Annotated in this window: 49 protein-coding genes and 2 tRNA genes (1 of these 51 running past the window's edge); 19 read left to right on the top strand and 32 right to left on the bottom strand. The window is 38.1% G+C overall.

Translation table 11 applies throughout. The features are described 5' to 3' along the window. The 3 genes in view from B5X53_RS11905 to B5X53_RS11895 are tightly spaced (at most 22 nt apart) and all read right to left on the bottom strand, a layout consistent with a single transcriptional unit that may run on beyond the window. On the bottom strand, positions 1-185 hold the 5' portion of the coding sequence (locus tag B5X53_RS11905; protein ID WP_079713455.1) for a tetratricopeptide repeat protein. It extends 931 nt beyond the left edge of the window; 185 of the gene's 1116 nt are visible here — the first part of the coding sequence; the start codon lies at positions 183-185; its stop codon lies off the left edge, out of view. A 22-nt stretch (positions 186-207) separates the two neighbouring features. Beyond that, positions 208-1788 (bottom strand): M56 family metallopeptidase, encoded by a 1581-nt coding sequence (locus B5X53_RS11900; protein WP_079713454.1) that lies wholly within the window; start codon positions 1786-1788, stop codon positions 208-210. Further along, positions 1788-2150 (bottom strand): BlaI/MecI/CopY family transcriptional regulator, encoded by a 363-nt coding sequence (locus tag B5X53_RS11895; RefSeq protein WP_079713453.1) that lies wholly within the window; start codon positions 2148-2150, stop codon positions 1788-1790. Before B5X53_RS11895 ends, B5X53_RS11900 begins: the two co-directional genes overlap by 1 nt. Positions 2151-2474: 324 nt before the next feature. Between B5X53_RS11895 and B5X53_RS11890 the strand changes: the two genes are divergently transcribed. Next, complete coding sequence (locus B5X53_RS11890; RefSeq protein WP_079713452.1) at positions 2475-5153, top strand: cation-translocating P-type ATPase; 2679 nt, start codon at positions 2475-2477, stop codon at positions 5151-5153. 15 nt (positions 5154-5168) lie between these two features. Next, positions 5169-5666, top strand: a complete 498-nt coding sequence (locus B5X53_RS11885; protein ID WP_079713451.1) for a DUF456 domain-containing protein — start codon at positions 5169-5171, stop codon at positions 5664-5666. Positions 5667-5768: 102 nt separating this feature from the next. On the opposite strand, the gene B5X53_RS11880 is transcribed toward B5X53_RS11885, so the two are convergent. The 4 genes from B5X53_RS11880 to B5X53_RS11865 form a co-directional block, all read right to left on the bottom strand. Next, positions 5769-6068: an HPF/RaiA family ribosome-associated protein gene (locus B5X53_RS11880; protein WP_079713548.1), complete on the bottom strand. Its 300-nt coding sequence runs from the start codon at positions 6066-6068 to the stop codon at positions 5769-5771. Between the two features lie 104 nt (positions 6069-6172). Further along, positions 6173-6613, bottom strand: coding sequence for a hypothetical protein (locus tag B5X53_RS11875; RefSeq protein ID WP_079713450.1), 441 nt, complete (start codon positions 6611-6613; stop codon positions 6173-6175). A 78-nt stretch (positions 6614-6691) separates the two neighbouring features. Beyond that, the gene (locus tag B5X53_RS11870; RefSeq protein ID WP_232764026.1) at positions 6692-9376 is read right to left on the bottom strand and encodes a cation-translocating P-type ATPase; all 2685 of its coding nucleotides are present in this window, start codon (positions 9374-9376) and stop codon (positions 6692-6694) included. A 24-nt stretch (positions 9377-9400) separates the two neighbouring features. Further along, positions 9401-9787: a hypothetical protein gene (locus tag B5X53_RS11865; protein ID WP_079713448.1), complete on the bottom strand. Its 387-nt coding sequence runs from the start codon at positions 9785-9787 to the stop codon at positions 9401-9403. A gap of 178 nt (positions 9788-9965) precedes the next feature. On the opposite strand from B5X53_RS11865, the gene B5X53_RS11860 reads away from it, so the two are divergent. After that, positions 9966-11237, top strand: coding sequence for a cation:proton antiporter (locus B5X53_RS11860; RefSeq protein WP_079713447.1), 1272 nt, complete (start codon positions 9966-9968; stop codon positions 11235-11237). Here the strand turns inward: B5X53_RS11860 and B5X53_RS11855 are convergent. From B5X53_RS11855 to B5X53_RS11845, 3 genes are read right to left on the bottom strand one after another with little or no spacing between them, the layout of a single operon-like run. Continuing rightward, complete coding sequence (locus B5X53_RS11855) at positions 11214-11918, bottom strand: LrgB family protein (RefSeq protein WP_079713446.1); 705 nt, start codon at positions 11916-11918, stop codon at positions 11214-11216. The two genes, B5X53_RS11860 and B5X53_RS11855, sit on opposite strands and share 24 nt — an antisense overlap. Further along, a complete protein-coding gene (locus tag B5X53_RS11850) occupies positions 11918-12250 on the bottom strand; it encodes a CidA/LrgA family protein (RefSeq protein ID WP_079713445.1) in 333 nt (110 codons plus the stop codon). Before B5X53_RS11850 ends, B5X53_RS11855 begins: the two co-directional genes overlap by 1 nt. A gap of 15 nt (positions 12251-12265) precedes the next feature. After that, entirely contained in the window at positions 12266-13039 is a 774-nt protein-coding gene (locus B5X53_RS11845) for a creatininase family protein (protein ID WP_232764023.1), read from the bottom strand. A gap of 94 nt (positions 13040-13133) precedes the next feature. Here B5X53_RS11845 and B5X53_RS11840 point away from each other — a divergent pair, with 94 nt between their 5' ends. Continuing rightward, the gene (locus tag B5X53_RS11840; protein ID WP_079713444.1) at positions 13134-14186 is read left to right on the top strand and encodes a flavin-containing monooxygenase; all 1053 of its coding nucleotides are present in this window, start codon (positions 13134-13136) and stop codon (positions 14184-14186) included. Positions 14187-14355: 169 nt separating this feature from the next. Here the strand turns inward: B5X53_RS11840 and B5X53_RS11835 are convergent. The 8 genes from B5X53_RS11835 to B5X53_RS11800 all read right to left on the bottom strand — a co-directional run bounded on the left by B5X53_RS11835 (position 14356) and on the right by B5X53_RS11800 (position 20371). After that, positions 14356-14430: transfer RNA gene (locus B5X53_RS11835), tRNA-Val, on the bottom strand. Between the two features lie 78 nt (positions 14431-14508). Further along, positions 14509-14583, bottom strand: a tRNA-Val gene (locus B5X53_RS11830). Between the two features lie 66 nt (positions 14584-14649). Next, a complete protein-coding gene (locus tag B5X53_RS11825) occupies positions 14650-15870 on the bottom strand; it encodes a bifunctional folylpolyglutamate synthase/dihydrofolate synthase (protein WP_232764021.1) in 1221 nt (406 codons plus the stop codon). Next, complete coding sequence (locus tag B5X53_RS11820; RefSeq protein WP_079713443.1) at positions 15871-16689, bottom strand: energy transducer TonB; 819 nt, start codon at positions 16687-16689, stop codon at positions 15871-15873. 8 nt (positions 16690-16697) lie between these two features. Beyond that, positions 16698-17090: an ExbD/TolR family protein gene (locus B5X53_RS11815; protein WP_079713442.1), complete on the bottom strand. Its 393-nt coding sequence runs from the start codon at positions 17088-17090 to the stop codon at positions 16698-16700. Position 17091: 1 nt separating this feature from the next. After that, on the bottom strand, positions 17092-17793 hold the full coding sequence (locus tag B5X53_RS11810) for a MotA/TolQ/ExbB proton channel family protein (RefSeq protein WP_079713441.1): 702 nt from the start codon (positions 17791-17793) through the stop codon (positions 17092-17094). Between the two features lie 221 nt (positions 17794-18014). After that, positions 18015-19241 carry a Glu/Leu/Phe/Val dehydrogenase dimerization domain-containing protein gene (locus tag B5X53_RS11805; RefSeq protein ID WP_079713440.1) on the bottom strand — a complete coding sequence of 409 codons (1227 nt, stop codon included), beginning with the start codon at positions 19239-19241 and terminating at the stop codon, positions 18015-18017. Between the two features lie 65 nt (positions 19242-19306). Then, on the bottom strand, positions 19307-20371 hold the full coding sequence (locus tag B5X53_RS11800) for an anhydro-N-acetylmuramic acid kinase (protein WP_079713545.1): 1065 nt from the start codon (positions 20369-20371) through the stop codon (positions 19307-19309). 93 nt (positions 20372-20464) lie between these two features. On the opposite strand from B5X53_RS11800, the gene B5X53_RS11795 reads away from it, so the two are divergent. The 3 genes from B5X53_RS11795 to B5X53_RS11785 all read left to right on the top strand — a co-directional run bounded on the left by B5X53_RS11795 (position 20465) and on the right by B5X53_RS11785 (position 27833). Next, complete coding sequence (locus tag B5X53_RS11795; protein WP_079713439.1) at positions 20465-21607, top strand: acyl-CoA dehydrogenase; 1143 nt, start codon at positions 20465-20467, stop codon at positions 21605-21607. A gap of 239 nt (positions 21608-21846) precedes the next feature. Further along, on the top strand, positions 21847-26370 hold the full coding sequence (gltB, locus tag B5X53_RS11790) for a glutamate synthase large subunit (protein WP_079713438.1): 4524 nt from the start codon (positions 21847-21849) through the stop codon (positions 26368-26370). Positions 26371-26372: 2 nt separating this feature from the next. Continuing rightward, a complete protein-coding gene (locus tag B5X53_RS11785; protein ID WP_079713437.1) occupies positions 26373-27833 on the top strand; it encodes a glutamate synthase subunit beta in 1461 nt (486 codons plus the stop codon). 189 nt (positions 27834-28022) lie between these two features. On the opposite strand, the gene hemL is transcribed toward B5X53_RS11785, so the two are convergent. From hemL to B5X53_RS11765, 4 genes are read right to left on the bottom strand one after another with little or no spacing between them, the layout of a single operon-like run. Beyond that, complete coding sequence (gene hemL, locus B5X53_RS11780; RefSeq protein WP_079713436.1) at positions 28023-29312, bottom strand: glutamate-1-semialdehyde 2,1-aminomutase; 1290 nt, start codon at positions 29310-29312, stop codon at positions 28023-28025. A 6-nt stretch (positions 29313-29318) separates the two neighbouring features. Then, positions 29319-30149, bottom strand: coding sequence for a glucosaminidase domain-containing protein (locus B5X53_RS11775; RefSeq protein WP_079713435.1), 831 nt, complete (start codon positions 30147-30149; stop codon positions 29319-29321). 1 nt (position 30150) lies between these two features. Beyond that, positions 30151-31089 (bottom strand): 1-aminocyclopropane-1-carboxylate deaminase/D-cysteine desulfhydrase, encoded by a 939-nt coding sequence (locus tag B5X53_RS11770; protein ID WP_079713434.1) that lies wholly within the window; start codon positions 31087-31089, stop codon positions 30151-30153. A 31-nt stretch (positions 31090-31120) separates the two neighbouring features. Next, positions 31121-31420 (bottom strand): hypothetical protein, encoded by a 300-nt coding sequence (locus tag B5X53_RS11765; RefSeq protein WP_317042323.1) that lies wholly within the window; start codon positions 31418-31420, stop codon positions 31121-31123. A 59-nt stretch (positions 31421-31479) separates the two neighbouring features. Between B5X53_RS11765 and B5X53_RS19040 the strand changes: the two genes are divergently transcribed. Beyond that, a complete protein-coding gene (locus B5X53_RS19040; RefSeq protein WP_157822068.1) occupies positions 31480-31650 on the top strand; it encodes a C1orf53 family protein in 171 nt (56 codons plus the stop codon). Here B5X53_RS19040 and B5X53_RS11760 read toward each other — a convergent pair. Next, complete coding sequence (locus B5X53_RS11760) at positions 31645-32109, bottom strand: copper resistance protein NlpE (RefSeq protein WP_079713432.1); 465 nt, start codon at positions 32107-32109, stop codon at positions 31645-31647. The two genes, B5X53_RS19040 and B5X53_RS11760, sit on opposite strands and share 6 nt — an antisense overlap. Before the next feature lie 194 nt (positions 32110-32303). Between B5X53_RS11760 and B5X53_RS11755 the strand changes: the two genes are divergently transcribed. The 3 genes from B5X53_RS11755 (at position 32304) to B5X53_RS11745 (ending at position 36742) form a co-directional block, all read left to right on the top strand. After that, the gene (locus B5X53_RS11755; RefSeq protein ID WP_079713431.1) at positions 32304-34295 is read left to right on the top strand and encodes a urocanate hydratase; all 1992 of its coding nucleotides are present in this window, start codon (positions 32304-32306) and stop codon (positions 34293-34295) included. 19 nt (positions 34296-34314) lie between these two features. Beyond that, entirely contained in the window at positions 34315-34857 is a 543-nt protein-coding gene (locus tag B5X53_RS11750; protein WP_079713430.1) for a DUF4136 domain-containing protein, read from the top strand. 130 nt (positions 34858-34987) lie between these two features. Further along, complete coding sequence (locus B5X53_RS11745; RefSeq protein WP_079713429.1) at positions 34988-36742, top strand: aromatic amino acid hydroxylase; 1755 nt, start codon at positions 34988-34990, stop codon at positions 36740-36742. A 17-nt stretch (positions 36743-36759) separates the two neighbouring features. Here the strand turns inward: B5X53_RS11745 and B5X53_RS11740 are convergent, their stop codons facing one another. The 3 genes from B5X53_RS11740 to alaS form a co-directional block, all read right to left on the bottom strand. Further along, the gene (locus tag B5X53_RS11740) at positions 36760-37374 is read right to left on the bottom strand and encodes a DUF4230 domain-containing protein (RefSeq protein WP_079713428.1); all 615 of its coding nucleotides are present in this window, start codon (positions 37372-37374) and stop codon (positions 36760-36762) included. A gap of 289 nt (positions 37375-37663) precedes the next feature. Further along, positions 37664-38611 carry a GSCFA domain-containing protein gene (locus B5X53_RS11735; protein WP_079713427.1) on the bottom strand — a complete coding sequence of 316 codons (948 nt, stop codon included), beginning with the start codon at positions 38609-38611 and terminating at the stop codon, positions 37664-37666. A gap of 48 nt (positions 38612-38659) precedes the next feature. Further along, the gene (gene alaS / locus B5X53_RS11730) at positions 38660-41269 is read right to left on the bottom strand and encodes an alanine--tRNA ligase (protein WP_079713426.1); all 2610 of its coding nucleotides are present in this window, start codon (positions 41267-41269) and stop codon (positions 38660-38662) included. Positions 41270-41400: 131 nt separating this feature from the next. Here alaS and B5X53_RS11725 point away from each other — a divergent pair, with 131 nt between their 5' ends. Genes B5X53_RS11725 through B5X53_RS11705 form a run of 5 tightly spaced genes read left to right on the top strand, consistent with a single transcriptional unit; the run spans position 41401 to position 44546 of the window. Continuing rightward, on the top strand, positions 41401-42378 hold the full coding sequence (locus B5X53_RS11725) for a M23 family metallopeptidase (protein ID WP_079713425.1): 978 nt from the start codon (positions 41401-41403) through the stop codon (positions 42376-42378). Next, positions 42378-42707 carry a MerR family transcriptional regulator gene (locus B5X53_RS11720; protein WP_057480627.1) on the top strand — a complete coding sequence of 110 codons (330 nt, stop codon included), beginning with the start codon at positions 42378-42380 and terminating at the stop codon, positions 42705-42707. The genes B5X53_RS11725 and B5X53_RS11720 overlap by 1 nt, the downstream gene beginning before the upstream one ends. A 1-nt stretch (position 42708) precedes the next feature. Continuing rightward, a complete protein-coding gene (locus B5X53_RS11715) occupies positions 42709-43305 on the top strand; it encodes a LemA family protein (protein WP_079713424.1) in 597 nt (198 codons plus the stop codon). Positions 43306-43310: 5 nt separating this feature from the next. Beyond that, on the top strand, positions 43311-43751 hold the full coding sequence (locus tag B5X53_RS11710) for a TPM domain-containing protein (RefSeq protein ID WP_079713423.1): 441 nt from the start codon (positions 43311-43313) through the stop codon (positions 43749-43751). After that, entirely contained in the window at positions 43752-44546 is a 795-nt protein-coding gene (locus B5X53_RS11705) for a TPM domain-containing protein (RefSeq protein WP_079713422.1), read from the top strand. 263 nt (positions 44547-44809) lie between these two features. On the opposite strand, the gene B5X53_RS11700 is transcribed toward B5X53_RS11705, so the two are convergent. From B5X53_RS11700 to era, 3 genes are all read right to left on the bottom strand, one after another. After that, positions 44810-47572 (bottom strand): outer membrane beta-barrel protein, encoded by a 2763-nt coding sequence (locus B5X53_RS11700; RefSeq protein WP_079713421.1) that lies wholly within the window; start codon positions 47570-47572, stop codon positions 44810-44812. 105 nt (positions 47573-47677) lie between these two features. Then, a complete protein-coding gene (der, locus tag B5X53_RS11695) occupies positions 47678-48985 on the bottom strand; it encodes a ribosome biogenesis GTPase Der (RefSeq protein ID WP_079713420.1) in 1308 nt (435 codons plus the stop codon). A gap of 355 nt (positions 48986-49340) precedes the next feature. Continuing rightward, entirely contained in the window at positions 49341-50222 is an 882-nt protein-coding gene (era, locus tag B5X53_RS11690) for a GTPase Era (RefSeq protein WP_079713419.1), read from the bottom strand. A 359-nt stretch (positions 50223-50581) separates the two neighbouring features. On the opposite strand from era, the gene B5X53_RS11685 reads away from it, so the two are divergent. Then, entirely contained in the window at positions 50582-52126 is a 1545-nt protein-coding gene (locus B5X53_RS11685) for a SulP family inorganic anion transporter (protein WP_079713418.1), read from the top strand. 36 nt (positions 52127-52162) lie between these two features. Beyond that, positions 52163-53593 (top strand): nicotinate-nucleotide adenylyltransferase, encoded by a 1431-nt coding sequence (locus tag B5X53_RS11680; RefSeq protein WP_079713417.1) that lies wholly within the window; start codon positions 52163-52165, stop codon positions 53591-53593. Positions 53594-53613: 20 nt separating this feature from the next. Here the strand turns inward: B5X53_RS11680 and B5X53_RS19640 are convergent, their stop codons facing one another. The 3 genes from B5X53_RS19640 to B5X53_RS11665 all read right to left on the bottom strand — a co-directional run bounded on the left by B5X53_RS19640 (position 53614) and on the right by B5X53_RS11665 (position 56652). Continuing rightward, positions 53614-53733, bottom strand: a complete 120-nt coding sequence (locus B5X53_RS19640; protein WP_079713416.1) for a TraR/DksA C4-type zinc finger protein — start codon at positions 53731-53733, stop codon at positions 53614-53616. A 340-nt stretch (positions 53734-54073) separates the two neighbouring features. Then, positions 54074-56020, bottom strand: coding sequence for a M1 family metallopeptidase (locus B5X53_RS11670; protein ID WP_079713544.1), 1947 nt, complete (start codon positions 56018-56020; stop codon positions 54074-54076). Positions 56021-56196: 176 nt separating this feature from the next. Continuing rightward, positions 56197-56652, bottom strand: coding sequence for an RNA methyltransferase (locus B5X53_RS11665; protein WP_079713415.1), 456 nt, complete (start codon positions 56650-56652; stop codon positions 56197-56199). Between the two features lie 117 nt (positions 56653-56769). On the opposite strand from B5X53_RS11665, the gene B5X53_RS11660 reads away from it, so the two are divergent. Further along, complete coding sequence (locus B5X53_RS11660; RefSeq protein ID WP_079713414.1) at positions 56770-57600, top strand: universal stress protein; 831 nt, start codon at positions 56770-56772, stop codon at positions 57598-57600. Positions 57601-57671 lie beyond the last annotated feature (71 nt).

The raw sequence follows: 57671 nt of genomic DNA, 5'->3' as shown, positions 1-57671 counted from the left end.
TTTTCCAGAGCAATTTCAGGTTGGCGGTTGGCAGCGTAGTTTTTAGCCAGCTTGAGATAGGTTTTCTCTGTTTGAGGATTAATTTCCTGAAGTTTCTCAATCGCTTCGGAATATTCCCCCACGACATACAAACTGTCTGAAATAGCCAAAGCCGAAGTTTGAGCTTCGGCTTTGAAGGCTAACATTAATATAATAATAAAACTAAACTTATTCACCTACTTGAAAAACTATTGGAAGTGAATACATCACGCTAATTTCCTTTCCGTCCTGTTTCCCGGGCTGCATTTTAGGAAGTTCCGAAATGACACGAATAGCTTCTTCTTCTAAATCGGGGTGTGGAGCTCTTGCCTTTACATTAACCACATTTCCGCTTTCATCTATTCTAAATTGGGTAATCACCCTGTTTGTTCCCCTAAGATTCAATTCCTTTCCTAAATTGGTATTAAAATTCATATTTACAAATCGGGTAATCTGGCGACTCATACAATCTTTCCGTTCTTCATTAGAATTTAAACCTTCACAACCTTCAAATACCGGAACATCTTCGATTAAGGCAAAAGGAACTCCGCTTTCGCTATCATATTCTATTTCTTCAGCGTATTTATCAGAATCTTTTTCTTTCCCTTCATTTGGCAAATTAATATACATATCATATTTATCACTAACATATAGTTTAATATAACCCTCTGGCACTTCTTCGTCCCTACTATGAATCGCATAGCTTATTGATTTTTCATTAGAATCAATCGTAGCCCAACTTACATAATTAGGATTGTTCATTAGAAATTCTTCATATTTTTGATGTACTTTTCTATTTTCTTCAGTCATCCCTTCACTAACATCAATGGTGTAACTATATTGAGAAAGAGGATCTTCTTCAGCAGATGCCACAGATGAATTATCGTCTGAACAGGAAACATAAGTTAGCATCATAAAAAGTAAAGGCAGTACGAATAGGTACTTGAATTTCGCTATTGTTTTTGATCTTGATTTTTGTAACATAATAATTCGTTTTTTGATTAATGAATGATTAAAAAATTGATTGATGAATGAAATATTCTGCGTGTTAAACGCGGTGTTTAGCAACTGTTCGTAATAGCTGCGTTTGGTAGTGGTTTTTACCACATTTGCATCGGCGATGAACTCGTGCAAAGTCGCAATCCTGCTCTGGTAGATATACACTAGCGGATTAAACCAAAATAAAATCTTTAAAGCTTCAAAAAACACTAAATCCAGGCTGTGTTTTTGCTTTACGTGAACCAGTTCGTGAGAGAGAATTTGTTGCTTTTCAGCTTCAGACAATTTATCACCTAAAAATATAGTTTTGAAAAATGTACAGGCAATATTGGAGTTAGGAACTTCAATTATCCGCAGCTCTTTATCTTCTGAGATTCTTCGGAAACGAAATAAATGGTTCAGGTTTTGGTATTTTTTTAGCAATAAAATTAAACTAAGCACCACTCCTGAAATATAAGTAACCAACCACCAGTTTATTTGCAATCCCTTCTCCTGCGCAACATTTACAGCGGGTAATTGCTGAATATTTTTAGGTTGACCGCCAATATAAACTTCGGGAAGCCAAACTTGTGAAAGAGTAGAAATAGATTCTGCCGGCACCAAAGCCGATAAACTTTCAAATTTCAGTAATGGCAGTAAGAGCGAAACAAGCGGAGTTACCAATAAATACCACCGGTTTATCGTGAAAAATGTTTCTTTTTTTAACAGGAGTTCGTACATCAGCAAAAAGCCGAGCTGGAATATTACTACCTGAAGTATATACTCTAACATTATTTCTCTTTTTTATTGATTTCTTTTAAAATGGCTTCCAGGTCTTTAGTGTCCATATCGTTCTTTTTCATAAAAAAAGAAACCATACTTTTAAAGGAGCCATTAAAATAATTGTTCATCAATTTATTGATACTTTGGTTACTGTAGGTTTCACGCGCCAAAAGCGGATAATACAAATAGCCTTTCCCCTTTTTTTCGTGATCTACAAAACCTTTATCTTCAAGGATTCTCACAATAGTAGAAACCGTGTTATAAGCCGGTTTTGGCTCCGGCATTTCCTCTATTATTGAAGCGACATTTGCTTTCTCCAGTTTCCAGAGAATTTGCATAATCTCTTCCTCAGCTTTGGTTAGTTGTTTCATAATATTTCTTTGTCATTTCCGCAGCCTGTGCTGAATTTTTTTCAGTAAAGGCGGCTTCTAAGTTTAATTAGTACTAGATCCCCGATAAAGTATCAGGGCAGGCTCTGAAATAAATTCAGGATGACGTTTATTTAAACCAGAACATATTCTCGACTCCGCTCGAATTGAAGAGTTTATAATAAGGTTTAATCTTAATTCCATACTGCTAATATAAACTAACATTTTAGTTTAACCTAATGTCTTAGTTAAAAATTATTATTAAATGTTCCCTAAAAGTTCTACCAGGTCTGCTTCAAGCCTATAAAAATCCTTAACTTTTAGGTTATGATTTCAGAAAAAGAACTTTCAGATTTACGCTCGGAAGCCTATAGACTTTCTTCAAAAGAAGTTGTTGAAAAACTAAAATCCGACGCCGATAATGGCCTGGATAAGGATAAAATTAAAGATCGACAGGAGAAATTTGGGAAAAACCAGCTACAAGAAAAATCGGGTAAAAGTATTCTGAGTATTATTCTTAGTCAGTTAAACAATCCCGTAATATATCTCCTCACAGCCGCTGCGTTAATCGCATTTCTTTTCGGCGATATTCCCGAAGCCATAGTCATTCTTGTTGTCCTTATTGTAAATACCATTATTGGTTTTTGGATGGAATACCAGGCACAGAAGTCTATGGAAGCCATTAAGAAAATGGATAAAACTGAAATTACGGTGATTAGATACGGGAAAGAAACTGAACTTGATGCCGAAGAAATTGTGCCCGGAGATATTCTAAAAATAGATGCTGGTGATTTAATTCCGGCAGATGCTCGCCTACTTGAAGCTAACGAACTTCAAATTGACGAAGCCGCATTAACGGGCGAATCTGTACCGGTGAACAAATCTACTGAAGCAATTGATACCGAAAAACAGGTGGCCGACCGTAATAATACTATTTACAAAGGAACTGCCGTTACTGCAGGAACTGGAAAAGCAGTGGTTTTCGCTACGGCTATGCACACCGAGGTAGGAAATATCTCGGCTATGGTCCAGGAACAGGATAAGGAGGAAACTCCGTTAACCACGAAACTCAACCAACTTACCAAAAATCTAATTTGGGTAATCCTTGCTATGGCCGCGGCTTTCTTTTTATTTGGTTGGTTAACCGATAAAGATCTTTATCAGCTGGTTCAGACCTCAATTGCCTGGACAATTGCCGCAATCCCGGAAGGTCTACCCATCGTTGCCAGTATTGCACTTGCCCGCGGGATGTATAGATTGTCTAAGCAAAATGTGCTCGTAAAAAAATTAAGCGCAGTAGAAACCCTGGGGGAAACTACCGTGATTTTTACCGATAAAACCGGAACGCTAACCAAAAATAAACTTACCGTTAAGAATTTCTCCTTTCCGCAGAAAGATGACTTAAAAGTAAATTGGAAAAATGAAAAACCTGAAGTTCAGGATCAGGAAAACTCTAATTTTCAGGAAATATTTAAAATATCAGTGCTTGCCAACGATGCCAATTTAGAAGATGAAGGGAAAGGAAATGGAGACCCCTTAGAAATTGCCCTTTTAAAGTTTACAAAGCATTTAGACGAAGAATTGTATACCGAAAACAAGAAAAAGGAACGTATTCTTCATAAACCCTTTGATTCTGACACCATGACTATGGGTGTGGCTTTTAAATCAGAAAATGGTCAGATATATGTTGCTGCCAAAGGCTCTAGCAATGCAATTTTAGATAAAAGCACGCATATTCTGGAAAATGATGAAGAAAAAGATTTTAGTAAAGAACAAAAAGAAAAATGGCAGCAGAAAAATGATGAGCTTTCTGAAGATGGGTTACGGGTTTTAGCTTTCGGTTTCAGAAAAACAGAAAATAAACCTGAAGATGAAGACAATTTTATAGAGAAACTATGTTTTGTGGGATTAATAGGATTTATAGATCCGCCGCGGGAAGAAATTGCTTCCTCTATAGAAACCTGTAAAAAGGCAGGCATTAAAATATTAATGGTTACGGGAGACCATCCGGGCACCGCAAAAAATGTAGGAAAAACGGTTCATCTTTTTTCTGAAGATGAAGAAAATAACGATGTAACTGTGCACGGTAAAAATTTAAACGATAAAGATATTCAATATGAAGAAATAAAGGATTCTTACGTTTTCTCCCGTGTTGCGCCAGGCCAAAAATTGCAGCTTATTGAAATTTATAAAGAGAATGGCGAAATAGTAGCTATGACGGGAGATGGGGTGAATGACGCTCCTGCATTGAAGAAAGCTGATATTGGTATTGCCATGGGAAAAAGAGGAACCCAGGTGGCCCAGGAAGTTGCCGATGTGGTATTAAAAGATGATTCTTTTGATTCTATTATAAATGCCGTAGCACAAGGACGAATTATTTTTGGCAATATTAGACGTTTTGTAGTCTATCAACTTTCTTATCACCTTAGTGAGATTCTTATTATTGCAATTATGAGTTTCAGTTTATTTACGCTGCCTATTTTACCTCTTCAGCTGCTTTTTCTAAATCTTTTATCTGATGTTTTTCCCGCACTCGCGCTTGGAGTTGGGGAAGGAGACAAAAAAGTTCTTGATTATCCGCCAAAAGATCCTAAAGAACCGGTGCTTAAAAAGAAGAACTGGCGACAAATTATTTCTTATGGTTTAATAATAACTGCAAGTATAAGTGGCGCCTACCTCTACTCTCATTTTATATTACAGCAATCTGAAAGTATCAATAATAACATCGCATTTTTTAGTCTTGCTTTCGCTCAATTCCTTCATGTTTTTAATTTACGTGATGGAGATGAGAATATGTTTAACAACCAGGTTACCAGGAATAAATTTATCTGGATGGCACTACTGCTATGTATTACCTTAGTTTTAATTGCCTATTTTGTGCCGGTATTTGCTGATGTTTTATCTTTTGAAAAACTCAGTTTACAGAGTTGGATTCTTATAGGTATTAGTAGTATTGTGCCTCTAATAATTATCCAGCTTATAAAAGAAATCAAAAAAGATTTTTAAACCCATTATTACTTTATGGATATACTTTTATTTACGCTAGCAGCCATTTGTATGGTATTAGGAATCCTTGGTAGTTTTTTACCGGTTTTACCCGGTGTACCACTTAGCTGGGTGGGATTATTGCTTCTATATTTAGCTCCTTCTGTTCCTATAAATTATTGGGTACTGGGAATTGCTTTTGTTCTCGCTGCCATAATTTATGCGCTGCAACTTATTATACCTGCAATGGGGACAAAAAAATACGGCGGAAGTAAAGCCGGAATGTGGGGTGCAACTATTGGCCTGGTAATTGGAATTTTTGTACCTGTTCCTTTGGGAATTATAATTGGAGCATTTGCTGGGGCTTTTATTGGCGAAATAATCAATAAATCTGATTCTAAATCGGCTTTGCGTGCAGCTTACGGCTCGTTTATTGGCCTTCTTGCTTCTACCTTTATGGAATTGGTAGTGGCGGTAGGATTTCTAATTTTCTTCAGCTATAAAGCCTGGGAACTTAGGGATTTGATATTTTAAAAAAGAAGAGACTGCTCAAAAATGGGTGACAAAGTCTGGTAAATTGAGCTAACCTGAATGAGAATGTAAACCTTTAATTTTCAAACAGCCTCTACAAGCATCTTAATGTGCTACAAAAACAGCCTTTCTTTTCTTGAGCTGCTGGTCAAGTTCGAAGATGGTTTTTTTGATGGCTAATTCAAAACTTTCTTCTGTAGAGGAAGCAAAGATCCTTGGGCCGGGCGCACTTAACTCGATCTCGCAAATCTTTGATCTTCCTGTGGGGTCATTTTCTTCTTTAAAATAGACTTCGGCTTTAATAAGCCAGTCATATTTATCTGATAGTTTATTTAGGTTTTTTGATACATTTTGGGTTAAAAATTCGCTTCCTTTTGTTTTTATAAATTGGATATTGATGAGCATAGTAGTAGGTTTTAATGTTAGATCAAAATTAGGTTTAAGGCTTATCATAAAATATGATGAAGGTCACTTTGGTTTCAATTAAGCCATCTTTTGGTAGTTATATGTCAGGAGAGTTCAGGAAGCTTATCGTTGTCTTTTATATACTCGGTAATCTTAAAAAGTTCTAACCTGTTTAACCTGAAGGCTTTTACAAAACTTGCAATTTCATCTTCCAAATGTTCGTGTTCCATTCTAAAAAGCCTGGAATCTTCCATTTTTTCAAGAATCATTTTGCCAATTTGCTGTCTATGTTTATCGGTTTTATCCAAAAGATCCTGGCAGCGTTCTTTTAGCTTGAGGAGTTCATTCTTCATTTTTGACGCTACTTTATAATTTTCATCTTTATCTATCCATATAAAATAGCTATCTAAAAGTTTATGAAGAAAAATGAGATCGTCCCTGAAAAAATGTAAATCTGAATTCCAGTGTTTGGTAAGCGTATAGAGCTGTTCCATATTGGCTTCGGCAATAAAATCACCTTTTGGTCTTTTCCTAATACTTTCCATAATTAATAGTTTTAATATGAAATGAAATTAATACATAGCTGACTGAAAAAGTATGATTTTCGTCAGTCACGACAAAGTTTAATTAGCCAATTTCAAATGCTTTAATATTTGTGATAATGCTAATGAAGCAAACCCAAAAACGATGATAACCACAAAGTGATTCGTTGAAAGTGGCACCAGCGATAAAGCTTCTGCCATTAACGGAATATGATAAACCAGTACCATAGTTAAAACTGAAAATATTAATGCTCCCCAAACCCATGGGTTGCTGGTAACTTCATTCTTTAAAAAAGATATTTTTCTTCCCGGAAGATTAAAGACATTTAGCAACTGTCCTAAAATAAGGGTGTAGAAAGCAATATTGTTTACCACAATAGCACTTAGCCCCATTTTAAAATGAGTGTAAGCCACTGCCCCAATCACCGCTGCGGTAATACTTAATCCATACAAAACTGTTGCGGTCCAATGCTTTTTAGTAAGAATTGGCTCCTGCGGATCCCTTGGTGGATCTTTCATGATATTCGGATCTCCTTTGCCAACTCCCAACGCTAACGCCGGGAAAACATCGGTAACAAGATTTAGGAAAAGTATTTGCAGCGGAAGCAATGGCATTGGCAAATTGCTTAATGAGGCCAGAGCCACTGAAATTATCTCTGCCAGGTTACAGGAAAGCAGAAAGATCACAAACTGCCTGATATTTTCAAAAATGGTACGCCCCTGTCTTATGGCAAGTTCGGTAGAAGTGAATTTATCGTCCATTAAAATTACATCTGCGACTTCTTTTGCAGCCTCGGTTCCCCTAATTCCCATAGCAATGCCGATATCTGCTTTTTTAAGGGCCGGGGCATCATTTACACCATCGCCCAACATCCCGACGATTGCTTTATTCTTCTGATAAAATTTTACTAAATCCAGCTTCTGGCCGGGAACCATCCTGGCAAAAATGCCTGCCTGCATTAAGGTTCTTTGTTTATCTTCGGTTAAACTTCCAATTTCTTCAAGATCGGCACCGTGTACCACCATTTCGTCGGGTGCGTCTTCAGCAATTAACCCAATCTCCTCTCCTATTTTTCTTGCTGTATCTGGGTGATCGCCAGTGACCATTACCACTCTTATTCCCGCATTTTTATAAGTTTCAATAGCTTGTTTAATATCCTTTCGTGGCGGATCTAAAAATCCTAAAATCCCCACGAAAGTGAGGTTTTTCATTAAATCTTCATAAGCAGGCTTTGTGCCGGTCTGTTTAAATGCAAAAGCCAGGACCCGCATTCCTTCGGCAGCGATTAATTTTGCCTGTTTTTGCCATTCATCTTTATCCACAAAATCTTTGGGACCATCTTTGGTTAAAATTAAATCACAGGAACCGAGTAAAGCCTCCAAAGCCCCTTTTACGCAAGTTAAATGTTGATTTTCTAAAGTATGTAGAGTGGCCATTTTCTTAATTTCAGCATCAAATGGAACTTCCTGTATTTTCGGATATTTTTGCTGAAGTTCTTTATAATCAGATCCCATTTCAGCCACGAATTCAACCAAAGCGATCTCCACCGCATCTCCTGTGAATTTATCATCTTTTAATTTTGAATTATTACAGAGACTACCAATTAGTACCAGTTTTTCAAAAGCAGGATCACTTTTGAAATTTGAGGCTTCAGTGGCAGGAAAATCTAAAGTGCCCAACATTAAATGATGAACGCTCATTTTATTCTCGGTAAGCGTACCGGTCTTATCGGTGCAAATTATCCCGGTTTCTCCCAAGGTTTGAACCGCCTCCAATTTCTTGATCACTACATTCTTCTTAGAAAGTCGAAGCATTCCCCGGGCAAGAGCAATAGTAGCAACTATGGGCAAACCTTCAGGAATTGCAGCTACCGCCAAGGCAATTCCGGTTTTTATCATTAACATTAAATCTTTGCCCTGAAAATAGCCGGTGACTACAATTAGAATAGCGAGGACTAAAGTGAGCCAGATAAGCCACCTACTTAATCGCTTCAACTTCTTTTCTAATGGCGTACTTTCCTTTTTAGCACTACTGGTGAGCTCGCCAATACGGCCAATTTCAGTTTTAATTCCTGTGGATATTACAATTGCTTTTGCTTTACCCCTAACGGCAATGGTGCCTTTATAAAGCATATTTTTTCGGTTGGCCAGGGGAACTTTATCGGGAAGCGCTTCAGCATTTTTTTCAATCTGATTACTCTCTCCGGTGAGAATGGCTTCTTTTACCGCAAAGCTTTCGGTTTCCAACATTCGGCAATCGGCAGGGATTACATCACCGCTTTCCAGGATGACAATGTCTCCCGGCACCAAACCTGTAGCCTTAATTTGTTCTTCTTTTCCGTCGCGTAAAACATTGGCGAGGGTTTCTACCATTTTCTGCAAAGCCTCTACCGACCGAATTGCTTGCCATTCCATAAAAAACCCGATAAGCGCGGTAATAAGGATCACAATCAAAACGGCCGTGCCTTCCAGCCACTCGCCAAAGAAATAAGCCAGGGCCATTGCAGCAGCCAGAATATAAATTATAGGATCAAGAAATTGTTCTAAAAATATAAGTCCGATATTTTTAGATTTAGACTCTTTTAATCGGTTAGCTCCGTGTTTTTTAAACCGGGCAGAAACCTCAGCAGCAGTTAAGCCTTTACCGGGATCTACCTTTAATTCTGAAAGGATTTCTTTAGAAGACAGAGCGTGTGGATCTTTCAACATAACTTTTAGAGTAAAGCAACTATTACCGGGAAGCGTCTTGGGGAAGACATTTTTCATTTTAAATATTTCGAAATTATTTTACTAGTATAAAACGAGTCCGTACCCCATATTGAGTAAGAAAATTCCCAAAAGGAATAAAAGCACATAAACAACCTGCACGAACTTTAGGTTAATTACAGTAAGCTTTCGGGTGGTAGGTTCAGGAAAAATAAAAAGTCCAAGGCCTATAAAAAGCGAAATCCAACCCAGGGCGGTTATTATAAATTTCCAGCTTAATTCCCAGATATTATGAAATAAAATATTGAGTAAACCTATAATTATAGCAGCAAAAGCAGCTAATATTAAAAACTTATGATCTTTTAGGTCTTCAAAGATTTGTTTTATCCTTTTAGGATTAAAACTCAGTACAAAAAAGAAAATCAAGAGGTACCAACCCCAAAATTTAGCGAGAAATAAGGAAGTGTCCATCTTATATTTGTGTTGATTATTCACCCAAATTTAGCCTGAAATCAAATATTTTAATATGATAAATATCAGTTGATTAGCGAATAAACCTGAAAAGCTGACGAATTCTAATGTTAGACTTTTGCAAAAGTTTAATGCGCTTTAAACAAGATCAATTAAAATCAGCTATTTTTATAATTGTATGAAAGAACACTACTGGATCTTAGCGGGAATTGGTTTCACCACTCTTATCATGGCCTGGCTGCCTTCAATTTCAAAAAAAATAAAGGTTAGCGGTCCCATAATTTTATTACTTATCGGTTTTCTTTTGTTGGGATTAGGCTTACCTATTGGATGGCCAGATCCTTTATGGGCAGATGAGGGACTTATGTATTTCTCTGAAATGATTGTTATTATTTCCCTGATGGGCGCAGGTTTAAAAATTGGAAATAATTACAGTTTTAAAGCCTGGAAAAGACCATTTTTATTAGTGTTTCTCACTATGCCGCTTTGTATGGTTTCGGCTTATTTCCTGGGACAGAATTTCCTGTTTTTTAGTGTCCCTTCCTCCTTATTACTCGCTGCAGTACTCGCCCCTACCGATCCGGTTTTAGCTGCTGAAACTCAACTCGACGATCCGGAAAGGGAAAAGGAATATAAAGGAAAAATAAGGTTCTCTCTTACAGCAGAGGCAGGTTTAAACGATGGCCTTGCATTCCCTTTTACTTATATGGCTGTTCTAGTGGCGCAAGCCGGTGGTTGGGCTGCTTTTGATTTTACTGATTGGATGCTTGATAAGTTCTTTTTAAAAATTATAATCGGTACTATCGCGGGTTTTGCCATTGGAAATGCTATAGGGTTTACCCTCGATAAAGTTCACAAATATGCGGGCATAAAAACTTTTGATGGTTTTCTCGCACTTTCACTTACCTTGTTTAGTTACGGGGCCACAGAACTATTACACGGTTACGGATTTCTCGCGGTATTCTTTACGGGATTAAGCCTTAGGCATTACGAAAAAGTTAGCGGAGATTATAAAACCAAAATGCACGATTTTATTCATGAAATAGAACGCATTTTATTGGTGGTCTGGATTATTCTCTTTGGTGGTTCTATTATGAATGGTATGCTAAGCCTTACCGATTGGCGCGGAATTGTATTCGCTTTTGCCTTTGTTTTAATTATTAGACCCCTTGCAGGAATTATAAGTATGACGGGGATTAGAGACAGTTTTAAAAATAAGCTCGCTATTAGTTTCCTGGGGATTAAAGGAATTGGTTCTGTATTTTATCTTGCCTGGGCTTTTGTTGAATTTGAAGATTTTGAATATAAAAATGAACTCTATTCCATAACCGCGTATATTATTTTAATTTCCATAGTGGTTCACGGTTTTACTGCTCCTTCAATTATTGAATATTTTAAGCGGAAAACGGAACAAAACGAAAACGAATCAGGAGACACCCCAAAAGGATAACTGAATCAGATAAGGAGTAATAAGTGCGGTGATAATTCCATTTACACACATTGCCAGGCCACTGTAAACTCCGGCGAGTTTGCTTTCTTCAAAGGCTCGGGCGGTACCAATCCCGTGAGCGGCCGTTCCCAAAGCGGTACCGATGGCTATTTTGCTTTTTATTCCTAATTTCTTCAGAATAAAAGGACCAAAAGCATTTCCAAAAATTCCAACGGCGATTACAATTCCGGCGGTAATTTCAGGAATTCCACCGGTAAGTTTGGTGATTTCAATAGCAATTGGCGTAGTAACCGATTTTGCCGCAAGCGATTCAATTATAAAGTCTGGAACTTTTAAAAGGAGGAGAAAAATAATCACAGTTAACACTCCGGTTATTCCACCAATGGCTACCGAAAGTAAGAACACTTTTAAATTCTGTTTTACTTCTTCATATTTTTCATAAAAGAAGACGCCAAGCGCCACTACCGATGGCCCCAGGAAAAAACTGATATATTTTCCCCCGCGATTATAAGTATCAAAATCAATATTGAAAATGAATAAAAATAAAATAATAAAAACAATAGCTACCAGAACCGGAGTAAGCAGCGCGTAATTAAATTTCTTCCGAAGCTCACGTGCTCCTGCAAAAGCGATAATGCTAATAAAAACTCCAAATATTGGTAATTGAATAAATTCTTGCATTACTTCCCGAATTTTTCAATAATTATTGCTGAAATATAAAGTGTGATTACTGTGCTGGCAATTACCGCTACCGAAATTGGCAACCAGTAATTCGCAATGATCTCAAAATAAACCATTAATCCTACACCATAGGGAATAAAGAACAGAACCAGGTATTTTATAAGCTTATCTGAGGCTGGTTTTACATCCTGAAGTTTTATTATTTTTAATCTTAAAGCTAAGAAAATAAGGAACATCCCCAGGATATTGCCGGCGATTGGGAGTTCAAAAAAATAGGTGATTAACTCACCTAAAAGTAAAAATCCAAAAATATAAGCTAAGGCTTTAAGCATAGCGATTTTTAGAAGTTATTGGTACATGTCTTGGAGATCGGCCTCGTGTAAGTCTTGGAAGAAATCAGCAATCATATCGGTTGCTTTTTCAAAGAAAATTTTTCCCTTTTCTGCAGTTGCAGCTTTAGGGTTTCCTACCCCGGTATCTTCGGTAACCTGAGTCCATTCCCGTTGCGCACTCGCCCAACCTTCCTTTAAAGCTTTAATTTTAAAAGTTTTGGCGCTGCCGTCTCCCGCTTCTTCCAGGGGCAAAACTAACTCCGGTCGTAAATGCATTACAGCCGCGGTTTCTAGTTCACCTGCATGGTCGCCAGGCTCTTCAAAATAAGGTTTTGCATCTGTAACCTGCCACCAGTTTACGGAACAAGCAAAAATCTCCGGAAATTCAAGGCTTAATTCCCTGATCATTTGCTTAAAATTGTTTCCGCCATGGGCGTTGAGAATTACCAGTTTATTGATTTTATGTTTCTCTAAAACCTGCGCCACATCTTTTAAAATAGCATATTGAGTACTGGGATTAAGATTCATGCATAGTTTAACATCCATTTGCCCGGTATTTACTCCAAACGGAATTGTAGGCAAAACCACTGCTTTCGCATTCTTTAGCCAGGCTTTGCGGGCTGCGCTTATAGCAGCTTCTTCGGCAAGAATATTATCCGTAGCATAAGGCAGGTGATAATTATGCGCTTCGGTAGCTCCCCAGGGCAAAACAGCTATCCTAAAATCTTCTGCTTTAACGTGCTTCCAATTGGTTTCGGCCATAACGTACGGCCTTATCTTTCTTTCCATAAACTTAATTTCATTTAAAATTAATAATTCTGTGCAATTCACTCGGATTTATAGGGCAGAAATTAAAACCTATCTTTGATTAAAATTAAAATCAATGTTGGATTTTGTAATTGTTGGTGGTGCACAGGCCGGACTTTCAATGGCTTACTACCTCAGTAAAATGGGTAAAGATTATGTGGTGGTAGATAAGGAAATGGAAGTTGGTGCTTCGTGGTTAAACCGTTGGGATTCCCTTAAACTTTTTACACCTTCAGAATTCAATAATCTTCCGGGAATGGAATTTCCTGCAGAAAAAGGCTATTATCCTACCAAAGAAGATGTTGCCCACTATTTTAAAAATTATGTAGCAGAATTTGATATTAAAATTAAATTAAATACGCTGATAGAACAGATCAGGAAGAAAGATGATTGTTTTATTTTGAAGCATCAAAACGGAGAAATAAAGTCACAAAATGTAGTGATTGCCACCGGGCCGTTTCATATTCCTTATACGCCTTCTTTTTCGAAGAAAATTTCAGAAGAAGTTTTCCAGATTCACAGTAACTATTATAAAAATCCGGGACAATTACAGGAAGGTGCGGCAATGGTTGCAGGTGCGGGAGATTCGGGTTTTCAAATTCTCGACGAAATTTCCAAAACCAATAGAACCACTTATTTTTCCGGGACCACCAAGGTAAGGGTGCTTCCACAGGAAATTTTAGGAAAAACATTATGGTGGTGGTTCACAAAAATTGGTTTCCTAAGTTTTAGCCGAAAATCCTGGCTCGGGAGAAAGTTAAGTCAGTCAAAACAACCCATTATCGGAACGGATGTAAAAAACATCCTAAAACGAAAAAATGTAATTCCAGTCGGAAAAACCCAGGACGCTAAAGGTGAAATTATAATTACCGAAAAACGCGAAATTGAAGACTTAAAAAATATCGTCTGGGCCACCGGCTACCGACCTAATTTTAGCTGGATAGAAGGTCTCGAGTTTTCTAAAGACGGCTACCCAAAACACAATCGTGGTATCAGTAATATTAAAGGACTATATTTTATAGGCCTTCCCTGGTTGCATACACGGGGCTCTGCAACTTTAGGTGGAATTAAAAAAGATGCAGAATATCTGGCGAATTATATTAAAACGGAAGAGAAAACGCTTGCCTAAGAACCCTCACAGATTTGAAAACCTTTGAGGGTTCTTCTTATATAGATTGCCTGCCATTTTTGATTCATTCCCTGACCCTACCGATGTGAAATCGGGATGCTCTGAATCGACTGAGCTACAAATTACAAAATAAAAAAAGGTTCCCGAATTGGAAACCTTCAATCTTCTGTGGGCGCGAAGGGATTCGAACCCCTGACCCCTTGGGTGTAAACCAAGTGCTCTGAACCAACTGAGCTACGCGCCCCTTAATTTCAATAAATTTGACTTTAATACTTGAAAGCTAAAAAAAGGCTTCCTTTTATAGAAGCCTTTTCAATTTCTGTGGGCGCGAAGGGATTCGAACCCCTGACCCCTTGGGTGTAAACCAAGTGCTCTGAACCAACTGAGCTACGCGCCCTATTCCTGAATGCGGATGCAAATATAGATTAGTTTTTAATCTACACCAAGAAAAATTTCAAAAAAATTAAATTATTTCAGCGACTGTAAAAGTACTCCCGCCAACGAAAATCAAATCTTCATCCAAAGCCGCTTCTACAGCAGCATCGTAGGCTTCTGAAACCGAATTAAATACCCTGCCTTCCATCCCATATGCAGCAGCTTTTTGTTGTAAAATTTCAGCTTCCAATCCGCGGGGAACATCGGGTTTTGAAAAATAATAAATCGCTGATTCTGGAAATAAAGGCAATATTTTTCCCAAATCTTTATCGTTCACCACACCCATTACAATATGTAAATGTTGAAATTTTTCTTTTTTAAGCTGTTTAAAAACTAAAGTTAAACCTTCAGTATTATGTGCAGTATCGCAAATCACTTTCGGTTTTTCCTTTAAAATATCCCAACGCCCCTGCAGCGAAGTGTGTAGTTTCACACTATTAAGTCCGTTTTTGAGACATTCTTCTGGAATTTCCCAGCCTTTTTGGCGTAACACTTTTACCGCTCCAAGGACACTTTTAATATTCTTGTTCTGGTAATCACCTTTAAGATCGGTATGATATTTATCGAATTTTAACTTTTCAGCAAAATAGATTTCTGAATTATGTTGCTGAGCTTTTTTTGTAAAAATGGCGGTGGTTTCTTTTTGTTTTTCGCCTATTATTACAGGAATATTATCTTTTATTATCCCGGCTTTTTCAGAAGCAATTTCAGGCAGTGTTTCTCCTAAAAATGCAGTGTGATCCAAGCCTATATTGGTGATAACTGAAACTTCAGGAGTAATGATATTAGTTGAGTCAAGGCGACCGCCTAATCCTACTTCAATTACAGCAATATCTACTTTTTCCCGGGCAAAATGATCGAAAGCCATACCTACGGTCATTTCAAAAAAGGAAAGTTCATTTTCTGTTAGAAAATCTTTATGCTCCTTAATAAAACCAACAACATTTTTCTTCGGAATAAATTTGCCATTGACTTTAATTCGCTCTCGAAAATCTTTTAAATGAGGAGAAGTATATAACCCAACTTTATAACCGGCTTCCTGTAATACTGCAGCTAGCATATGACTGGTAGAACCTTTTCCATTGGTACCGGCAATATGAACCGACTTAAATTCCCTTTGAGGATTAGCTAAATGCTCGGCAAGTTTAATTGTGCGGGAAAGATCTTTTTTGAATGCCTGTGCTCCTACTCTTTGGAACATAGGCAACTGCTGAAACATCCATTCAACAGTTTTTGTATAGGCCTCCACTTATTCAGAAAGTTTGAAGTTATAAATAATTGTGCCCACCTGGCGTGACGGAGCATTACTATCACTATTAAAACGAGTTGCCATTGCAGCACGCTTAGCAGGATCTGTTAAGCAGGAAGCACTGTTGGTAGTTCCTTTTACACCCGGCGTGGCATTAATAACCTGGCCGTTTTGGTTTACTTCTATACGAACCACTACAATCCCGGATTCATTACAATCCTGTACAAATTTTTCTTTATTTAATGCTCGTCTTCCGCCTAAGCGATAATTACCATCCCCATCCAGGCCAGAACCGGTCCCGTAATAGGAACTCGCGTTAGGATCACCATCAGGATCTCCTTTATCGCCAGCCTGATTATCGTTACCTTCTCCACCACTTTCAGTGCCGGAACGTTCCGGGCCGTTCAAAATACTACTCATAGCATCGGTAGTAGACTGGTCGGGTTTAGGTTCAGGTTTTTCTGCCGGCGGTTCCTCTACAGGTTTTTCAGGTTCCTGTTCTTTTACAGGCGTTGGTTCTTTCTTTTCCTCAATTACCGGAGCTTCTTCAATTTCCTGTGTCACCACTTCTTCTTCCACAACCGGTTCCGGCTGGGTTTGGGTTTCCGGCACGGTGGTTTGCTGCGGGGCAGATTTTACCGGCTCTGTAGGTTGTTCTTCTCCTGAACCAACTTCAGAAGTTCCAAAATTTATAGCAATACCACTCTCTGGTGGCGGATCTAAGTATTTAAAGCCCAACAGAAATAGCAATGCAATTAACAGCACGTGTAAGATAACCGTGATGGTAAAAGATTTTTTTTCGTGTTTGGTTTCTAACATAATTAGATTTATTCGGGTTTAACCGCGAGTACGATTTTATAACTATTTCGGTTTGCGATATCCATAACATTTACCGCTTTTTCTATAGGAACACCTTCTTCCGCCCTCAAAATTATTGTGGGCGTTTCTTCACCTGAGAGCTTGGTTCTTAAAGTGCTTTCTAATGCGGACTGTGAAATACGCTCATCGTCTACATAGAATTGAAGATCTTTAGTAATACTTACCGCTACATTTTGAACACTGGTCGTTTTTCCTTTAGCTTTTGGAAGTATTAGGTCTAAAGCTTCCGGAGTGATAACCGGCGAGGTAAGCATGAAAAAGATCAACAGCAGGAATACAATATCTGTCATTGAGCTCATGCTGAACTCGGGGCTAATTTTATTTCTTCCTCTTAAATTCATATTAAGCGGGCTCGTTTAACAGGTCAAGGAAATCTACTGCAGTAGCTTCCATTTGGTGGACCACTTTATCGGTCTTCACCACTAAATGGTTATAACCAATATAAGCGATAATACCTACAATCAGTCCGGCAACGGTTGTGGTCATCGCGGTATAAATACCCTCTGCCAGTGCTCCCATTTGCGCCTGGCCACTACTTGTTGCTAACTCATGAAAAGCAATTACCATACCGATTACGGTACCCAGGAACCCGATCATTGGGGCGGCACCGGCAATAGTTGCCAGTATACTTACATTCTTCTCGAGTTTGTAAACTTCCAGGCGTCCTGCGTTTTCTATAGCCGTATTAATATCTTCTAAAGGGCTTCCAATTCGGGAGATTCCTTTTTCAGTTAACCTGGCAACGGGAGAATCACTTTGTGCACAACGCATTTTAGCCGATTCTATATTTCCGTTTAAAACGTTATCCTTAATTTGAAGCATAAAATTTTTATCTACCTGGCTAGCCGATTTTATTGCAAATAGCCTTTCAAAGTAAATGTAAACTGCAGCGAACAACAGGATAAATAAAATGAGAATAATAATTTGGCCTCCAAGGCCACCACTTAGCATTAAATCGAATAAAGACAGGGTTTTTTCTTCCACTACCGATTCTGCCTCCTGGGCGGCTTCGGCAACGCCGTCCTGCTGAAAAAAGTATAGCATAGGTTTTAATTAGGGTTTTTAATGTAACGTGATAAACCAGATTTAATTGTAATCCAAATTTAGTAAAATAATCAGCAGTGCAAACTGCTTTATCCCAATTGGGAGTTTTTTATTTTTTGAAGCTGATTTTCAATAATTTTTATTCATAAAAAAATCCCACTCGAAAGCGGGATCTTCAGGAATAATCTCAATCAACTAAAATTAAAAGATTAATCAAAAACTTATACCAATTGCTTCAGCGCAACTTCAAAAGCGGTCTTACTTATATTGGTTTTACTACTATTATGATCGTAAGTATTCTGAATTGCATTTTTAATAGTCATCGAAGTATCATTAAAGATCGATTCATCAGTCATTTGTACTCTTCTCTCCATAAAATATGCAAAAACTCTCGCCATTCCGCAGTTTGCTATAAAATCTGGAATAAGGCTAACTTTTTCATCAGTAGATTCCATAATCGAACCAAAGAAAATTTCTTTATCGGCAAAAGGAACATTAGCGCCGCTGGTAATTACCTCTAGTTTTCTTTTTATAAGACTATTAATTTGATCCTGGGTAATTAATCTGGACGCAGCACAAGGGGCAAAAATCTCTGCATCAATTTCCCATATTTTCTCATTGATTTCTTCAAAAGAAATCAGGTTATCGTGTTTAAGGGTATTTCCTTCTTTATTCAGGAAAAGCTCCGTGATTTCGTCAAAAGTGAATCCGTCTTCATTTATTAATCCACCGGCACGATCTATTATTCCAACAATCTTTACGCCCATTTGTGAAAGGTAATAAGCTGCTGCTGAACCTACATTACCAAAGCCCTGAACAATTGCCTTTTTCTCTGTAACATCGCCACCGTAAATATCGTAGTAATGCTTCACTGATTCGGCTACGCCATAACCGGTAATCATATCGGCTACAGTATATTTTCGGGTAACATCTGGTGAGAAACGAGTGTTTTCCAAAACTTTAATCACTCCCTGGCGTAATTGCCCTATTCTATTTATTTTATCAGCTTCACTAGGCTTAAAATGTCCGTTAAAAACGCCTTCCTGCGGATGCCAAACCCCGCAATCTTCAGTTATTGGAATTACCTCGTTTATTTCATCTACATTTAAATCACCCCCGGTGCCGTAATAACTTTTTAACAAAGGAGAAACTGCTTTATACCAACGCTCTAACACGCCTTTTTTTCGAGGATCGTTCGGGTCGAAATTTATGCCAGATTTTGCACCCCCAATTGGAGGACCTGAAACTGTGAATTTAACTTCCATGGTTTTAGCAAGAGAAAGCACTTCATTCTGGTCTAAACCAACGCGCATCCTGGTTCCTCCACCTGCAGCACCGCCACGTAAAGAATTGATTACGGTCCAACCTTCGGCTTCGGTTTCAGAATCTTTCCAGTTAAAAACTATTTCGGGTTCTTTATTTTCGTATAACTTTAATAATTCCTTCATTTATACTCTAATTTTTCGCAAATATATAAACTAAGCGGTATATTTTTAGTTTTTCAGCAAAAAGTTTAGATCTCATAAATTACTCCTGAAGAATGATCTTTTTTAGCGCCGGTGACAGATTTTAATACATTTACCTCATCGCGAAGTTTTAAAATACCTAATAATCCGAAAATCAAAGCCTCTTTATAATTAATAATTTCATCTGAAGGAATCGTGAAATGGCAATTAGACTCTTTTTTCAAAAGCCTGATTAAAAAATTATTAAATGTTCCGCCGCCGGTCATAAAAACCTTAGAATCGGAATCGTCATCCAGCGTTTTTGAGATCTGCTGAGCCACATGAACGGTGTAAGTGTGAAGAATATCCTGAAGGTTTTCTTCATATTCTTCCAAAATGGGGAAAACTTCAGACTTAACCCATTCTATGCCTAAGGATTTTGGTGGCTTTTGATTATAAAAAGCCAGCTTATTCAGTTTTTTGAGTAATTCTTCATTCACTTTACCTGAAGCTGCCAGTTTTCCGCCTTCGTCAAACTCTTTTCCTAATTTTTGGGCATAATAATTTAAAACGGTATTTACGGCACAAATATCATAAGCCAGGCGTTCACTTTTCTTTTCGGTAGAAATATTTGCGAATCCACCTAAATTAAGACAATATTTATAATCTGAAAAAAGCAACTGATCCCCAATTGGAACCAGTGGTGCGCCTTGCCCGCCCAGTGCAACATCTTGAACTCTAAAATCGCAAATTACTGTTTGACCTGACAGGTAAGCAATTTCAGGTAAATTCCCAATTTGTAAAGTATAATTGTTTTCGGGCTCATGTTTAATAGTATGCCCATGACTACAAACCGCATCAATATCTTTAATTTGGTGGGTTTCAATAAACCGGGAAATAATTCCGGAGAGAAAATTGGTGTATTTTTTATTTAGCTCTTCTAAGCGTTCTTCAGAATAATTAATAGATGCAGCTAAAGTTTCCTGCCAATTTAAAGGGTAAGGAACGGTTTCAGCCTTCAATATCTTATAACTCCACGAGTTTTTATAATCAAAATTAACATAGACCAAATCGATGCCATCTAAGGATGTCCCCGACATCACACCAATAACTTTGTAATTCGCTTTTTTCATATTCGTAAAATTAATTAAACTAAATTGAAAATTACATACCAAAACTTTATCTTTGGCTACCAAAATTAGATTTTCCTAAATTAAAATAATAATATGGATTTCAAACTTACAGAAGAACATATAATGATTCGCGATGCAGCGCGTGATTTTGCCAAAAACGAATTATTACCCGGTGTGATTGAGAGAGACGAGAAACAGGAGTTTCCCGCAGAGCAGGTGAAGAAGATGGGAGAGCTTGGTTTTCTTGGCATGATGGCGTCACCGGAATTTGGCGGTGGCGGTATGGATACCATTTCATATATTCTGGCAATGGAAGAAATTTCAAAAATAGATGCTTCTGCTTCTGTGGTAATGTCCGTTAATAATTCGCTTGTTTGTTGGGGTCTCGATACCTATGGAAACCAGGAACAAAAAGAAAAATTTCTTTCCAAACTTACCACCGGCGAAAAACTTGGAGCCTTTTGTTTATCTGAACCTGAGGCCGGAAGTGATGCCACTTCACAACGCACCACGGCTATAGACAAAGGAGACCATTATTTATTAAACGGAACAAAAAACTGGATTACCAATGGAAATTCAGCCGACTATTATATTGTTATTGCACAAACCGATCGTGAGAAAAAACACAAAGGGATTAACGCTTTTATAGTTGAAAAAGGTGTTGAAGGTTTTGAAATTGGACCCAAAGAACAAAAAATGGGAATTCGCGGAAGCGATACACATTCTTTAAATTTTAATGATGTAAAAGTTCCTAAAGAAAATAGAATTGGTGAAGATGGTTTCGGATTTAAATTCGCTATGAAAACGCTTTCTGGCGGAAGAATAGGAATTGCAGCCCAGGCTTTGGGGATTGCTTCAGGCGCTTACGAGCTGGCTTTAGATTATTCAAAACAACGAAAAGCCTTTGGTACCGAAATTTGCAATCACCAGGCCATCGCTTTTAAACTGGCCGACATGTACACTTCAATTGAAGCTTCAAGGCATTTGGTAATGAAAGCTGCCTGGGATAAGGACCAGGGCGGTAATTATGACCTTACCGGTGCAATGGCTAAAGTTTACGCCTCAAAAACTGCGATGGATGTTACTACCGAAGCTGTGCAAGTGCACGGTGGGAATGGTTATGTAAAAGAATATCACGTAGAGCGTTTAATGCGTGATGCAAAAATTACCCAGATATATGAAGGAACTTCAGAAATTCAAAAAATTGTAATTTCAAGGGCTATTCTGAAAGGTTAATTTTCTTGTTAATTATTGTAATTAAGTCCGGTTTTCCTAAAATCGGACTTTTTTCATGGCCCAAAATCAGATCCTATATTTATAGAATCAATAATAGAAAAGGGATCAGATTACATAATTATCATTTATAATAAATTTAATTGTTTTTACTGAATTTCTTCTTACTTTAAGTTAGAAACGCTTCATAATATTTATCTAATTAGGTAATTTTGAGACGATAACTTAAGGACGAAAAGGACATGAAATTAAAAAAACAGGGGCTCTATTCACCCGAATTTGAGCACGATAATTGTGGCGCAGGGTTTATATGTAATCTAAAAGGCAAACGAACTAATGATATTATTCATAAAGCCTTAGATATTCTTATTCGCCTGGAACACAGAGGTGCGGTAAGTGCCGATGGTAAAACAGGTGATGGTGCCGGGATTTTAATAGAAATTCCTCACGATTTTTTCAAGAAAACCTGTGAATTCAAACTCCCCGATTTTAAAGAATATGCGGTAGGGATGGTTTTTCTTCCGCAGTCTGAAAATCAACGTAAAATTTGCAGAGAGATTTTTGAAGAAGAGATTATTGGCCAGGGCCTTAATCTTATAGGTTGGCGGGAAGTACCCGTAAACAGGGCCTGCCTGGGAAGTATCGCTTCTCTTTCTGAACCAAATGTACAACAGGTTTTTATAGGAAAAGGAGACGATGTTTCTGATGAAAGTTTTAATGCAAAACTTTTTGCTGCAAGAAAAATCGCTGAGCACCGCATTGAAAAATCTGAACTTTCTGAAGCAGAATATTTTTATCTGCCTAGTTTATCAACCAATACTATTATTTACAAAGGTTTGTTGATGCCGCAGGATATCAACACATATTATCGCGACCTTAATGAGCCAGATGTGGTTACTAAACTCGCTTTGGTTCACCAGCGTTTCTCAACAAATACTTTCCCAACCTGGGATTTGGCACAACCTTTCCGATATATGTGCCACAATGGGGAAATAAATACGCTTCGAGGAAATTTAAGCCGAATGAAAGCCCGGGAAGAGCTTTTTGAAAGTGAAAAATTTGGCGAAGATCTAAAAGAGGTTATTCCAATTGTTCCTGAAGGAAAATCTGATTCAGCTTCTATGGATATGGTTTTGGAATTGCTTTTACAAACCGGACGTTCCTTACCCGAAGCCATTATGATGATGGTACCTGAAGCCTGGGAGAAAAACCCATCCATGATTGATGAGAAAAAAGCATTTTACGAATATAATGCCTGTATTATGGAGCCCTGGGACGGTCCGGCTTCCATTCCTTTTACCGATGGAAAATATATTGGAGCCTTACTAGACAGAAACGGGTTGCGCCCTTCCAGGTACACCCTAACCAAAGACGGTTACGTAATTATGTCTTCAGAAACTGGCGTTTTAGAGATTAAACCCGAAAATGTTGAATTACATGGGAGGCTAGAACCGGGGAGAATGTTCCTGGTAGACATGCAAGAAGGCCGAATTGTTGGCGATGAAGAAGTAAAACAAAAAATTATTTCTGAAAGACCTTATAGAAAATGGTTAGACGAAAATTTACTTAATCTTTCTGAAGTGCCTTATACCGGCAACAAAACCCCGGTAGAAAAAATTGACATTAATACCCGTCAAAAATTATTTGGTTATACTCAGGAAGATATTAAAACCATAATTAGCCCAATGGCGCTCCAGGGAAAAGAAGCAATTGGTTCTATGGGTGCCGATATTCCTCTGGCGGTTCTTTCAGATAAATCACAGCTTTTATTCAATTATTTCAAGCAATTATTCGCCCAGGTAACCAACCCACCTTTAGACGGAATCAGGGAAGAAATTGTAACAGATATCAGCTTATCTATTGGAGAGGATAGAAATTTATTCGATATCGTTCCCGAACAGTCCAAGAAACTCAGAATTCAAAATCCGGTTATTTCCAACGAGGATTTAGATAAAATAAAATACATAGAACATCCAGATTTCAAAACTGCTTCAATTTCAATTTTATATGAAGCCAACAAAGGTCTTAACGGACTGGAAACAAGACTGGATGAAATTATTTACGAAATAAATGATGCAGTAGATAAAGGTTGCAATGTAATTATCCTTACCGATAGAAATGCCGATCCAAACCTGGCACCTATTCCTTCACTTTTAGCCTGTTCTTTTGTACACCACGGTGTAAAAAAACATAACCGAAGATCTTCATTCGGAATTGTGATAGAATCGGCTGAACCCCGTGAACCACATCATTTCGCTTTATTATTTGGTTATGGCGCCAGCGCGATTAATCCTTATATGGTAAATGAAATTATCTACAGCCTGGTTGAAGAAAAAGAAATTGATGTTGAAGATCCTGAAGTTGCCGTAGAGAACTTTAATGTGGCTATTGGAAAAGGAATTGTGAAGATAATGAATAAGATTGGTATATCTACCCTTCACTCCTACCGCGGTGCACAAATTTTCGAGATTCTTGGATTAAACCAAAAATTTGTAGATAAATATTTCACAAACACCCCAACCCGAATTGAAGGAATTGGATTGTATGAAGTAGAAAAGGAAATTCAGAAGCGTTTCGAAAATGCTTTTGCTCCAAAGAAAACAGACACCGATCTGGATCTGGAAATTGGCGGCGATTATCGCTGGAGAAGAACCGGAGAAAGACATATGTTTAATCCGGCAAGTGTAGCTAAACTGCAACAGGCCGTAAAACAAAACAGCACTAAAGCTTACGAAGAATATTCAAAATTAATAAACGACCAGAGTGAACGTCTAATGACGCTTCGCGGAATGTTTAAATTCCGTGATCTTAATCCGGTTCCTATTGAAGAAGTAGAACCCTGGACAGAGATTGTAAAACGATTTAAAACCGGGGCCATGTCTTTTGGCTCTATTAGTAAAGAAGCGCACGAGAACCTGGCCGTTGCCATGAACCGTATGCAGGGAAAAAGCAACTCGGGTGAAGGTGGCGAAGATCCACAGCGCTTTCATAAAGATCTTGATGGAAACTGGAGAAATTCAGCTATAAAACAGGTTGCTTCAGGAAGATTTGGAGTTTCCATTAATTATTTGAGTAACGCAAAGGAAATTCAAATTAAAATGGCCCAGGGTGCAAAACCCGGGGAAGGCGGGCAATTACCGGGACCAAAAGTAAACCCGGATATTGCAAAAACCCGGAATTCCACGCCGTATGTAGGATTGATTTCACCTCCACCTCACCACGATATTTATTCCATAGAGGATTTGGCGCAATTAATTTTCGACCTTAAAAATGCGAATCGCGAAGCCAGGATTAATGTAAAACTGGTTTCTAAAGTTGGCGTAGGAACTATTGCAGCCGGGGTTGCGAAAGCCAAGGCCGATGTAGTTTTAATTTCCGGTTTTGATGGTGGTACAGGAGCTTCTCCTCTCACGTCGCTTAGACACGCAGGTTTGCCATGGGAACTCGGAATCGCTGAAGCCCAGCAAACCTTGCTTATCAATAATCTTAGAAACAGGATTGTAGTAGAATGTGACGGCCAGTTAAAAACAGGACGTGATGTTGCTATTGCCGCTTTACTGGGTGCAGAAGAATTCGGTTTTTCTACCGCGCCACTTGTGGCCTCAGGTTGTATTATGATGCGTGCCTGCCATTTAAACACCTGCCCGGTAGGTATCGCAACGCAAGATCCTGAACTTAGAAAGAAGTTTAAAGGAACGCCTGAAGATGTGATTAATTTTATGTATTTCATCGCGCAGGAACTAAGACAAATAATGGCCGATCTTGGTTTTAGAACCATCAACGAAATGGTGGGACAAAGCCAAAAACTGGATATGAACCGGGCTATTGAACATTATAAAGCACAGGGATTAGATCTCTCTAATATTCTATATAAGCCAAAAATAGATGAAGATATGCCGCTTTACAATACAGAAACCCAGGATCACAACCTGGAAAATGTATTGGATTTTGAAATTTTAAATCAGGCGCATCCGGCTATTTACAGAAAGGAAAAAATGAGTCTTGATTTCCCAATTAGCAATATAAACCGAACCACGGGTGCAATTTTAAGTAATGAAATTTCCAAAATTCACGGTGCAAAAGGATTACCCGATGGCACCCTTACATTGAATTTTACCGGTTCTGGCGGACAGAGTTTTGGTGCCTTTGCTACCAAAGGTTTAACGATGAATATCAATGGAAATTCTAACGATTATTTAGGAAAAGGACTTTCGGGAGCAACTTTAAGTGTAAGAAAACCTAAGGAAGCATCCTTTAAATCTAATGAAAATGTCATTATTGGTAATGTTGCACTTTATGGTGCTACAGATGGGGAAGCCTATATCAACGGAATGGGCGGTGAACGTTTCTGTGTAAGAAACTCAGGTGCTAAAGCAGTGATAGAAGGAATTGGAGATCACGGTTGTGAATATATGACCGGAGGTATTGCCGTTATTCTAGGAAAAATAGGCAGAAATTTCGCCGCCGGAATGAGCGGGGGAATTGCTTACATCTACAATGCCGATAATACTTTAGACAATCATAATTTCAATATGGAAATGATTGGTTTAGAAGATCCTTCAGAAGAAAATAAAAACGAATTAAAAGAACTTATTGAAAATCACTACCGCTACACCGAGAGTGATGTAGCCAGAGAAATCCTGGAAAACTGGGAGGAAAATGTAGGTAAGTTCATAAAAGTAATGCCCGCGGAATATAAAAAGGCTTTACAAAAAATGGAAGAAGAGAAAATGTTAAAAGAACAAGTAGAACTCAAAACAGCATAATTATGGGTAAGATAAGAGGTTTTATGGAATACGACCGCAAGGTGGAAGAGACAGAAGCTGTTGAAAATCGAGTTAAAGATTATAAAGAATTTACAAAAGAATTGTCTCCCGAAGAACTTGGCGTTCAAGGGGCAAGATGTATGGATTGTGGAATCCCGTTTTGCCATAGCGGTTGCCCGCTTGGAAACTTAATTCCAGATTTTAACCACGCAGTTTATAAAAACGACTGGAAAAAGGCGCTCAGCATTCTACACGGCACCAACAATTTCCCTGAATTTACCGGGAGATTATGCCCCGCACCTTGCGAATCGGCTTGTGTTTTGGGGATCACAGATCCGCCGGTGGCAATTGAACTTATTGAGAAATATATCGTAGAAAGAGGATTTAAAGAAGGTTGGGTAACTCCACAACCTCCAACATCCAGAACGGGTAAAACGGCTGCAGTTGTAGGCTCAGGTCCTGCCGGGCTTGCAGCAGCACAACAACTAAACCGTGCCGGTCACGAGGTTACTGTTTTTGAGCGTGACAAGAAAATAGGCGGACTTTTACGCTATGGGATTCCTGATTTTAAGATGGAAAAACACGTGATAGATCGCCGGGTTAATATTATGAAAGAAGAAGGAATCAAATTTGAAACTGGAGTTCATGTAGGTGAAAATTATGAAGTCGAAAAACTTAAAGAATTTGATGCCGTGGTACTTTGTGGTGGCGCCACAAAACGCCGAAACCTTCCAATTGATGGTGCTGAAGGCGAAGGTGTGATGCAGGCAATGGATTTCCTGAAAAACAACAATGAAGTTGTTGATGGATTGAAAGAACAAACCGAAAAATTCTCAGCTGAAGGCAAAAACGTAATTGTTATTGGTGGTGGTGACACCGGTTCTGATTGTGTGGGAACTTCTAACCGTCACGGAGCAAAATCAGTTATTAATTTTGAAATTATGCCGATGCCGGCTGAACACAGAGATAGAGAAAACCCTTGGCCTTACTGGCCGTTTACGCTAAAAACCACTTCTTCCCACGAAGAAGGTGTAGAACGGAACTGGAGCATTAACACCAAAGAATTTATTCGTGATAAAGAAGGCAACTTAGAAGCTTTAAAGACGGTAAATATAGAATGGGTAAAAGGTAAAAACGGAAGACCCCAGCTTCAGGAAGTTGAAGGATCTGAAAAAGAATGGCCTTGTGAACTGGTACTTTTAGCCTTAGGATTTACAGGACCGGAAAAAACCTTAAGTGAACAATTAGGATTGGAACTTGATAGCAGAACCAATATTAAAGGAGATGAAGGTTACCAAACTAACATTCCTAATATTTTTACCGCCGGAGATATGCGCCGCGGACAATCTTTAATTGTATGGGCAATTTCTGAAGGTCGTGAAGCTGCTTACCACGTAGATAAATATTTAATGGGAAAATCATTATTACCCAGAAAAGGAGAAGGTGATCTTCCCGCCGCTTAATTTGAATTTTGAATAAATTGTAGGTTAAAAGCGTCCGGGTTTCCGGGCGCTTTTAATTTTTAAAATGAGGTCAAAATTTAAAAAAAATGTAGATCCCGAAATAGACCCGCCTGAAGGGGCGAGCAGATCCAAGGTGATGTTAAAAAAGACAAACCTCACAGGTTTTGAAAACCTGTGAGGTTTGATAAATTAAAGTGTTTTCGCAACTTTATTTACCGTTTCAATTGTAGCGTCTAAATCTTCATACGAAAGAGCATCACTTATAAACCAGGTTTCAAAAGCACTTGGTGCAATGTATATTCCGTTTTCTAACATTCCGTGGAAAAATTTATTGAAAATTCCATTTCCTGCCGATTTTGCCGCAGATTCAAAATCTACGACCGGTTCTTCCCCAAAATGGATGGAAATCATAGAACCTACACGGTTTATGGTATGCGCAACATTATTTTCTAAAAGTACTTTTTCTATTCCTTCGTGAAGATATGCGGTTTTCTTGTCTATACTTTTAAAAACACTTCGGTTATTATCCAATTCGGTTAACATTGCAAGCCCGGCGGCCATTGCTAATGGATTTCCGCTTAAAGTCCCGGCCTGGTAAACCGGCCCAACAGGGGCCAGATAATCCATAATTTCATTTCGGGCAGCAAAGGCACCAACCGGCAAACCTCCACCAATCACTTTTCCGAAGCAGGCAATATCAGCATTCACTCCCATTCGTTCCTGTACGCCGCCGGGAGCAAGTCTAAAACCGCTCATCACCTCATCAAAAATCAATAAAATACTGTGATCATCGCAAAGTTCACGTAAACCTTCCAGAAAACCATTATCTGGAGGAATACAACCCATATTTCCGGGAACCGGCTCAATAATTATACAGGCTATTTCATCTTTATTGACTTCAATTAAAGATTTTACATTTTCGAGGTCATTATATTTTGCAAGGAGGGTGTCTTTTGCTGTTCCCTGGGTAACTCCCGGGCTGTTTGGCGTACCGAAAGTGATCGCACCACTACCGGCCTGGATTAGGAAAGAATCGCTATGCCCATGATAACAACCGGCAAATTTGATGATCTTTTCTTTTCCGGTAAAGCCACGTGCAAGTCTAACGGCACTCATTGTAGCCTCTGTACCCGAATTCACCATTCTAATTTTATCGATATTGGGTACCATTTTCACCGCTAATTCCGCGATTTTGGTTTCAATTTCAGTAGGTGTTCCAAACGAAGTTCCTTTTTTGGCAATATCAATTACCGCATCTATTACTGGTTTGTGAGCGTGACCTAAAATCAGCGGCCCCCACGAATTTATATAGTCTATTAATTTATTTCCGTCTTCATCATATAAATAAGCTCCTTCGGCTCTTTTAATAAAAATGGGATCTCCTCCCACTGCTTTAAATGCTCTTACCGGTGAGTTCACTCCGCCGGGAATTACTTTTTGTGCCGAAGCGAACAATTCGCTACTTCTTTTATAAATCATAAATTTTTATTCTGAAGAGATGATTACCAACATTTGTCCAACGGAAATATTAGTATCTCTTAAATTATTAAATCGCTGTAATTCTTCTACAGTTGTATTATGTTTTTTTGCAATCCCATATAGCGTGTCGCCCTTTTTAACCCTGTAAGTAACTGATTCCGGTGATTCTGGCGTATGGGTATAACTTGGCGAAGGCCGTTTTAAAACTGTCGCGTCGAATTGATAGAGCCTGTAGCGCTCTATTAAACTAATTAATTTATCTGGATAACGTCTATCGGTAGCATACCCTGCTTTTCTCAAACCTTTTGCCCAACCTTTGTAATCGTCTTTATCTAAATCAAAAAGTTCTGCATAGCGCTTTCTCTCTGTTAGGAAAAGGGAATGATCCCTGTAAGAATAACGCGCATCTTTATATTTTCTAAAACACTCACCGCGGGCATCATCGTCGTGGTAGGCTCTGGCGCCTTTCCAGTCGTGACATTTAATTCCAAAATGATTATTGGCGCGCATAGTAAGATCTCCTTTACCTCCACCTGATTCTAAAATTCCCTGGGCCAGGGTAATACTCGCGGGGACATCGTAAAGCCGCATTTCTTCCATAGCTACCGCGGCAAAATCCCGAATATAATCCTCTACCGTGTACAAGCGCGGATTCACCGGTGGCAAAATTGGTTTTCCGTCTAAAGGTTTCACTCTTTCTATTTGAGTACCAGAAGATTCAGTAAAAACATTTTCCCTATTAGAATCTTTTTTAGTGGTGACAACTTTTTTCTTGCTTCCGCAGGAAACCGCAAAAGCGGCGAGCAAAATCAAAACAAAAAACCGGTTAATTCTCATATTAAAAAGTGATTAGAGGCAATTTTTTCTTTTTTAAAAATGTATTCATTCCCTGGATTCCCTGTAAACCTCCGGTGTGAATGGCCATAATTTTACTTCCGGAAGGGAAATATCCGGCCTTTATAAGGTCAAAAATACCAAAAACTAACTTTCCCGTGTATACCGGATCTAATTGAATTTTATATTTTTTTTTGAAATTATTAATGAAATTTATCAATTCCGAATCTACCTTAGCATAACCTCCAAAATGGTAATCGGTTTTTAATTCCCAATTACTATTAAAACTGTATTTATCTATTTCTTCGGAAAGAAAATCGCCTTTCAAAGCCGGAAAGCCTAAAATTTTCTGATTGATATCTGAAGCGTTTACCAGGCCTGCAAGAGTACCGCCGGTACCTACCGAAACTGCAACAAATTGAAACTCCCTGTCCTTTTCGGTTAAAATTTCCTGGCAACCTTTAACCGCTAATTCATTGGTTCCACCTTCAGGCACAAGATAAAATTCACCAAATTCCTTTTTTAATTCCTCTTGCAACTCTCTGTTTTCCTTTTTTCTATAATCGCCCCTGGAAATAAATTTAAATTGCATTCCGCAGGAATTAGCAAACTTAAGGGTGGGATTTTGCGCTAAAGTAGTTTCCAAATCTTTGCCTAACTCTTCTCCCCTTATGACTCCTATTGTTTCTAAACCGAAAAGTTCCCCGGCAGCGGCCGTTGCTGCGATATGGTTGGAATAGGCTCCGCCGAAAGTAAGGAGTGTTTTTTGCTTTTCTTCAAGCGCCCTGGCAATATTATATTTTAATTTTCTGAATTTATTGCCTGAAACTTCAGGATGTATTAAATCTTCACGTTTCAGATAGAGCGAAATTTCATTATAAAATTCAGCAACAAACTGATTTTTAGAAGATATTTCAGTAAAAATATTTGAAGATTTTGGCATAAGCAAATATCCGAATTCTAAGATTGGCTACCTAAACAAACTGTAAAAATGCCCAAAATTTGCGATCCTGCAAATAATTCTCTTTCATTTCCTGGCTATAAGCTTCGCGCTCAAAACTTATATTTTTATATGCAAGAAAGCGGTCTTTATAATAAAATAAACGCAATAAATATTCGGTTAAATACCAGATATAAAAAGGTAAGATAAGTAATTCTAACTGCTGTCTTAAATGAATTTTTTCGTGGTTAATAAAATTAAAATCATCTTTTAGCTCCCTATTTTTAAGAATCACAAAAGGCCATAAACTTACGCCTTTAAACGATTTTCCCAAAAGATATTTGTTAACGATTAGAATCACGTGTGGAAGTTAAGAAATTGTATTTTTGCGATATGAGTTTTTTCAAAAAAAGAATTCCGCTGGAAGAAGGCGATTACTACATCACGCCCGAAGGCTATCGCTGTTTTACCGAACAATATCACCTTAAACGCGGCTATTGTTGTGAAAGTGGTTGCCGGCATTGCCCCTACGGATTTGATAAAAAAACTGGCAAACAATCATAACTCATTAATTTTTGTCAAACGATATTTCATCGCAGAATCTCCTATTACTTTAGATTCGTCTTTAAACACCTGCAGCAGGTAATTTTGGCTTACCTTAAAATAGAGTTTTTCTCGCTCTCCCAAACTAATGGTATTCCCTTGCTTATCCCACTCAAACTTTCCTGTTTCATTTAGATCATTATCTTCATTCGCTGCCCTGCCTAAAAATTGTTGGGAAAGTGCATAATCGCGATTTTCCTTTATTTGAATTTTGGTTTCAATTCCCTCGCAATCCTCACAAGGCAAAAATCCTTCATACACTCCGGCCCAATCCAGTGAATCTTTAGCACTAAAGGTCTCTTCTGGAGTTGTTGTTTCTTTTTCCTTGAAAATTTCAGTAGTTTCTAATTCAGGATTTTTGGTTTCATCCTTACAGGAAAAAAGGCAAAAAACAGCGAGAAGAATTATAAAAAGTTTCATCTAAATTATAATTTAAAAAAATAATTATTCTCTTTTTCTATGACGGTTGACAATAGCCATTTTATACAAACACCTACTATAGGTTTTATAATTTAAATCTTTAAAAGAGCGCTAAATTTATAGAAAATGAAATTTAAAACTCCTTAATTTAACATTTCTTCCTATTATTGAAACCTATTGCAAACAGATATTAAATGGACTTTAGAGCTAGAATACTACAGGGAATTCCCAGCGAACTTCCCTCTAAAAAAGAATACGACACTTCGGTAAACCACGCGCCTAAGCGCAAGGATATTTTAAATACTGAAGAAAAACAACTAGCACTTCAAAATGCTTTGCGGTATTTTGAAGAAAAACACCACAAAGAACTTTTACCTGAATTCAAAGAAGAATTGGAGAAATTCGGGAGGATTTATATGTACCGCTTTAAACCCGAGTATGATCTATATGCCCGTAATATTGAAGAATACCCCGGAAAAAGCGTTCAGGCGAAAGGAATTATGCTGATGATTCAAAACAACCTGGATCCAAAAGTAGCACAGCATCCAGATGAATTAATCACTTATGGCGGGAATGGAGCGGTTTTTCAAAATTGGGCTCAATATCTTCTTACTATGCAGTATTTAGCTGAAATGGAAAACGACCAGACTTTAGTGATGTATTCGGGGCATCCTATGGGATTATTTCCTTCTCACGAAAATGCACCGCGAGTAGTTGTAACCAATGGAATGATGATCCCGAATTATTCCAAACCCGACGACTGGGAGAAATTTAATGCACTCGGTGTATCCCAATACGGGCAGATGACTGCAGGAAGTTATATGTACATCGGCCCGCAGGGAATTGTTCACGGCACTACAATTACTGTTTTAAACGCGGGTAGAAAAATATCTAGATCAGGGGAAGGGCTTGCAGGAAAATTATTCGTCACCTCCGGCCTTGGCGGAATGAGCGGCGCCCAGCCAAAAGCCGGAAATATAGCCGGTTGTATTACAGTATGCGCCGAAGTCAACCCTAAAGCAACCCAAACCCGCCACAGCCAGGGCTGGGTAGATGAAGTTAGTGACGACCTTGAAGCACTTGCAAAAAGAGTTCAAAAAGCCAAAAACAATAAGGAAGTTGTATCAATCGCTTTTCAGGGAAATATTGTAGAGGTTTGGGAATATTTTGACAAGGAAAATATTTATATCGATTTGGGCAGCGACCAGACTTCCTTACATAATCCCTGGGCCGGCGGATATTACCCTGTGGGATTCAGTTTGGAAGAAGCCAATAAAATGATGGCCGAAGAACCGGAAAAATTCAAAGAAAAAGTTCAGGAAAGCTTAAAAAGGCAAACCGCTGCAATTAATAACCACACCGCAAAAGGCACCTACTTCTTTGATTATGGAAATGCATTTTTACTGGAAGCTTCCCGCGCCGGCGCCGATATTCTTGCTGAAAACGGAATAGATTTTAAATATCCAAGTTACGTTCAGGATATTATGGGACCTATGTGTTTTGATTATGGTTTTGGGCCATTTAGATGGGTTTGCGCTTCGGGAAAAGAAAATGACCTTGATAAAACCGATAAAATAGCGACCGAAGTTTTGGAAGAACTGAAAAGAAATTCCCCGGAAGAAATTCAGCAGCAAATGGCCGATAATATTCAGTGGATAAAAGGCGCTCGCGAAAACAAACTGGTGGTAGGCTCCAAAGCCAGGATTCTCTATGCCGATGCTCAAGGACGGGTGAAAATAGCCAAAGCATTTAATGATGCTATTGGGAAAGGAGATATTGGCCCGGTGGTTCTTGGCCGCGATCATCACGATGTTTCTGGTACCGATTCCCCCTATCGTGAAACTTCAAATATTTATGATGGCTCACAGTTCACAGCCGATATGGCTATACAAAATGTAATTGGTGATAGTTTTAGAGGTGCAACCTGGGTAAGCATCCATAATGGCGGCGGCGTTGGCTGGGGCGAGGTTATAAATGGAGGATTTGGTATGATTCTTGAAGGAAATAAAGCATCGGAGGAGCGCTTAAAATCTATGCTTTTCTGGGATGTTAACAATGGAATTGCCCGCCGAAGCTGGGCCCGGAATAAAGAAGCAGTCTTCGCTGCAAAAAGGGCTATGCAAATGGAACCAAAGCTAAAAGTAACGATCCCGAACCTGGTAGACCCGGCTCTTTTTCGACACTAACATCTAAAACTATTATTTTATGAAAGTCTTAAAAATTACACCGGTTTTACTTCTGCTGGCTGTTTTGGTTACTTCCTGCAGCAGTGTGAGAGTTGCTTCAGATTACGATAGGGAAGTAAATTTTAATCAGTACCAGAGTTACGCATTTTTTAAACCGGGAATAGATAAAGCAGAGATTTCCGATTTAGATAAAAAACGAATTCTTAGAGCTATAGAAGATGAAATGCAACGCAAAGGCTTCACAAAGTCGGAAGATCCAGATCTTTTAGTTAGCATTTTTACCAAAACCAATGAAAATATTAATATCTACCAGAACAATATGATGGGCTGGGGATACGGCTGGGGATGGCACCCGTGGTATTGGGGCTCCGGCTATAATACCGTAAATAGAACCAGTGACGGCACGCTTTATATAGATCTAATAGATGCAGAAGGTAAAGAATTGGTTTGGCAGGGAATGGGAACTGCGGCCCTGGCCAGTGATGTGAATAAAAAACAGGCCAGAATTAACGAAATTGTTCAGGAAATACTTGAAAAGTATCCGCCGAAAATAGAAGATTAACCCAACAAATTTTTTTAGCAAAAATGCTCCTTCAACAGGAGCATTTTTATTTTATAAGGCATTTGATTATCAATTTATGAATTTCAGCTTAATTTCTTATCTTTATAATGAATTTTAGTTAACCAAACTTATGCTCGATAAAATTGAATCTAATGCGATTTTAGACCGGTTACCGGCACATCTTCAGCAGTATATAAAACCACAGAATTACGATGATTACACTCCGGTAAATCACGCGGTTTGGCGGTATGTAATGCGTAAAAATGTAGATTACCTAAGCAAAGTTGCGCACGAATCTTATTTAGATGGCTTAAAACAAACCGGGATTTCTATAGACCACATTCCAAATATGTACGGGATGAACCGTATTTTAAAGGAAATTGGCTGGGCGGCTGTGGCTGTTGACGGGTTTATCCCGCCCGCTGCTTTTATGGAATTCCAGGCTTTTAATGTTCTGGTAATTGCCAGCGATATTAGGCAACTTGAGCATATAGAATACACCCCGGCACCAGATATTATTCACGAGGGCGCAGGTCACGCCCCTATTATTGCCAATCCTGAATACGCAGAATATCTAAGGCGTTTTGGGGAGATTGGTTGCAAAGCTATTTCCAGCGCCCGGGATTATGAAATATATGAAGCCATTAGGCACCTTTCAATCATTAAAGAAGCTGAAGACACGCCGCAAGAAGAAATTGAAGCGGCTGAGAAGAAAGTTGATGAACTTCAAAATGAAACCGCCGAGCTTAGTGAAATGGCGCAAATACGAAACCTGCACTGGTGGACGGTTGAATATGGATTAATTGGGACGCTTAAAAATCCTAAAATTTACGGCGCAGGTTTACTCTCTTCTATTGGGGAAAGCGCCTGGTGTATGACCGATAAGGTGAAGAAAATCCCTTATTCTATTGAAGCCTGTAAGCAGGAATTTGATATTACCAAACCTCAACCTCAACTTTATGTAACACCAGATTTCGCCCATTTAAGTTTGGTTTTAGAAGAATTTGCCAATAAAATGGCTTTGCGAAAAGGCGGTCTGGAGGGAATTCAAAAACTGATTGATTCTAAAAATCTTGGTACTATAGAATTAAGTACAGGTTTACAAATTTCGGGAGATTTTTCAAAAGTTATTGAACACGAAGGAAATCCGATTTATATACAAACTTCAGGTAAAACAGCACTTTCGCATCGGGAAAAGGAATTGGTTGGGCATAGCATAAAAAAACATCCGGACGGCTTTGGTTCTCCAATTGGCTCTTTAAAAGGAATAAATCTCGCCATAGAAGATATGAGTCCGCGCGATCTTAGGGCTTATGATATTTATGAAGGCGAAAAAATTGAATTTGAATTTGAAGGCGGAATCAAAGTTAAAGGAGAAATAATTACCGGTACCAGGAATCTGCAGGGAAAAATTATCCTGATAAGTCTTAAAGATTGCATCGTTACCTATGGTGATGAAATTTTATTCAAACCTGAATGGGGCAAATATGATATGGCAATTGGTAAAGAAATTATTTCAGCATTTGCCGGCCCCGCCGATAATCTTTCGTTCGATCTAATAACCCATAAAACTTCAAGTACTACTATAAAAAGCAAAAACACCCCGGAACGTGAAGAACTGAATTCTCTTTATGCTTCGGTTAGAAATATAAGACAGGGAAAAGATGCAAGTTTTTCCCTGGATGCTGCCTTAGAGCTTGTACAAAAACACCACCCAAAAGACTGGTTACTTTCAGTTGAAATCTACGAATTGGTGGTGGGAAAAGATGAAAAACTCATCAAAGAGGTTTTAAGCCATTTGGAAGATGTGAAATCCAGAAGACCTGATATTTCTCATTTAATCGAAGGTGGAATAAATCTTATAGACGCGCAATTAGTCAAATAACAGGTCAAAAAATAAGATTAGAGTTTTATCTGCTGCAATTCTTCAGAATCATTAAAATTTTGATCATTGTATTGAAGTGTCCAACCCATAGAGCTGGTAAGAATGTAGATTTTTTGCAATTCACTAATCAGTCGGTTTTGTGCATTTGATTTCAGCGACGATGCTTCTACTTTTTTTCTAATAGATTTTTCTATTCGGCTTCTTATTTTATTATGGTCTGCAGCGTCAAACTGGTTTAAATAATCCTGGGTGACATCGTAATATTTTATCTCGGGATTAATAGAAATCTCTTCTTCGGGGATATAAGTGATGCGAACAATTTTATTTTCCTCATCAATTTCGGTTTGAAGTTTACTTAAATCGTAGGCCACCGTTGCCGTTGCATTAACTACAATTAAAGCTTTCTTTCTGGCGGAAAATATATCAAGATAGAACTTCTTAGAATCATTGTAAGAGTAAACCTGCGAGAAAGTACCTTCAGTCACCACCAATTTTCCCACATTTTTAATTTGTTGCTGAAGCAGCGCTGTACTTTCTTCTAACTGATCTCTTTCATTATTTTTGTTCTCACAATAGCGAATGCCGAAAACTACAAGCAAAACCAAAATAGCCCCAATAAGGAAATTTCTCATTTATCAATTTTTTCTAAAGGTACAAAGAATGTGAATTTAGGAGTTTTTGAAGAAAACTTTACTTTTTTAAAACACTTATGGACGGCCCCACCCGTCCATAAGTTTTTAAATTTCTAAAATCTACCCCAACAAATTTTAGAAAACGAATTAAGATATTAGTCATACAACCGACTTCTCAGCCATTCGTTTTCAATGACTTATATCAGAAATTCTAATATAAAAATACAAAAAAAAATAATATGCAGACAATCCTTAAATTAATTTAAGGATTATTTGACAATAATTTAATCTAGAACTGAATGTGCGGATAGTGTTTTTTGAGGCTCGAAGCCTTAGCATCCAGATTTTTCAGAAACCGACGATGTGCCTCAGAATCTGGATTAAAAGGACGATGTTCCAAACCTTTTTGAATGTTCTCCACCTCTTTTAAAGTAGAAAATGAAGCCTCTGAAAACCAGGTTTCGGTAAATCTTTGCCAAATATAATCTATGGCCGGTTGGGAAGGATGCAACATATCTTCAGCATAAAAGCGATAATCCCGAAGCTCGTCCATCATCAGTTCATAAGAAGGAAAGTAATGTGTGTTCCTGTTTTCTTCACAAATTTGCTGAACCGCAGTAATTATATGTGCCTTGCTGCGTTGATTTTCAATAAATCCGTCTTTAATATGCCGAACCGGTGAAAGGGTAAAAATAACTTCAAGTTCCGGATTTAATAATTTCAAATCTTTCAAAACCAAAAGCAAAGCGCACTGAATTTCTTCTACAGACTTCAACTCCTTCCTGAAAAATTTCTGCGGAATTTTATGACAATTGGCTACGCTTTGTTCGGTTTCCAAATGAAAATAACTCCACGCCGTACCTAAAGTAATAACTACATGTGAACTTTGCTGAAGACATTCGCGGGCATCCTGCAAAGCTGAATTAAGATTGTTCAACAAAACCTCAGCATTGGGATTACTTAAAAAAGAATGCGCATCAAAACAATGCCAGCGCTCTTGATACTGAAAAATATCTTTTTCTGTATAAGTGTAGTTTTCAGTTATTTTCTGAAAAAACTTTGCAATGGCCAAAGGATGAAAAAGAATTCCGAAGGGATTCTGCAAATGCTCCAGTTTATAGAAAGTCAGTTTCTTACAAATATTCTCTACAAAACAGGATCCGATGAGAAAAAGCTTAGATTCATAATCTATCTTAGACTCAGCCGGTCTTATAGGTATTTTGGTCCTGAATTCCATATTTTCATCGATTCAAACAGCTTATAAAAACAGACCAGAGCGTTTCTTCTAACTTAAATAAGATGCTGCTTCCTGCAAAGCTTCGTTAATTCCTTCCGGTTTTTTACCACCGGCAGTTGCGAAAAACGGCTGTCCACCGCCACCGCCCTGGATAAATTTACCAAGTTCTTTTACAATTTTTCCTGCGTGCAAATCTTTTTCTCGTGCGAGATTTTTAGAAATATAGCAACTTAAAAGTGCTTTTCCGTTATGCTCGGTTCCGAATAATAAAAACAAATTCTCAAATTCATCGCCCAGTTGGAAAGCAAGATCTTTTATTCCCCCAGCATCCAGGTCTACTCTTTTAGCAAGGAAATTCACCCCGTTTATTTCTGAAATTTCAGATTTTAATTCGCTCTTTAAATTTTTAGCTTTGTCTCTTAGTAAAGCTTCTACCTTCTTTTTTAAAATAGCATTTTCTTCCTGCAGAGTATTCACCGCTTTTACAGGATCTTTTGCATTCTTCAGTTCTGCTTTAATTTGTTGTAAAACCTCATCCTGGTTGGCAAAATATTCTTTAACCGCTTCCCCGGTAATCGCTTCAATTCTTCTAATTCCTGAAGCAACCGCAGCTTCCGCAGTGATTTTAAAATGCCAGATTTCTGATGTATTCTGTACGTGGATCCCCCCGCAAAGCTCCATAGATTTCCCAAAGCGAATGGCGCGAACCGAATCCCCGTACTTTTCACCAAATAGTGCCAAAGCACCCTGGTTCACCGCTTCTTTATACGAAATGCTTCGTTGTTCTTCTAACGGCAATCGCTTGTTAATTCGTTGGTTTATCAGTTTTTCAATTTGCTCTAGTTCCTCTTTAGTTACCTTGCTGAAATGCGAAAAATCAAAACGCAAATAATCTCCTTTTACCAAGGAGCCTTTTTGTTCTACGTGAGTACCTAAAACTTCCCGAAGCGCCTGGTGCAGCAAATGCGTAGCCGTATGGTTTGCCGCTGTAGCAGCCCTGGTTTTTGGATTTACAACCGCCTTAACTTCAGCTGTAGGATCTTTTGGCAGGGATTTAGCAAAATGAACAATTAAATTGTTTTCCTTTTTAGTATCGGTGATTTCAACCTTATTGCCATCAGCATCCTTAAGAAAACCTTTGTCTCCAACCTGCCCTCCACCTTCCGGATAAAACGGAGTTTGGGTTAGCACAATTTGGTACAACGCTCCTTTTTTACTTTCTACTTTTCGGTAACGCGCAATTCTGGTAGCTGTTTCTAAATGATCATAACCTACAAAAGCTTCAGCGTTTACCGGATTTATTTCTTCCCAATCTCCCGCAGTAACCTGGGTTGCCGCACGAGATCGGTCTTTTTGTTCTTTTAACTGAACTTCAAATTCTTTTTGATCAAGATCAAATCCGCGTTCTCGAAGAATTAAAGCGGTTAAATCTATTGGAAATCCAAATGTGTCGTAAAGTTCAAAAGCCTTTTTTCCTGAAACGGTTTTTCCCTTGGTTTCAGAAATTATATTTTCCAGTAAAATTAAGCCCTGATCTAATGTTCTTAAGAAAGATTGCTCCTCTTCCCTAATCACATTTTCGCATAAAGTTTTTTGTAATTTAAGTTCTGGAAATGCTTCGCCCATTTGATTGCTTAACACATCTACAAGCTTATAAATAAACGGCTCTTTGGTGTCTAAAAATGTAAATCCGTAGCGAATAGCACGTCTTAAAATTCTTCTAATCACATAACCGGCACCGGTATTTGAAGGCAGCTGGCCATCGGCAATAGAGAAAGCTACCGCTCTAACGTGATCTGCAATCACACGGATTGCAATATCGATTTTCTCAGATTTCCCGTAGGTGGAATTTGTGATTTTTTCGAGTTCTGAAATTAGCGGTCTAAAAACATCGGTGTCATAATTGGAATCCCTTCCTTGTAACGCCATACAAAGACGTTCAAAGCCCATCCCGGTATCTATGTGTTTTGCAGGCAATTCTACCAAAGAACCATCGGCTTTTCGGTTATACTGCATAAAAACCAGGTTCCAGATCTCAACCACCTGAGGGTGATCGGCATTTACCAATTCTCTTCCAGGTATTTTGGCTTTTTCAGCTTCAGAACGTATATCTATATGAATTTCAGAACAAGGTCCGCAAGGTCCCTGGTCGCCCATTTCCCAGAAATTATCTTTTTTATCGCCGTAGACAATTCGTTCTTCAGGAACTATTTTTTTCCAAAGCTCCAGGGCTTCCGTATCTAAACCTAATTTATCTTCTTTGCTTCCTTCAAAAACAGAAACATAAAGGTTTTCAGGAGTAATTTTATAAACTTCAGTAAGTAATTCCCAGGCCCAGCTTATGGCTTCCTCCTTAAAATAATCGCCAAAACTCCAGTTACCCAACATCTCGAACATGGTGTGATGATAGGTATCCATCCCCACTTCTTCCAAATCATTGTGCTTTCCGCTTACGCGAAGGCATTTTTGACTATCGGTAATTCGGGAACTGGAAGGCTCACTATTTCCTAAAAAATATTCCTTGAACTGAACCATCCCGGCATTGGTAAACATTAAGGTGGGATCGTCTTTTAACACCATGGGTGCCGAGGGAACGATTTTATGAGATTTGGATTTAAAAAATTCTAAAAACTGGCTTCTTATTTCCTGAGATTTCATCTAACTGATCTAATCTAAATTATTAATTTGTGTTGGTGCTGAAACAATTTCCTATATTTGTTCGTTTACCAGACTAAACTTAGCACGGTAATTGCTAAGTATTGTTGGCAAAAATAGCATAAATTTGACTCATGTCGAAGGTTAAATATTATTACGATAGCGACACGCAATCCTATAGAAAAATAGAGCGCCGAAAAGGTCGACGCATAGGGATTGTAATGCTTAGTATTTTAGGATCTTTCCTTGCCGGTTTTCTTTTACTGGTAATTTATTTAAACATTCCACAGATAGTAACGCCCAAAGAAAAAGCCTTAAAACGCGAACTTCAGAATATGGAATTACAATATGGTTTGCTGAATAAAAAAATGAACCAGATCCAGAATGTACTGGCAAATATTGAAGATCGCGACAATAATATTTACCGGGTTTATTTTGAAGCCAATCCAATTCCTGAAGAGCAAAGGCGTGCAGGTTTTGGCGGAATTAACCGCTACAAAGACCTGGAAGGTTTTGATAATTCTAAACTGATTATTGAAACCAGTAAACGAATGGATATTCTTACCAAGCAGTTGGTGGTACAATCTAAATCCCTGGATGAAATTGCCGAATTGGCAAAGGAAAAAGAGAGCCTCCTAGCTTCGGTTCCCGCTATACAGCCGGTGAAAAATGAGGACTTAAGCAGGATTGCTTCTGGTTACGGCTGGAGAACCGATCCCTTTACCAAAGTGAGAAAATTTCATCACGGTATGGATTTTAGCGCTCCTCGTGGGACACCGGTATATGCTACGGGTAATGGCAGAGTTGAAAGAGCAGATAACCGCGCTACCGGGTACGGAAATCATATAAGAGTAGATCACGGGTATGGTTACACCAGCCTTTACGCCCACTTATATAAATATAATGTGCGAATTGGTCAGCGAGTGCAGCGTGGCGATATAATTGGTTACGTAGGCAGCACGGGAAGATCCCAGGGGCCACATTTACATTATGAGATCTTTAAAGACGACCAGCGAATCAATCCGATTAATTTTTACTACGGAAATCTTTCACCGGAAGAATTTGATAAGGTTCTGGAAAAAGCACAACAAGAAAACCAATCCCTGGATTAATGCATCTTAATTTACCAGATAAAAGATATTACGGCATTGGCGAAGTCGCAGAAGCCTTTAAGGTGAACACTTCTCTAATTAGGTTTTGGGAAAAGGAATTCGATGTAATTCAGCCGAAAAAAAATGCGAAGGGAAACCGCAAATTCACACCCGAGGATATTAAGAATTTAGAGCTTATTTATCACCTGGTAAAAGAACGAGGATTCACCCTTGAAGGTGCAAAAACACATTTAAAAGAAGAAAAACACAAAACCCTTAGCAACTTCGAAATTATTCGTAAGTTGGAAGGAGTAAAAGCAAAACTAATCAATCTTAAAAATCAGTTGTAGAATGAAAAAATGGTTAATCCCTGTAATAGTAATCGTAGTTCTTGGTATTATTGTTTACAGCCTCACCGCAGGAGTAAATAACACCGCAGTGGAATATGAAGAAGGAGTTATGAAGAATTGGGCCGATGTTGAAAACGCCTATCAGCGAAGAAGTGATCTTATCCCGAATTTAGTAAATACTGTTGAAGGTTCAGCCGATTTTGAGCGTGGAACTTTAACGGATGTTATTGAAGCCCGGGCACAAGCTACTTCTGTAAATGTTGATGCCGGAAATTTAGATCCGCAGCAAATACAGCAGTTCCAACAGGCACAAGGCGGATTATCTAATGCTTTATCCAGGCTTTTAGTTTCTGTTGAAAGATATCCCGATATTAAATCGAATCAAAACTTCCTTCAATTGCAATCGCAATTAGAAGGAACCGAAAACCGAATTAGTGTTGCGAGAAATCGTTACAACGAGGCAGTTAGACAATATAACACCTATATTAGAAAATTCCCGAATAATATATTTGCCGGAATGTTCGGTTTTGAAAGAAAACCAACCTTTGAAGCAGAAGAAGGTGCAGAAAATGCTCCAGATGTTGAATTTGATTTTTAAGCGAAATGAGTAAAGTAGAGGAATTTTTAAGCAAGAAAGACGAAGAGGAAATCATTGAAGCCATTAGAACGGCAGAGAGCCATACTTCTGGAGAAGTAAGGGTTCATCTTGAAAAAACCACCGGCGAAATGGATATTTTTGACCGTGCCATGGAAGTTTTTCATATGCTAAAAATGGATAATACCAAGCACGACAATGGCGTGCTGATTTATGTTGCCGTAGAAGATCATAATTTTGTGATCTATGGCGACAAAGGAATTAATGATGTTGTTCCAGATAATTTTTGGGAAAGCACTAAAGATGCCATTGTAGAAAAATTTAAGAAAGGAGAATTTAAGCAAGGTTTGGTAAACGGAATTTTAACCGCCGGCCAACAGCTTAAAAAACACTTCCCGTATAGCGATGAAACCCGGGACGAACTCTCTAACGAAATTTCAAAAGGATAAATGCCACACTTTACTAAAAGATTCAACCTGTTATTTTTGTTATTCCTCTTTTTTTCGGGGTTTATATATGCGCAACGCGATGTTCCGCCGAAACCGGAAGAAGAAACCAGTGTTTATGATGAGGCTGATATTTTATCTTCTTCGGAAGAAAGTCAGCTTGAGCAAAAGCTAATAAATTACGCAGATACAACTTCCACCCAAATTGTGATCGCCACAATAGAATCTTTACAGGGTGAATATGAAGGTGTTTACGCTGCAGAATGGGCCCAGGAATGGGGAATTGGTCAAAGTGAAGAAGATAACGGACTTTTAATACTAGTTGCAGAAAATGATCGAAAAATTTGGATAACTACAGGCTACGGACTGGAGGAATACATGACCGATGCCAGAAGTAAGCAAATAATAGAACAAGTTATTCTTCCTGAATTTCGAAGCGAAAGTTATTACAATGGTTTGGATGCCGGTACTACAGCAATTTTCCAGGTCTTAGACGGTACTTTTGAAGGAACCCCACAAAGACGTGGTCAATCTGAGGGAATACCCGTACAGCTTCTTGTAATGGGAATTATCTTACTTGTAATTATTGTTTCCCTGGCCAACAAAAACAAAGGCGGAAGAAATGGCGGAAGAAGAAGTGCCGGTGGCACCTTCCTGGATGCCATAATCCTGAGTTCATTAGGTCGCGGTACATTTGGCGGCGGCAGTTCCGGTGGAGGTTTTGGCGGCGGAGGCGGCTTTGGTGGTGGCTTCGGCGGCGGTGGCTTTGGTGGCGGGGGAGCCGGTGGAAGCTGGTAGTTTTACTTAGCAGTTTTCAGTGAAATCAATTTGCAGTTCTCCAATTCAGTGATGTTATAACCGGAAAGTAATTTTCCCAAAATTTCATTTAAAAACTCATACTAGCTCCTCCTCCTCTTTTTTCAAGGAGATTTGGCCGCAGGTCAGAGGGGTCTTTTCCCTGAAGAATTCTATTTATTTTTAAAATTATGACTCAGGCAACCACCCCTTTCTTCCGATAAATCGGAATTCATTCCCCTCCTTTTAAAGGAGGGGAGCATATCCTATCTCCCTCTCCTGTTATTATTCGGGTCTTTTCCTCCGAACTTGCTTATTTTATATGTAAAACTCAACATAAAATATTGTTCTAAAACAAGCTCCTGGGTATCCTGGATAAAATCGTCTCCAGTAAATCTTCGGGTGGCAATGTTTTGATCCAGCAGGTCGAAAACTTTAATTTTTAGCGTTCCATTATCTCCAAAAACTTCATATCCCAAACTGGCATTCCATAGGTAAAAGGAATTTTGAAATCCGGGGGAAGCGTTACCAATAGATTGGTATGCAATATCACTTCCTACCACAAATTTCTCTGGCCAGAAAGAGGTTAGCGCCAAAGAGATATTTTGATTCTTATAATTCTCTTCCCTGTTATTAAAACTGTATTCAGCATCTACAAATTCAACGCTATAAAAAGGCTCAATAGTCACCAAATCCCTGAAATTATATTCCACTCCTAAATTGGGAGTCAGGTTTAAGGTTTTAGAGGTAAAACGTTGCTCATTGGTGAAGCCAACATTTCTATTATAATTCCCATAAACTCCTCCACGAATCTTAATAGAACTTTCTTTTTCCAGTTCAAAAGTTTTATCAATATTTCCACCACCAAAATAGCTGTAAACACCGTCTACGTTAGTATATGTTGTGGTTCTTACCAAATCTTCGCCTACCGTGCTTCTGGTAACCACCTGGTCATCGGTGAAATTTCCTCCTATATAAGCATAAAAACCAGATCGGGTTTTAAAATCGAAATTATTAAAGTTGAAGTAAAATCTATGTCTTAAGGCTGGTCTAAGATCTGGGTTACCCGTGGTGATATTCAACGGATTTATAGTATTGGTTACCGGCTGTAATTGGGTTAAAGAAGGTGCATCCCACGAATTATTGTAATTAAAATAAATCGCTTTCCCCTGCGCCAAATTATACCTGAAATACGCATCTGCAAAAAGATTTTCGTAAGTATTATCTATTGAAGTTTCAGTAAAAAGATCTTCATTTTTCAGCCTAATACTTTGGAAACCTCCCGAAACACTTGCTCTCAATTTCTCTCCGTTATAAGCAAGACCTAAGCTCGGACGGTGTGTGAAAGATTCAGATTTAAAATCGTTGCTCAGTTCATCATCAAGTAAATTATAATCGCCCGTCTCATTCGCATCATAAACCAATCGCTCATTACTGCCGTCTGCTTTATCAAAATTGTAGCTTACATCCAGCATTAATTCTTCAGTAATAGGAAAACGGCTGCTTAGATCAACTCCGTAATTATTGTCTTTATTCTCCTCTGAAATTAACTGGTCCTGAATATCGGTATTTACCAACTCTCCTTCCTGATTGTAAATCTCTCTTTCTGAAAAGAAATTATTATCCTGCGAACGATTATTATTTTGATTGTTAAAACCTAGGCTATAATAACCTCCGTTATCACCAAACTTTCGAGTGAAATTCAATCGGTTAGAGAAATTTACACTGTGAACTTCAGAATAATTATCGGTTAAAGCGGTGTTTATTGGTGTGCCATCTTCCGCAACAGATTCGGTGAACGATTGGTTAGAAGAACGGCCATTGTTAGTATTAATATTTGGTCTAACCGAAATCCTTGTTAAGGTATCGGGCTGAATTTCGAATCCTAAATTAAAACGGTGATTATTATTCACACGATTTCCACTGGATTCTGAATTATTAAAGAACCTTCTATCCGGTAAAATATTTTCTCTTTGAGTCCTACTTTCGGTTCTATTATCGGCGCGGCTATAGAAATAATTGGAAGAAAGTTCAGTTTCCTGCGGCCATTCGTTTACAAAACTAAACCCGGCGTTATCAGATTTTGTAATCCCGTTCCCCGATCCAAAATTACTGCCATTAATGCTGAAATTTCCACCTCTACTTCTCGTAATTGAATAAGCATTACGGCCCATGGCATCATAAATTTCATCGAAAGAAAATCCGGAAGAATTTATGTTGTTTGAGCTAGCTAAAAGGCTCACACGCATATCATTCTTAAAGTAATTCCCAATTCCGCTTAATTCATAGCGCTCGTCAGTTCCGCCACCAGCGGTAAGCCTGGAGAAAAATCCGCGGTTTTTATCTTCGTCTATGGTAATATTTATCGTTTTGTTTTCGGCATCACCTTCTTTCCCGGTAAATTCTTCAGATTTGGTTTTACTGTCTACCACCTGGAGTTTATTAATTAATTCCTTCGGAAGGTTTTTAGTAGCGATTTTTGGATCATCTCCAAAGAATTCCTTTCCGTTTACTTTAATTTGGGAAACAGGAGTTCCATTAACGGTAATACTTCCATCGGTAGCCACTTCTACTCCGGGTAATTCCTTCAGCAATTCTTCTAAATTAGCGTCTTTACGGGTTTTAAAAGAAGCTGCGTTAAATTCCAGCGTATCTTTCTTAATACTAACCGGGGCGCGGGAAGATGTAATAGTTATTTCATCTAAAGCATTATCAGCCACCTGCATTTCTATAACATCCAGATTTAGCTCACCATTAATATTCACCTGCTGGCTGTAAGTCTTAAAACCGGCATAGGAAATAAGTAAATTTAATTCCTGAATTTCTGTACTTCCCGAAAGTTGAAATTCTCCTGAATTATCTGAAATGGTATAAGTAACCAAACTACTATCTGCAGGTTTCTCCAGGTATACCGTTGCCGATTCCAGGGGTTCCCCTTGCGGGCCTGTTATTTTACCATTAATTTCAAAGTCCTGGGCTGTTAGATTTCCTGCCAGAAACAGCAAGGCAAGCGAAAGAAGAATTCTCATGGAGAGTTTAGGTGTTAAAAATTGAAAAAATCAAGACAAAGCAATGCCTTTCTAACTATATTGGTAGTTAGACTCTGGATTTGTTACAAAGTTTAACAGGATAATTTATTTTTTTCTAAAATAGACTGAAATTGGCACTCCCGTCAGATCAAATTCCTTTCTTAACTTGTTCTCTATAAAACGTTTATAAGGGTCTCTCACATACTGCGGAAGATTACAGAAAAACGCAAATTGTGGTTGTGGTGTAGGTAATTGGGTACAAAATTTAATCTTTACATACTTACCTTTATAAGCCGGCGGCGGATTCTGCTCAATTATAGGAAGCATAATATCGTTAAGCTCGCGGGTTTTAATTTTCTTACTTCGGCTTTCATAAACCTTTACAGCCGTTTCTATAGCTTTAAAGATACGCTGCTTTGTAAGAACCGACATAAAGACAATTGGCACATCGGTAAAAGGCTCTATCTCGCGCCTAATCATTGCCTCAAATTCTTTCATGGTATTGGTTTCTTTATCTTCCACCAAATCCCATTTATTCACAAGAATTACAATTCCTTTTCGGTTTCTTTGTGCCAGCCAGAAGATATTCTGAACCTGCCCGTCGAATCCACGGGTGGCATCTAATATAACCAAACACACATCACAGTTTTCTATTGCCCGAACAGAACGCATTACCGAGTAAAACTCAAGGTCTTCCTTAACCTTGGATTTCCTTCTTATTCCGGCGGTGTCTACCAGGTTAAATTCAAAACCGAACCTATTATACTTAGTATCCATCGAATCGCGGGTAGTCCCAGCAATGTCTGTAACTATATAACGTTCTTCACCAATTAATGCATTGATAAAAGAAGATTTTCCTGCATTGGGACGTCCCACTACCGCAAATCTTGGTAATTCGGTTTCTTCTTCGGCTTCAGTTTCAGGAAGCGCTTCTATTAAAGCATCCAGTAAATCTCCGGTACCACTACCGTTTGTACTTGCAATAGGAAAATATTCTCCAAGACCCAGCGAATAGAATTCTACTGCATTTTCCAGTCTTTTATTATTATCCACCTTATTTACTGCTAAAAGGACGGGCTTATCTACTTTTCTAAGTAATTGTGCAACATCTTCATCCATTGGCGTTACACCACTTTCTACATCTACCATAAAAATTATGGCATCAGCCTCATCTATGGCAAGTTCTACCTGCTTATCTATTTCGGCCTCAAATATATCGTCACTTCCAACAACATAACCACCGGTATCTATAAGCGAAAAATTACGCCCATTCCAGTCTGATTTTCCATAATGGCGATCGCGGGTTACCCCACTAACCGAATCTACAATCGCCTCACGACGTTGAATTAATCGGTTGAAAAAAGTAGATTTTCCAACATTTGGTCTTCCTACAATGGCTACAATATTGCCCATAACATTTTATTCTTTAATCCTCACGGAGAGAATATTTACCGGAATTTTATTTCCGATAAACGTAATTGATTCTTAAACATGAGACTGATAAAAAAGTTTTCAATACATCATCCTGAATTTATTTCAGAATCTAATTTTTGAATGGTTCGAACATATTAGAATCCCGAAATTAATTAGGAATAAAGTCTGAAACAAGTTCAGCTTGACGAAAACAAGACTTTTCTAATGGTCTCTTTATTATTTTGCAAAATTAGTGTAAAAATTCGGGTTTACCCGAAACTTAGAAAACGGAAGTTTTCAATCAAAAAATTGAAGTATTTTAAATTGATTCTCTTAGGTAAAACTTTTAGAAGAATTATTCATTATAACCAAAACGCTTTAACTGGCGCTGGTCGCTTCTCCAGTTTTTATTCACTTTTACATAGAGCTCAAGGTGAACCTGTTTTCCGAAGAATTTTTCAAGATCTTTTCTGGCCTCTACTCCTACCCTTTTTAAAGCCGCTCCTTTATGGCCAATAATAATTCCCTTTTGGGTTTCACGCTCTACCATAATTACGCTGCGCATCCTGATAATTTTCTCTTCTTCAAAGAATTCCTGCGTATCAATTTCTACCGCGTAAGGAATTTCCTTTTTGTAATGCATTAAAATCTTTTCGCGAATAATTTCATTTACAAAAAAACGCTCAGGTTTATCTGTAAGTGTGTCTTTTGGATAAAAAGCGGGGGATTCAGGTAGTAATTCGATTATTCGGTTAAATACTTCAGCAACATTAAAACCTTCTAATGCCGAAACCGGGAAAATTTCAGCATTTGGCACTTTTTCTGTCCACATTTGCACCTGGCTTTCCAATTCTTCCTGGTTGGATTTATCAATTTTATTTAGCAATAAAATAACCGGAATATCGGTAGAGATTATCTTGTTAAAAAAAGCTTCATCTTTAAGCTCCTTTTCACCAATTTCAACCATATACACTAAGACATCGGCATCTTCAAAAGCAGATTTTACAAAACCCATCATAGATTCCTGCAACTCGTAAGCCGGTTTAATAATTCCCGGGGTATCGCTAAGCAACACCTGAAAATCTTCACCATTCACAATTCCCAAAATACGGTGGCGGGTGGTTTGGGCTTTAGAAGTTATAATAGACAATTTTTCGCCTACAAAAGCATTCATTAGAGTAGATTTTCCCACGTTAGGGTTCCCAATAATATTTACAAATCCTGCCTTATGTGCCATCTTACTAATTTTTATACTGCAAAGGTAAGACGATTCACTTACAGTTTATCTGCTTTTGATTTAATTTATTTCTGAATTAGGTTTTCTATTAATTTTCTAACAAAAAATATTAGTAATTTGATAATCAGAAGGCTTCATATTATTAAAGTATTAAAAATTCACACTTAAGTTCTCATAAACTTGGCTATCAAAAAAAATGTGCTAATTTTGCCGGCTCTTATGAAGCACAGAAGAAGCATACAGTCGTCTCCACTTACGCCGCCCTAGGTAGTTAAGTCTTCATTTCTATTAGATTCCGAAATTCATTTTTTGCGGAAAAAAATCCGCTTCCCATTATATTTTATTAAAACTATATTCTGATGAAAAAAATCTTCAACCTGTTTGATTTTTCACAAAAAGTAGATTACAAAAACGAAATTTTAGCCGGACTTACCGTTGCTCTGGCGTTAATTCCTGAAGCCGTGGCTTTTGCATTAATTGCGGGACTTTCTCCATTAACCGGTTTGTATGCCGCGTTTGTTATGGGACTGGTCACTGCCATTTTGGGAGGACGTCCCGGGATGATATCCGGTGCTACAGGAGCAGTTGCCGTAGTAATTGTAGCATTAGCAATTTCCCATGGCCCCGAATATGTTTTTGCCACCGTTGTACTAGCCGGTTTAATACAGGTTTTAGCGGGAGTTTTAAAACTAGGAAAATTGATTAGATTAGTGCCTCATTCGGTAATTTTTGGTTTCGTAAACGGTTTGGCGATTATTATTTTTATGTCCCAATTAGACCAATTTAAAGCACTTAATCCTGTTACCGGTGAATTAGAATGGATGACCGGTGCACCAATGTTTACCTTTCTGGGGCTTGTAATTATTGCCATTTTAATTATCTGGTTATTACCTAAACTAACTAAAATTGTTCCTGCAACTTTGGTGGCGATTTTAGTTGTTTTTGGGATTGTGGCCGCATTTGGTATAGACACAAAAACTGTTGGAGATATAGCTTCTATTAAAGGTGGATTTCCTCCATTTCACATCCCAATGGTACCGTTTAACCTGGATACTTTAATGCTGATTTTCCCATATGCTGCGATAATGGCGGGTGTTGGTTTAATTGAAAGTTTGTTAACCTTAAATATTATAGACGAAATTACCGAGACCCGTGGAAGCGGAAATAAAGAATGTGTCGCCCAGGGAACTGCCAACGTACTTTCAGGATTTTTCTCCGGGATGGGTGGTTGTGCTATGCTTGGGCAAAGTTTAATTAACGTGTCTTCCGGGGCAAGAGCAAGACTTTCAGGAATCGTAGCTGCAGTAAGTTTGCTAATCTTTATAATGTTTGGCTCTTCGGTAATTGAATTATTACCAATGGCTGCATTAACGGGACTTATGATTATGGTTGCGGTTGGAACCTTTGAGTGGGCCAGTTTAAGAACATTTAGAAGAATGCCCAAATCTGATATTTTGGTAATGGTTTTAGTAACGGTTGTAACCGTAATTCTTCACAACCTTGCTTTAGCGGTATTAATCGGAGTAATTATTTCAGCGCTTGTTTTTGCCTGGGACAATGCAAAACGTATTCGTGCAAGAAAACGTATTGATCAAGACGGAGTAAAGCATTATGAAATCTATGGCCCTCTTTTCTTCGGATCTGTACAGGCTTTTAATGATAAATTTGATGTTTTAAACGATCCTGAAGAAGTAATTATAGATTTTTCTGAAAGCCGCGTGGTAGATATGTCGGGGATTGAAGCCTTAAATAAGCTTACCGAGAGATACCATAAACAAGGCAAAAAACTTCACTTAAGACATTTAAGCCAGGACTGCCGAAGACTGCTTAGTAACGCCGATGCGATTATAGATGTAAACATTTTAGAAGATCCAACCTATAAAGTTGCGGTAGATAAGGCTTAAGTTTCTTAACTTTATACTTCAACTAAAATACACACGATGTCTATAATTGCTGAAGGAGAAAAGAAGTTTGAAGAAATAACTTCTGTGCAGAACAAGGCAATGCGCCTTAATCTAAATGAAAATATCTACGGAACTTTTGCTGAAATTGGCGCCGGACAGGAAACTGTGCGTCATTTCTTTAGAGCCGGAAATGCTTCGGGAACTGTTGCAAAAACCCTAAGCGCATACGATAAAGATTTTAGTGACGCTATTTACGGGATTGAAGATGATGGCCGCTATGTTACAGAAGATCGGTTAACCAGTATGATGCGCTACGAAACGGGACTTATTGAAGAACGTATTTCCCGACTGAAACATCCCAATAAATTATTTTTCAGTTATGCCAACACCGTAGCAACCATAGACTGGGCAAAAAAATATAAAGGCCACGGTTGGCTGGGAATTAGATTTCAAACAAAACCGGGTGAAGATTATAGTGAAATTGTTTTGCATGTTCAGTTTCATGAAAACAATGCATCCCACCAGCAAATTAGCCTTGGAGTAATGGGTGTGAATCTTATTCATGGCGCTTTTTATCACTACGATAATCCTAAAAAACTACTTAATCATTTATTTGATCACCTGAATACCGATAAAATTGAAATTGACGCTATTAATTTCACGGGGCCGGTTTTTAAAGGCGTAGACAATAGATTAATGAGCCTTGAATTGGTGAAAAAAGGCATTACGGAAGCCATTATGTTCGCTCCCGATGGCAATAATATTTTACCGGCCAGTTTACTTTATAAAAAGAATATTCTTACGCTACGCGGAAGTTTTAGACCGGTTACAAAAGTAAATATGGCGATGTACGAGAAATCGCTTGAACTTTTTATAAATGAAAGAAAAGTAGAAAAAGACAATACCGTTGTAATTTTTGAAATCACGCTTTCTAATTTAAAAGGAGAAGGAGAAATAGACGAACAGGATTTTCTTGATCGTGCAGATTTACTGGGCTCTTTAGGACAAACAGTAATGATCTCCAACTTCCAGGAATATTACAAAGTGGTAGAATATTTTGGCCAACATACTAAAGAAAGAATGGGGCTTACTATGGGTGTGAGCACCCTTCAGGATATTTTTGACGAGAGGTATTACCGCCATTTAAGCGGTGGTATTCTGGAAGCTTTTGGAAAATTATTCTTCAAAAGCTTAAAAATTTATCTTTATCCGCTTAAAGATCAGGAAACCGGGGAAATTATTACCAGTGAAAATTTAAAGGTGCATCCAAGAATGCAGGAACTTTATCAATATTTTAAAGATAATGGCCGGGTTGTAGATATCAAAGATTATGATCCTAAAACCTTAGATATTCATTCCAGGCAGGTGCATCAAATGATTAGGGAAGGAAAAACGGAGTGGGAAGAAATGCTTCCGGAAAGTACCACCAAAATGATCAAAGAAAAAGAGCTGTTTAGAGGAAAATAGGAAAAAAATTTTCTGATATTTTACCGGCCGCAGTTTACACACAATAGACGTTCCGGGCGTATCATTAACCTGCCTACTGGAATTGGTTGTTTACAGCGTGCACAAATTCCAAAATTTTTGCTTCCGGCTTTATCGAGCACTTTATAAAGATCTTTTAATTTCTGCTCTGCCTATCTTAAAGCCGATTCATTTACACTTTTATTATTACTGGAAACCCGTCCAATTGCATTCTCAGGCGAGATTGGTTTGGTGCGTTCCCGGTAATGAATTATTTGAGCTTCAGTTCCTTCATTTCAGTCTTAATTTTATCTATTATTTCCTGGTTGTCCATTTATTCCATTTCTTTAATTTATTCCAAAGAAATCCTTTTTTCCCTAATTCAGAATATCTTAAAATACAAAAAGCTATTCAAAATAAATTGAATAGCTTTTCTGTATAATTCAAGCTAAAGTATAACTACTTCAACTAAAAATTCTTTAATTAATCCTCATAAAATGAATTAGGCCAGGCATCGTTACCAGAACTAACATCGGGTAAAATTTTATCAGGGTCTAATTCTACATTTTCAATAGTTTTATCGGTACGGTGCAAGTAATTCCAGGAATCACCACGTTGCCAGATTTCTACCGGAAGGGTTACATTCTCTGAAGAACCATCTTCGTAGGTAATTTTCATTTTAACCGGCATTGGGATTTCCCCTTTATTAGTTAAAGAAATCACGTAATTTCCTTCATATTGTTGTACTCCATCTAAACCTAAGTCTATATTACCCGTGCCGTAGAACCATTTTTTAAAGAACCAGGAAAGGTTTTCTCCTGAAACATTTTCCATATGATTAAAGAAATCGGCCGGCTGTGGGTGTTTGTATGCCCAGGTCTCAATATAAGATTTAAAGGCATTGTCAAAACGCTCTTCTCCAAGAATATATTCTCGCATTAATAATAGGCCAATTGCTGGTTTGTAATAAGCAATCATTCCAAGATTTCTTAAGTTAGAAACATCTGGATAAGTATCTATTCCTTCGCGTTGCTCACTGGTGAACCAACCCGTCATATTCCTGGTTTTATTCAATCTCGCAGGATATTCACCATCGTTAAAGTCTAAAGTACTATAATAGTTAATAAAAGTATTAAAACCTTCGTCCATCCAGGCGTATCTTCTTTCGTTAGAACCAACGATCATTGGGAACCAGTTATGGCCAAATTCGTGGTCTGTAACGCCCCAAAGCGAAGCACCTTCACTCTTCCATCCGCAAAAATTTAGTCCGGGATATTCCATTCCACCTATATCAGCAGCTACATTCACAGCCACCGGATAAGGATATTCAAACCATTTTTCAGAATAATGTTCTACAGAAGCTTTAGAGTATTCAGTAGAACGGCTCCAGGCATGCTGCCCATCGCTCTCTTTTGGGTAAGCCGATTGCGCCATAGCTTTTTTTCCGCTAGGTAAATCTATTTTGGCAGCATCCCAGATAAACGCTTTTGAAGATCCAAAAGCTACATCACGGGTGTTTTCCATTTTAAAATGCCAGGTTAGCGTTCCTTCTTGCTTTGCGCGTAGAGACATATCATTTACTTCTTCAGGCTTAATTAAATAAACCGTAGAATCGCTTTCTTTGGCTCTTTCCATTCTATCTCTTACAGTAGAAGACAATACCTGTCTCGGATTCTGTAATTCACCCGAAGCTACCACTATATGGCTGGCCGGTGCTGTGATTTTATAATCATAATCGCCGTAATCTAAGTAGAATTCACCTGCACCAAGGTATGGTTCTATATTCCATCCTTCTACATCATCATAAACCGCTGCTTTTGGAAACCATTGTGCTAGCGCGTAAATCGTCCCATCTTCAACGTCAAGCCTTCCCATACGGTCCATTCCTTCAACCGGTATTTTATACTCAAAATCCATTGAAACCGTAGCCTTCCCTCCTTCAGCTGGGATAGGATCTTCAAAGAAAACCTGCATCCTGGTATCGTTTATTAAATAATCTGAAGATGAACTTCTTTTCACCTTAGCTTCTAAATTTGAGATAGTATAGCCACCGTCAATATCTCCGTTATAGCGATTTCCCTGGATTGGAGTAGTTAGTGTACCGCGAGAATCTTCAGTAAAACGGTTCTGCTCTAAATGCATCCAAATAAAGTCTAACTCCTGAGGACTGTTATTGGTGTAGGTTAGTGTGATTTTCCCTTTAATGATATGGTCTTTATCATTTAAGGTGACATCAATGTCGTAATCGGTTTCGTTCTGCCAGTATTCCGGGCCCGGTCTTCCTGAAGCCGCACGGTACATATTACCACTACGGTCCATAAACTCATTAAAATCACCTTGGTTGTTTCCTACAACCTCCTGTGCTTTAGCTCCCGTAGAAAACATTCCTGCTACCGCGAGACAAAGCAAAGCTCTGGATAAGTATCTCATTATTTTATGTTTTATTGTAATTGGCGCTAATTTAACCAAACTGTTTAAAAAATCCTGAAGATTCCGCATCATAAAAGCCTGAAATAAGAAATAAAAATCAAGGAATTTGAAAACTGAAGAATCATAAGTCTTAAACGGAAATAACTTATTCCTTTCTGCAGGTTTATAAAATAGAATTAAAGAAGTTTACTGTTACGATCGTACATAATAATACTTCCTGCTACAGAAACATTGAGGCTTAAACTGGATTGAAATTTCACCAAAAAATGAGATTTTTCAATAGCTTGGTTAGAAAGACCGTGATCTTCGGCTCCCAATAAATACACACAGCGTCTGGGATGGTTAAAAGTCTCAAGGGGTTCAGCATCTTCTGTAAGTTCAACACCTACCAGCATAGCGCCTTTGGGTAAATTTGAATAAAAATCTTCAAAAGTTTTATAATGAAAATACGGCATTGCACCTACAGCTTTATGCGTATCACAAGCCTGTTTCGCATAACGATTTCCAATAGTAAAAATATAACTGGCTCCCATATTCTGGGCCGAGCGCCAAAGAACTCCAAGATTTTCAGGAGTTTTTCCATTTTGAATACCTATGCCGAAAAAACCCTGCTCTAAATTATCTACTTTCATAAGGGCTCAAAAATAATAGAATAATTTTTTCTACCTAACTTGCTCTGCAATAAACCTGATCTTTATCATTTTATATAGTGCTGATGCTTTTTAACTTTATAGGAAAATATTAGCATCATGAAATACATACTCATACCCACCGACTTTTCTGAATCTTCAAAAAATGCGTCAGAATTTGGCATTGAAATGGCTAAGGTGCTTGCACTTCCTGTAAAATTTCTTCACAGCATTCAAACTCCGGTAGACTGGTCTACATTAAATAGACAGGTTGAAGATAAATATCCGGAATCCAAGTCGAGAATTAATAGTGCCAAAGAACAATTAAAAATTTGGGAGAAAAAAGCAGAGGAAAAAGACGTTGATGCAGAACATACTTTACTCTTCAATACCGGTATGGAAGAACTAAATAATTACGTAAATCCTAAAAAATACGAATTAGTAGTTATGGGTACTCACGGTACTAAAGGTTTTGAAAAAATAATAGGTTCAAATACTCAAAAACTTATTAGGCAATCTAAGGTTCCCGTTTTGGCGATTAAATATCCATTTAAAGTAGCAAACCTTAAGAAAATACTGATCGCCTCGGATTTAAAAGAGCACTCTCAACCTGCTTTTCAGAAAGTTTTTAAAATCCTCGGGAAATTAAATACCGAAAAAAATCTTGTTTATGTAAATACACCGTATAATTTCAAAGAATATGAAGAGATAGAAAATTCGATGAGTAACTTTTTAAAGAGTTGTGGTATTAATGATATAAAAACACAATCTCTAAGTGCGAACAATGAAGCCCGGGGGATAGGAATGGCTTTAAACAAATTAAAACCAGATCTTTTTATAAGTATAACCCATCAACGCTCTGGTCTGGATACTATTTTTAGCCCCAGTATCACGGAAGAGATAATTAATAACTACGATATCCCTGTACTGAGTATTAATAGAGAAATTTAGTAATTATTCTATTAAAAATATTTCAATTCATCCATTAAAAAAACCCTTCATCAAATGAATGATGAAGGGTT

It is taken from the genome of Salegentibacter salinarum (assembly GCF_900168115.1).
GTDB classification, from domain to species: domain Bacteria; phylum Bacteroidota; class Bacteroidia; order Flavobacteriales; family Flavobacteriaceae; genus Salegentibacter; species Salegentibacter salinarum.
Note: the sequence above shows the minus strand (reverse complement) of the source record. Positions and strands in the feature narration are given on the sequence as shown.

What these genes read in the sequence shown, in the direction of transcription:
- B5X53_RS11865 (WP_079713448.1), bottom strand. Translation starts at nt 9,787, where the DNA reads ATGGACACTTCCTTATTTCTCGCTAAATTTTGGGGTTGGTACCTCTTG.
- B5X53_RS11775 (WP_079713435.1), bottom strand. Translation starts at nt 30,149, where the DNA reads ATGAGAATTAACCGGTTTTTTGTTTTGATTTTGCTCGCCGCTTTTGCG.
- B5X53_RS11900 (WP_079713454.1), bottom strand. Translation starts at nt 1,788, where the DNA reads ATGTTAGAGTATATACTTCAGGTAGTAATATTCCAGCTCGGCTTTTTG.
- B5X53_RS19040 (WP_157822068.1), top strand. Translation starts at nt 31,480, where the DNA reads ATGAGTTTTTTCAAAAAAAGAATTCCGCTGGAAGAAGGCGATTACTAC.
- B5X53_RS11800 (WP_079713545.1), bottom strand. Translation starts at nt 20,371, where the DNA reads ATGAAAAAAGCGAATTACAAAGTTATTGGTGTGATGTCGGGGACATCC.
- B5X53_RS11805 (WP_079713440.1), bottom strand. Translation starts at nt 19,241, where the DNA reads ATGAAGGAATTATTAAAGTTATACGAAAATAAAGAACCCGAAATAGTT.
- B5X53_RS11745 (WP_079713429.1), top strand. Translation starts at nt 34,988, where the DNA reads ATGCTCGATAAAATTGAATCTAATGCGATTTTAGACCGGTTACCGGCA.
- B5X53_RS11760 (WP_079713432.1), bottom strand. Translation starts at nt 32,109, where the DNA reads ATGAAACTTTTTATAATTCTTCTCGCTGTTTTTTGCCTTTTTTCCTGT.
- B5X53_RS11885 (WP_079713451.1), top strand. Translation starts at nt 5,169, where the DNA reads ATGGATATACTTTTATTTACGCTAGCAGCCATTTGTATGGTATTAGGA.
- B5X53_RS11895 (WP_079713453.1), bottom strand. Translation starts at nt 2,150, where the DNA reads ATGAAACAACTAACCAAAGCTGAGGAAGAGATTATGCAAATTCTCTGG.
- B5X53_RS11705 (WP_079713422.1), top strand. Translation starts at nt 43,752, where the DNA reads ATGCCACACTTTACTAAAAGATTCAACCTGTTATTTTTGTTATTCCTC.
- B5X53_RS11850 (WP_079713445.1), bottom strand. Translation starts at nt 12,250, where the DNA reads ATGCTTAAAGCCTTAGCTTATATTTTTGGATTTTTACTTTTAGGTGAG.
- B5X53_RS11710 (WP_079713423.1), top strand. Translation starts at nt 43,311, where the DNA reads ATGAGTAAAGTAGAGGAATTTTTAAGCAAGAAAGACGAAGAGGAAATC.
- B5X53_RS11810 (WP_079713441.1), bottom strand. Translation starts at nt 17,793, where the DNA reads ATGCTATACTTTTTTCAGCAGGACGGCGTTGCCGAAGCCGCCCAGGAG.
- B5X53_RS11680 (WP_079713417.1), top strand. Translation starts at nt 52,163, where the DNA reads ATGTCTATAATTGCTGAAGGAGAAAAGAAGTTTGAAGAAATAACTTCT.
- B5X53_RS11700 (WP_079713421.1), bottom strand. Translation starts at nt 47,572, where the DNA reads ATGAGAATTCTTCTTTCGCTTGCCTTGCTGTTTCTGGCAGGAAATCTA.
- B5X53_RS11665 (WP_079713415.1), bottom strand. Translation starts at nt 56,652, where the DNA reads ATGAAAGTAGATAATTTAGAGCAGGGTTTTTTCGGCATAGGTATTCAA.
- alaS (WP_079713426.1), bottom strand. Translation starts at nt 41,269, where the DNA reads ATGAAATCTCAGGAAATAAGAAGCCAGTTTTTAGAATTTTTTAAATCC.
- B5X53_RS11875 (WP_079713450.1), bottom strand. Translation starts at nt 6,613, where the DNA reads ATGGAAAGTATTAGGAAAAGACCAAAAGGTGATTTTATTGCCGAAGCC.
- B5X53_RS11725 (WP_079713425.1), top strand. Translation starts at nt 41,401, where the DNA reads ATGTCGAAGGTTAAATATTATTACGATAGCGACACGCAATCCTATAGA.
- B5X53_RS11715 (WP_079713424.1), top strand. Translation starts at nt 42,709, where the DNA reads ATGAAAAAATGGTTAATCCCTGTAATAGTAATCGTAGTTCTTGGTATT.
- B5X53_RS11870 (WP_232764026.1), bottom strand. Translation starts at nt 9,376, where the DNA reads ATGAAAAATGTCTTCCCCAAGACGCTTCCCGGTAATAGTTGCTTTACT.
- hemL (WP_079713436.1), bottom strand. Translation starts at nt 29,312, where the DNA reads ATGATTTATAAAAGAAGTAGCGAATTGTTCGCTTCGGCACAAAAAGTA.
- B5X53_RS11750 (WP_079713430.1), top strand. Translation starts at nt 34,315, where the DNA reads ATGAAAGTCTTAAAAATTACACCGGTTTTACTTCTGCTGGCTGTTTTG.
- B5X53_RS11840 (WP_079713444.1), top strand. Translation starts at nt 13,134, where the DNA reads ATGTTGGATTTTGTAATTGTTGGTGGTGCACAGGCCGGACTTTCAATG.
- gltB (WP_079713438.1), top strand. Translation starts at nt 21,847, where the DNA reads ATGAAATTAAAAAAACAGGGGCTCTATTCACCCGAATTTGAGCACGAT.
- B5X53_RS11855 (WP_079713446.1), bottom strand. Translation starts at nt 11,918, where the DNA reads ATGCAAGAATTTATTCAATTACCAATATTTGGAGTTTTTATTAGCATT.
- B5X53_RS11735 (WP_079713427.1), bottom strand. Translation starts at nt 38,611, where the DNA reads ATGGAATTCAGGACCAAAATACCTATAAGACCGGCTGAGTCTAAGATA.
- B5X53_RS11880 (WP_079713548.1), bottom strand. Translation starts at nt 6,068, where the DNA reads ATGCTCATCAATATCCAATTTATAAAAACAAAAGGAAGCGAATTTTTA.
- B5X53_RS11820 (WP_079713443.1), bottom strand. Translation starts at nt 16,689, where the DNA reads ATGTTAGAAACCAAACACGAAAAAAAATCTTTTACCATCACGGTTATC.
- B5X53_RS11845 (WP_232764023.1), bottom strand. Translation starts at nt 13,039, where the DNA reads ATGGAAAGAAAGATAAGGCCGTACGTTATGGCCGAAACCAATTGGAAG.
- B5X53_RS11785 (WP_079713437.1), top strand. Translation starts at nt 26,373, where the DNA reads ATGGGTAAGATAAGAGGTTTTATGGAATACGACCGCAAGGTGGAAGAG.
- B5X53_RS11755 (WP_079713431.1), top strand. Translation starts at nt 32,304, where the DNA reads ATGGACTTTAGAGCTAGAATACTACAGGGAATTCCCAGCGAACTTCCC.
- B5X53_RS11795 (WP_079713439.1), top strand. Translation starts at nt 20,465, where the DNA reads ATGGATTTCAAACTTACAGAAGAACATATAATGATTCGCGATGCAGCG.
- B5X53_RS11685 (WP_079713418.1), top strand. Translation starts at nt 50,582, where the DNA reads ATGAAAAAAATCTTCAACCTGTTTGATTTTTCACAAAAAGTAGATTAC.
- era (WP_079713419.1), bottom strand. Translation starts at nt 50,222, where the DNA reads ATGGCACATAAGGCAGGATTTGTAAATATTATTGGGAACCCTAACGTG.
- B5X53_RS11890 (WP_079713452.1), top strand. Translation starts at nt 2,475, where the DNA reads ATGATTTCAGAAAAAGAACTTTCAGATTTACGCTCGGAAGCCTATAGA.
- B5X53_RS11770 (WP_079713434.1), bottom strand. Translation starts at nt 31,089, where the DNA reads ATGCCAAAATCTTCAAATATTTTTACTGAAATATCTTCTAAAAATCAG.
- B5X53_RS11860 (WP_079713447.1), top strand. Translation starts at nt 9,966, where the DNA reads ATGAAAGAACACTACTGGATCTTAGCGGGAATTGGTTTCACCACTCTT.
- B5X53_RS11720 (WP_057480627.1), top strand. Translation starts at nt 42,378, where the DNA reads ATGCATCTTAATTTACCAGATAAAAGATATTACGGCATTGGCGAAGTC.
- B5X53_RS11660 (WP_079713414.1), top strand. Translation starts at nt 56,770, where the DNA reads ATGAAATACATACTCATACCCACCGACTTTTCTGAATCTTCAAAAAAT.
- B5X53_RS11670 (WP_079713544.1), bottom strand. Translation starts at nt 56,020, where the DNA reads ATGAGATACTTATCCAGAGCTTTGCTTTGTCTCGCGGTAGCAGGAATG.
- B5X53_RS11740 (WP_079713428.1), bottom strand. Translation starts at nt 37,374, where the DNA reads ATGAGAAATTTCCTTATTGGGGCTATTTTGGTTTTGCTTGTAGTTTTC.
- B5X53_RS11815 (WP_079713442.1), bottom strand. Translation starts at nt 17,090, where the DNA reads ATGAATTTAAGAGGAAGAAATAAAATTAGCCCCGAGTTCAGCATGAGC.
- der (WP_079713420.1), bottom strand. Translation starts at nt 48,985, where the DNA reads ATGGGCAATATTGTAGCCATTGTAGGAAGACCAAATGTTGGAAAATCT.